We start from the raw sequence: 57,671 nt of genomic DNA, 5'->3' as shown, positions 1-57,671 counted from the left end.
GCGTGGAGCCCGGCAACGGCGCGATGGAGCCCTGCAGGCGCACCCCGGGGAGGTCCACCGCCCGGGCCTCGAGGTCCGCCGGGAACACGATCCGCGCGCGGACCTCCCGGCCGTGACTGCCGCGCCGGATCACCGCGGGGACGATCTCCGCCGCAAGCTCGCGGACGGAACGCCGCCCGGCTCCGGCCAGCGGGATCGCCGCCGTCGGCGTCTCCGGGTCGTTGGTGGTCAGCGTGAGCGAGCCGCTTCGGTCTCCCGCCTCGGCCGGGGCGAAGCGCACGAGCACCGGCGCGCTCTGGAGCGGAGCGAGCGCCAGCGACGCGGGATCCGCCGCGTAGTCCGGCCTGTCGAACGCGAGGGCCACGTCGAGCCGGTCGGTGCCCGTGTTCGTCAGGCGCAGGGTGTCGGCCGCGGACTGGCCGACGTCCAGCGTATCGAAGCGGAAGGACGCGGGGCTGAAGGCCAGCCGCGGGACCCCGGTGGCGTGCAGGAGCACGGGGAGAATCGTCTCGGGGCGGGCCGGGTCGTTCGTCTGGACGCGCAGCGTGCCGTGATAGTCGCCCGCAAAGAGCCCGCGCGAGTCGAACGCGACCGCGACGCTCGCGCTGTCGCCGGCGTCCACGCTGCCGAAGCGCTGCGGCACGCCCAGCCAGGTGGGCGCCGCGGAGAAGCGCACCGCCATGCCGTCGTGCAGGTAGGCGGCGTTGAACACGACGGTGAGGCCGTCGGTCTTGGTCCGGTTCTGGATGCCGATGGTGCCGCTGTCGAGCGGCGGGCCCATGAGCCGGTACTGGTACACGATCGCGCCCGTGGGATAGAGGATCGCCTGGAAGGTGAACGGCCCGCCCCGCTGGCGGCGGGGCGCGTTCGTGAACTGCACGATGAGACGCGTGCCGTCGTTGTAGTAGACGGCGCGCTGCACGCCGCCGAAGTTCAGGTCGTCCCAGTAGACCGCCAGCAGGTTGTTCGGCGCGGCGGTGGTCGGAAGCGGCTGGTTGGCGAACTGAACGGTCGTATCGGTGAACGAGATCCAGCCGTGCGTGCAGACGTTGAAGGTCGTGAACTCGCGTCCATAGAACGGGAACGAAAACCCGATCGGGAGCGGCCCCGAGTTCTGATCCAGGTTCTGGATCGGGACCGGCGTTCCGATCGCCGCGATGTCCTGCCAGTCGAAGACCGGCCCGCCCGGTTGGTTGCTGTCCACCCACCGGTAGCCGAAGCCGTCCGGGCCGCCGAGTCCGAGGGCCGCCGGAGGGGCGATCCCCGCCCGCGGGTCCTCCTCGTCGCGGGCCAGCGGGAGTCCGGCGTGGACCTCGACCGCCGGCGCGCCGTTCAGGGGCTCGACGCCATAGTCCAGCGCGGAGCCGCCGGCGTTTCGAATCTCGAACGACGTCCCCCCTCGTTCCCCCAGCCCGATCGCCCCCTGCAGGGACGCTGGCGCGAACTGGGCCACCGGCGGAACGCGCCCGGCACCCGTCACGGCGACCGCGATCGGCCCGCCGGCCGCGTCGTGCGCGATCGTGAGGGTCCCCTCGCGCGGCCCGTCGGCCGAAGGGGTGAACGTGAGCCGGATGGTCTGCGCAGCGCCGGGCAGGATGGTGAACGACGTGGGAGACGCGGTGAAATCGGGGAGATCGCTCACCACCGAGGAGACGTGGAGCGGCGCCCTGCCCTCGTTGCCCACCGCGACCTCTCCCGCCGAGGTGCGCCCGAGATAGACGGTCCCGAAATGGATCGCGGTCGCCGTGGCCACGGCCACCGGGGCGTCGGTCACGTCGAGCGAGGCGGGCACTTCCAGCGCCGGCTCGTCGGGATCGTTGCTCTCGACGACGATCGAGCCGTGGTAGGCGCCGCCGGGAAGCGCGAGCGCGTCCAGAGTCAGCTCGATCGGCGCCTCGCTGCCCGCCGCGAGCGTTCCCTCGTGCGGCGAGGCGGCGAGCCAGAGTCCGCCGACGGTCCCATGGCCGCGGTCGGGGAACCAGTCGGTGGCGCCGACGAAGTTCCCGATGACGCCGGTGGCGTTGATGCGCCCGTCGTCTCCGTGCAGCCACGAGAGCGGGATCGCGAACGAGATCGAGCGGGGACCCACCTGGACCGGGAAGCTCTGGACGTAGTTGCCGGTCAAGGCGTCGAGAAGGTCGACCATCCCGTAGCCGACCGAAAAGAGGCTCACCTCGAACTCGGCCCCGATGTCCTGCCGCGGCGTGCCGAAGCTGGGCTCCCGTCCGGTGTTCCGGTTCTGGTCCAGGTCCAGGGAGAGGTATCCGCCGAGATTGAGCGGCGCGATGTCGGTCGCGGTCTCGATCCGGACGCTCAGGACGCCGCCGCGCGCCCAGGCCCGGACCGCGATCAGGTCCTCGACCGATCCGTCGCCGTGGGGATCGAGGATGACGAGCGGAAGCGAATCGTCCCCGGCGGCGACCGCCGCCGCGCCGCCCGCGGGCGGCGTGACACGCCCCTGGAACGAACGGGCGCTCTCGCGCGCCTCGGCCCAGGTCCTCGGAAGCGCGGCCATGGCGTCGGTCCCGGGCGGTGCGATGGCGCTCGCGGGCGCCTCCTCCTCGAAGTGAATGGCGTACTGGAGATCGCTCCCGGAGCGGTTGGCGACGGTGATCGTGCGCGTCGCCGTGCCGCCGGTCGGGAGCGATGCGCCCACCGGGCCCGCCACGAGATCCACGTCAGGCGGCGGGGCGCCCGCCGCCGTGACCCCGATCCGGATCTCGGGCTGATCGGGATCGTCGGTGGTCACGGTGAGGGTGGCCGAGGCCGGACCGACCGAGGCGGGCTGGTAGCGCACGGGGATCGTGACCGCGGCGCCCGGCGTCAGCGTGAGGGAGTCGAAGGCGGCGGTGAAATCGGGATGGTCCGTCGCGGCCGAGGAGAGGCGGAGCGGGAGAACGCCGACGTTCTGCACGCGGACCGAATCGCGGCGCGAGGCGCCCACGAAGACCGTGCCGAGATCGAGCGAGGCGGGCGTCACCTTCGCGTCCGGGGCCGGGGTCACCGACAGGTCCACGGGAACCAGGAAGTCGCTCCGGTCGGGGTCGTTGGTGCGGACGGCGAGGGCGCCGCGATAGTCGGCGCCGGCCAGCCGCGCGGCGTCGAACGCGACCGTCACCGTGGTGGACTGCCCCGCGGCCGTGGATCCCGATCCCGGCTCGACGGAGAGCCAGGCCGCGCCCCCCAGCCAGCCGAAGGCCTGCGAGGCGATCTTCCGGTTGTCGGCGAAGATCGAGGAGACGTCGGCGAAGAGCCGGCCCGCCGCGGCTAGGACGCGGCCGCGCCCGACGAACGCCGCGGCGAGCGTCGGGAACCCCTGCGCGTCCTCGATCAGCACCGTCGCTCCGGGCCCCTCGGGGTGGAGGCGGGCCGTGGAGCTGGGCATGTCCGCCGCGGCGACGTCGCGCGTGATCTCGAAGGGGTAGATCCTCACGGTCGGACCGGTGATCCCCTGGCCCGCCTCGTAGCGCAGCGGGACTCCCGTCGAATCGAGCAGCGCGTCGAACTCCGGCAGCGCCGCCGCCGCCGCGCCCTCGAGCAGGAGCGAACCGCCCGAGCGCACCCAGGCGGCGAGCGCGGCGCGCTCGTCGGCTGCGAACGCCCCCGCGTCGTCCGAGATCCAGTAGACGTCCACCCCCGCGAGCACGCCCGCCGTGAGGTGCCGCGTGTTCAGCGTGAAGACCGCGCCACGCGACGTGAGCGAGCTGACCATGTCCGACCACGCGCCGGAGGAGGCGCCGTGGCGCGCGTCGAAGACGACGCGGACGTCGGAGATCTCCGCGACGGCTCCCGACGCCCCGGACGTGGCGAACGCGGCAGGGCGGGGCGGCGCGGGATCGGATGCGGGCGCCGGGTCGAGGGCCGGCGCGAGGGTGCCGGTCGAATCGAAGGCCAGCGACGCGGCCGACCGGGGCCGGAGCGACCAGGAGAGAGCGCTCCCGCCCCCGTTCGAGATCGTGAACGTGCGCGTCGCGGTCTGGCCCGTGTGGAGTGCCGCGTCCTGGCGCACCGGCGCGAAGGAGGCGACCGGCGGAATGATCCCCGCCGCGGCCAGCGGGACGCGCGTGACCGGCTGGTCGGGATCGTTGCTGTTGATGACCACCGCGCCGGAGACCGTGCCGGTGCGCGAGGGGGTGGCGGTGACGAAGAGGTCCCACGATTGTCCCGGCGGAAGATCGAATCCGCCCGGATCCGCCGCGAAATCGGCGCCCTCGACCCGGACCGAGTCCACGTGAAGGTCGGCGAAGCCGGAGTTGGTGACGAAGAGCTCCTCGGTATCCGAGTTGCCGACGGGGATCGGGCCGAACGCGATCATCGCGGGATCCACGTCGAGATCGGGGGCGGAGATCACGTGCATGTGGACCGGAACGTCGATCGTCCGGTGCGCGGGATCGTTCGTGGAGAGCCGCACCAGCCCGTCGTTGTCGCCCCCCGGCAGCCCGTCGGCGTTCAGCGTGACGGTGATCGGGACCTGCTGCCCTCCGAGAGCGCTGCCGCCGCCGGGAAGCAGGGAGAGCCAGCGGGGGGCGGGCACGCCCGCGGCGCCCAGGGCCAGAGCCGTGAAGTCGAGCGCGCCCGCGCCGTCGTTGCGCACGTCCACGGGGAACGTCCGGCGCTGGCCGGTGACGAGCGTCGCGTCCAGGGACGGCGGATCCACGGCGGCCACCGGCGGCGCCGTCGTGCGGGCCGTGATCACGTTGGAGAGCGGCGAGGGATTCCCGAACTCGTCGTGGGCCACCATCGCCACGTAGTAATCGGTGAGCGGCGCCAGCCCGCCGATCGAGGCTTGCTCGCGCGTTCCCGCGATCCGGGGTGCCGGCGTGCCGGCGACCCGCGTCGCCGAGGCGAACGTGGCCGCGTCGATGGGCGACAGGGAATAGCGGATCTCATAATCGGTGGCCGTGCCGCCCCCGCCGTCGTCCCCCGTCGCGGTCCAGGCCAGGGTCACGCGGTCGGACGAGACGAAGCTCGCGGCCAGGTTGTCGATCGGTCCCGGCGAGGTCGAATCCACCCCCTCCAGCATGCGGGCCGCGTTCAGCCGCCCTCCGCTCACGCAAAGCCCCGAGAGCGCCGGGATGCGGTCGGTGGCCGCGAGCAGCACGCTCTTCATGGTCGGCGCTCCCATCCCGGGGAAACGCGACTTGAGGAGCGCGAGCGCGCCGGTCACGTGCGGCGCGGCCATCGAGGTCCCGCTGTTCAGCCCGTACAGCCCGTGCGGCAGCGTGCTCAGGATCTGGACGCCGGGGGCGAAGAGATCCACGCCGTTCACGCCGAAGTTCGAGAAGGAGGCGCGGTCGTCCGTGCGGGAGGAGGCGCCCACCGCGATCACGTTGGGCTCGGGAAAACTCGCGGGGTAGCTCCCGAACGTGTCGTTGCTCGAGCCCGTGTTCCCCGCGGCGGCGACGAAGAGCACCCCTTCGTCGTTGGCTCCCTGGATGGCCAGCTCCAGCGCCTGGGAGCGCTCGGGACTGCCCCAGGAGGCATTGATGACCGAGGCGCCCGCGAGCACCGCGTAGTCCACGCAGTCCACCGCGTCGGCCGTCGTGCCGGTCCCGCCCGCGTCGAGGAACTTGAGCGGCAGGAGCCGCAGGTGCCAGACGACGCCCGCCACCCCGATACCGTTGTCGCCGTGCGCGCCGATCGTGCCCGCGACGTGGGTCCCGTGGCCGTTGTCGTCGCTGGGGTCGGCATCGAAGTTGGCGAAGTCGAAGCCGTGCACGTCGTCCACCAGCCCGTTGCCGTCGTCGTCCAGACCGTTGCCCGGGACCTCGGCGGGATTGGTGTAGAGGTTGGAGACGAGGTCGGGGTGCGTCAGGTCCATCCCGGTATCCACGATCGCGACCACGACCTGGTTCGATCCGGTGGTCTGGTCCCACGCGGCGACCGCGTGGATGTCCGCGCCCGGCGTGCCGCCCTGCTGCCCCGTGTTCTGGAGCGCCCACTGGATCGCAAAGGAGGGATCGTTCGGGACGGCATCTGCGTGGACGAGATAGTTCGGCTCGATGAGCCGGACGGCCGGGTCGTTCCGATATTGCGCGACGGCGTCCTCGACCCGCTTCCGGATCCGATGACGCTCCACGTGGCTCCGGCGCGAGGTGTGGATCTTCGTGGCGCCGAGGTCCCGGAGGATCGCGCGGACCCGCTCGGGCCGGGCGTCCGGCTGAAAGACGAGAAGAACTTCGCCCTCGACGTAACGCGGGCCCTTCGGCGTCGCCGACGGCGCCGAGGCGGGCGCGGGAGGCGCCGGGCGGGCATGCGAAAGCGGCGCGGCGCCGAGGAGGATCGTGAGGAGCGCGGCGAAGGATGTGCGGAATCGGGACCGAGGTGAGGCGCTGCGACGCAAAGATGACCCCCAAGACCTCTCCGAGCCCGTCTCACGATACAGGAGCATGGGACCTGAGGCCAGCCCTTCCGCCGCTGTGGACAGACCCTTCGGTCGGGTGGAAAATGGGCCCATGGCCCTTGCCGACACTCCCGCGCGCTCCCAGGCGCTGGCTCGCGGCGTCGCTCCCGAGCTCGATCTCGTCCTCGGGACGCGCTTCCGCGTGCTCGACGACGGATTCGTGCGCGTCGTGGACTACATGGGATCCGACGAGTCGATCGTCCAGGCCGCGCGCGTTTCCTACGGCGAGGGGACGAAGATGGTGCACGAGGACCGCGGCCTGATCCGCTACCTGATGCGCCATCGGCACACGACGCCGTTCGAGATGTGCGAGATCAAGCTGCACGTGCGGGTCCCGATGGATTGCTGGCGGCAATGGATCCGGCATCGCACCGCCAACGTCAACGAGTACTCGACACGGTACTCGGTGGCGATCGATTCGGCGCAGACCACGGCTCCGGAGGAGTGGCGGACCCAGTCCTCCGAGAACCGCCAGGGGAGCGACCGGTTCCTCGCCCCGGAGCAGGGCGCCGCGCTCTCGGCGGAGGAGCGCGCGCTCCAAGAGAAAGCGCGCGAGGTCTACGAGCACCGGCTGGCGGAGGGGGTCGCGCGGGAGCAGGCGCGCAAGGATCTGCCGCTCTCCACGTATACCGAGGCCTACTGGAAGGTTGACCTCCACAACCTGCTCCACTTCCTGGCCCTCCGTATGGACCCCCACGCGCAGGCGGAGATCCGCGCCTATTCCGAGACGATCGGACGCGAGATCGTGAAGCGGTGGTGTCCCATCGCGTGGGAAGCCTTCGAGGACTACCGGCTCCATTCGCTGGTCCTCTCGCGGATCGAGCGGGAGGTGGTGGCCGCGCTCTGCCGCGGCGACCGGAAGGAAGCCGAGAGGGTGGCGGAAGCGGCGGGACTTCTCGCTCGCGGGCCGGAGGGGTTGAAGCGGAGCCGGGAGCGGCACGAGCTGGAGCGGAAGCTCGGGGACCTGGGTCTGGAGCCGCCCTGGCACTGAGCGCCCGGCGCGCGGAGCGCGCTACGAACCGAAATCACGAAGGGGCTCCCGGACGGGAGCCCCTTCTCGTTGCGAACGGCGTGCGATCGGGTCGCGCCGTCAATCCATGGTCGGAACCCAGGTCTTCCGGTATCCCGAAGGAATCGTGAACACGGTCCGCGGAACGGCGTTCGTGCGGATCCGGACGAACGGCCCCCGCCAGGAGGGCGCGCGGTACCAGTTGCCGCTGTCCACCAGGAACCAGGAGTTCCCGTAGCGGTAGAGGTCGTAGTCCGCATCGTCCCGCATGAAGTAAACGCTGGTCCCCGGGATGATCGACATGCTCGGCGGGCTGTCCAGGACGAAGTCGGTGCGCTCGCCGTAGCGGACGATGCGCGTGCTCCGACCGCTGTAGTCCCGGCCCCGGGAGTAGTTGTCATCGCTCCGATACACCCGATCCCGGTCGTAGTCGCTCGAGCCCGCGAACGTCCACGTCCGCCGGTACTCCGAAGGGAGCCGCCGCACGGACGCCGGCACGTCCCGCCAGCGCACGGTGAAGTAGGGACCGCGCCAGGAATCGGCCGCGTACCAGACGCCGTTCTCGACGTAGTACCAGTCGCCGGCGTAGCGGTAGAGGTCGCGGTCGAACGTGTTGTCGCGGACGTAGAAGACGCGCGTGCCCGGCACCAGCGCCATCCGCGGAGGCCTCCGGAACGAGAGATAGGTTCCGCCGTAGCGCGTCCCCGGGCGGAACGAGCGGCTCTCGCGGACGACGTAGCGTCGCGTCGTGCTCACGTCGCCGCTCCGGTCCGCGCTGTTCCAATCGTTGTCGTTATCGTTGTCGCGCCAGGTGTCGTTCGTCGTGGTCCTCGACCAGGTCCGGCGGTATCCCGCCGGAATGGTCACGACCGAGCGTGGGACGCTCTCCATCCGAACGTAGGTGAACGGTCCGCGCCACGAATCGGCTCGATACCAGTTCCCGTCGTCGACGAGATAGAACGCCCCGTCGTAGCGGTAGAGGTCGTAGTCCGTAGCGCCGCGGACGGTATACACGTCGGTGTTGGGGATCAGCATCATGTCCGGGGCGGTCCGGAACGTCAGCGTTCCGGGGTAGGGATCCCCGACACTAAGGGTGGCGCTGAACTGCGCGTGAGCAGCGGCGGCGGTCTGGAATGACAGGGCAATACCCAAAGCTACAAGAATCTTGGTCCATCGCTTCACGGGAAAGCACCTCCTTCCGGTGTATCCGAAGCAATGGCCGAAGGATGTCGGCCAGACGCCAGACGTCCCGCATCATTTATGCCGCGAGCCGCTAGGTGGAGCGCATGTGAGCACGGGATATGCTTCTTTTTCATCGCGGCGGTACGGTCGGTGATTCCTGAATCGGGACGCCGTTGGCCCGGTTCGGCCTGACCAGCCCCACCACCGCCATTCCGAGAAGCAACCATAACGAGTTACGAACGCCGCGCCGCGGATGGGACGCCGCCGCGCCACGCCCTACGGAAGGGTCCGCGCTGTACGCGATCGGGCCGAGGGAGCGAACGGCGGCGTTCAAGTAGCGGCCAGGATCAAGCCGCGCATTGCATTCCGCCCGGCCCAAGGGCCGGCGGGGTCATTTTCGTTTTCTGGAGGAACGCTTCGTTCATGACATCTCGCGCGACCCCCTTCTTCCGCATCCTTCCCGCCGCGTCGATCCTTGCCGCGGCCTCGCTGCTCTTCGGCTCGGCCGACGCGCGCATTCTTCGCGTGGGCCCGACCCGGACCTACACCACCATCCGCGCCGCGGCCGCGGCCACCGTCGCCGGGGATTCGGTCCTCATCGACGCGGGGACGTACGCCGGCGACGTGACCTCGTGGAACGCCAGCAACGTCTTCGTGAGCGCGGTCGGGGGCCGGGCCGTGCTCCAGGCCAACGGCGCGCAGGAAGGCGGCAAGGGGATCTGGGTCGTCTACGGCAGCAACTTCACGGCGGAGAACATCGAGTTCACCGGCGCGTCGGTTCCCGACGGCAATGGAGCCGGCATCCGGAACGACACGTCGGGATACCTGGTCGTCCGCAACTGCTACTTCCACGACAACGAGAACGGCATCCTCGGCGGCGCCGACTCGATGCTCATCGAGAACAGCGTCTTCGACCACAACGGCCTCGGCGACGGCCGCACGCACAACATGTACATCTGGGGACGGTCGGTGACCGTCCGCTACACCTATACCCACCGCGCCAAGATCGGGCACAACATCAAGACCCGGGGCCAGAACAACTACATCCTCTACAACCGCATCATGGACGAGTCGGACGGCACGGCCAGCTACTCCATCGACGTGCCCGACTGCGGCCGGACGTACATCATCGGCAACGTCATCGAGCAGGGGCCCAACACCGACAACAGCACGATCATCGCCTACGGCGCCGAGAGCTCCCTGAACACGCAGGACCTGTACGTGGTCGGCAACACGATCGTGAACGACCGGAGCGGAGGCGGGAATTTCCTCTCGATCGCGGGGAGCACCCCCACGGTCATCCGCGACAACATCTTCTATGGTCCGGGGACGCCCTGGGCGGGCGGAAGCGTCACCTCGAGCAGCAACTACATCTCGACGGCGTACGACAACGCACCGAAGTTCGCGTCCCCCTCGACCTACGATTTCCATCTCACGGCGGCGTCCCCCGCTTCCATCGTGAACGCGGGCGTCGCGCCCGGCGCCTCCTCCACCGGCTATGCGCTCACGCCGGTGCGCGAATACGTCTACGACGCGCAGTCGCGCGCGCGGACGACGTCGGGCTCGCTCGATCTGGGCTGCTTCGAGTACTCCAGCGGCCAGGTGGCCGACGTCACGGCCCCGAACGCGATCCTCGATCTGACGCCGCGCTGACGCCGGGCCTCGGCGGCTGACACTCTGACAGCCCCCGCCGCGCTCCTGTCAGGCCCGCACGCGGCCGGTCGCCCGCGGCGCCGCCGCTCCCCATCCGAACTGCGGCTCGCCAGCCGAATTACGGGTCCCTCGTCCGTCCCTTCCTCCCGGGCACGATAATCGCAAAACTCCCCGGCGACGGAGCCGAAGCCAACGGCTGCCGAAAGGGGGGGTTATGCGAACGATGGCCATCATTCTCGCGGCGCTCCTGACGCTTGCCGCGGGGGCGGCGTGGGGCGCCACGACGCCCGAGTACCGGATCTTCGGGGGAGCCTACATTCCGACCGGTAGCCAGGCCGACATGCTGAAGAGCTCGATGCTGATCGGTATGCAGGGCGGCGCGGAGCTGAACCAGAGGTTCCACGTCATCGGAACGGTCGCGTACGCGACGCCGCGAACGAAGGACCGCCTCGACGCGCAGGACGTGCACCTCTATCAGTACGACGCGGGAGCGGAATACTTCCACCGGTTCCAGGCGTCCCAGGACGCCCACTGGTCGATCCGGCCCTTCCTTGGGGCTGGCGCGGGCGCGCGGACCTACGACATCCAGCACAGCGACATCAAGATGCACACCGATTTCACCGCCTACGGCTCGCTGGGCGCGGAGTTCCAGCATGCGAACGTCGCGGCCCGCCTGGAAGCGCGGGACTACTGGACCCGCTTCAACGGCTTCAGCGGCGATCAGACCGCGAAGAGCCGCTACAGCCTGGTGGTCGGAGGCGGACTGGCCTATCACTTCTGATTCCGTCGTGCGGGGAGTACCGACTCGGAAGGGGGCGGGGCGCGTCCGGCGTCTCGCCCCGTTGGGGTTCCGGTCCGCTGAATCCTCTCGGGGGAGGCGGCATCCAAGGGTGTGATTCGGTAGCAGGTGGAAGTACACGGGACGTAAAAACAAGCCGCCGGCATCGAGCCGAGCGGCCTTTTTCGTAGGGTCGTGCGCCGTCTGGTTCCGAGAGTGAGGAAACACAGTGACAGGTACCGTGAAGTGGTTCAACGAGGCGAAGGGCTTCGGCTTCATTTCGCAGGAGAATGGGGAGGACGTGTTCGTCCACTTCTCCGCGATTGCGGGCGACGGCTTCAAGACCCTCGCGGACGGTGATCGAGTCGAGTTCGAGGTGACGCAGGGCCAGAAGGGCCTGGCGGCCGCGAACGTTCGCAAGATCTGACGCCGCACGACACGACGAGACGGCCGGCGGGAGCGCAAGCTCCGCCGGCCGTTTTCGTGGGTTGCTCTCGAGTCCTAGGAGCGGGCCACCACGCCGGACACGAGATTCAGCCGGTAGTGGAAGAGGCCGTTCACGGTCAGCTCCGGCGTGGCGGTGCCGTCGAAGACGATGACTACCGTGGCATCCCAGGTCTTCTCGACTTCGGCGAACTGGTTCGACCGGTAGCGCACCGCGTGGACCACGTAGGAGAGGGTGCCGCTCAGCGGATAGGGGTTCGCCTGGCGGTCCTTGAGCAGCGCGGCGTCGGTGAGCACCGCCCCGCTCCGCCACGTGAAGTAGCGCGTCCTCAGCCCGTCCAGCGACGTGAACGAGGCGTCCACCGAGTCGCTGCAGGCTCCGTTGAAGATCAGCGTGTCGAGGGACGCTTCGAGGCCGCTCACGTCCAGCGATCCCGCGTGCCCCACCGAAGCGTTGAACTGCTGGCTGGAGACGTCTCCCGTCGCGCGCGTGGTGACGAGCATGCGGTGCGCGAGGGGGCCGTAGCCCGAGAGCACGTTCCCGTCGGCGTCATAGAACGTGACGCCGAGCGTGTACGTGATGGCTCCAACCGTGAACGTCGTTTCCGCCTGCGCGAACGATCCGGCGCGCAGCGGCGTGAACCGCGCCGCCGTGGATCCCGACACGCCTCCCGCAGCGCCGTCGGCCGCGTTCATGTTGGTCACCACCCCGGCCGCGGCGGCCACGCCCGCCTGGGCGGCGATGTCGTCGGCGTCGGTCTGGGTGAATCCGTTCGGATTCACGGGGTTGTCGCCCGAGCAGCCGGCGAGGAACAGGACGCCGGCGCACGCGACCGCGGCGAGCGGCGTCCGGAAGGGATGGGACCTCATCGTTGAACCTCCTGCGTTGTCGCTCCGAATGAACGGTGGGAACCCGCTTCGATGAGGCAAGCGACGTGCCGGGCCGGAAGCCGCGGCGGCGCCGCGTCAGACCGGGGGCCGGCCGTGCAATTTGCGATGGAGTCGGCGGCGGGGCGGCCGGAGGGCCGGTACTACTGCGCTGCGGTGCGCAGCGAATCCACGTAGTCCTTGATCCCGCCCTTCTGATACCAGCGGGTCGCGACGTAGCGGGAGTACACCATGAAGTCCGGAGGGCGGATGAAGCCGGGGACGCCACCGAGCATCTCGGCGTCGGGCTTCATGAAGTAGGTGGCCGGATAGCCGGTCACGCCGACCTTGCGCGCGAACTGGCGCTCGGAGAGCTCCTCACCGTGCCAGTGGAGCTTGTTCGGAGATTCGCCGTTGACCTTGGCGAGCACGAAATTGTCGGTGAGGTAGTTCGCGACCTCCGCGTTCCCGTAGGTCTCCCGCTCCATCACGCGGCACCATCCGCACCAGGTGGTGTAGACGTCGACGATCAGGTGCTTGTTCTGGCGGGCGGCCTTGTCGGCGGCGACGTCGAACGCCAGCCACTCGAGCTTCTTGGCGGAGGCCTTCGGCGCGTCGGGCTTGCCGGCGACGGGCGCTTTTTCAGGCTTGGCGGCATCGGTACGGGCGGAGCCCGCCAGGGGAAACGCGAGGAGAGCCAGGGTGAGCGCGGCTAGAACCGCGCGACGCAGAGCCATCGATGCTAAGTCCTTATCTCCTGGAGTGTTGGCCGGTTCGGCCCGGTTCGGCAGGGCCGCTCCGACCAGCCGAAGGAAAAGCATAGCATCCGCTCTTACACCGGATCAACGCGCATTTCTTCGGGTTGCGAGCCATGCGAGCGGGCAGGCGACCAGAATGAACGAAAACGCGACCCAGGGAACCGAGGCCAGCCCCGCCCGGTCGGCGATCAGGCCTCCCGTGAGCGGACCCACGATCGTGGCGACGGAGTAGGCGCCCTGGAGCACCCCCAGACCGCCCCCCCGCTGCGACACGCTCGCGACCTCGGCGGCCAGGGTGTTCGCGCTCACGTGCACCAGGCCGTAGAGCGGCGCCGCGTAGAGGATCGCCGCCACGATCGGATCCCGGGTCACGCCCATCGCGGAGTACATGAGCAGGTAGAGGGTGATTCCGACGGCCAGCATGCGCGCCCCGCCGAAGCGCCGCACCAGGGGCGGAATGAACGGGAGACCGATCACCCCCAGCACGCTCGAGATGGCCAGCGCGTAGCGCACCACGCCGAGCGAGGCGTGCAGGCGCTCCACCAGGAAGACCGTGAAGAAGCCCCACATGAGGTAGTTCCCCGCCACGCAGAAGAAGGCAATGACGCAGAGCCGGAAGAGGCGCGGATTGCCGTAGAGCGCCGCGAGGTCGGCGGCGACGCCCGCGGCCCATCCGTGCCGCTCGGGCGCGGGCGCGGGAGGACGGCGCATGTCGGGGAGGAAGCGGGACGCGAGGAGCGCGTTCAGGGCGGTGAGGCCGGCACAGGTCCACATCGCCGCGTGAAGTCCCGGAGCGAGGCCGCCCTCGACCAGGCCCCCGCCGCCCAGGGAGCCGGCGAGCCAGCCGCTCGAATAGGCGAGCAGCACGTAGGTGATCCCCTGCTCCCGCCGCTCCGGGAGAACGAGCGTCGCGTACGCCTTGGCGGTGGGGGCGAGCGTCCCGTAGAGAAGCGACGCGAGGCCGATCCACGCCACGACGCCCAGCCCATGGCGAAGCGCGGGGATTCCGAGCAGGGCGAGCACGTAGCCGGCCGCGCCGACCAGGATGATCGGCTTCATGCGTCCCGTGACGTCGGAGAGACCGCCCCAGAAGTTGCTCGCGACCGCGGTGCCGAGCGCGGGGATCGCGAGCACGAGGCTCAGCACGGCGAAGCTTCGCTCCCCCAGGGACTGGCGGAGGTAGAGCGGGAGGAAGCCCTGGATCAGGGTGACCGCGAAGCCCTCGAGGAACGCCGCGGTCAGGAGGAAGAAGGGCATCGGCCCGATACTACTCGAAGAGGCGCGCCCCTCCGAAACGCTTGCGCCGCGCCGCGCGCGCCCTCACCATCAGCGCATGGAGCGGGTCCATGGGCTGCACCACATCACGGCCATCGCTGGGCCGGCGCAGGAGAACCTCGACTTCTACGCGGGCGTGCTGGGGATGCGCCTGGTGAAGCGGAGCGTGAACCAGGACGATCCCGGCACGTACCACCTCTTCTATGCCGATGCCGCCGGGCACCCGGGAAGCGACCTCACCTTCTTCCCCTGGTCCGAGATGGCGCCCTCGCGCATGGGCCACGGCCTGGCGGTGGAGGTGTCGCTGGAGGCGCCGCGCGGAAGCCTGGACTGGTGGGCGGAGCGCCTCCAGCGCTACGGCATCGCGGCGGATCCGATCGAGGCTCGCTTCGGGCAGCGCGCGCTTCCCCTGAGCGACCCGCACGGCCTGCGCGTCGCGCTCATCGAGGATCCCGCGCCGCGCGATTTCGAGGCGTGGACGGAGAGCCCGGTCCCCGGCGAACGGCAGATCCGCGGCCTCCACGGCGCGCGGCTCTGGGAGCGCGAGGCGGCGCTGACCGCCGCGTTCCTCACGGAAGCGATGGGACTCCGGGCGCTCGCGACCGAAAACGGCTGGACGCGCTACGGCTTCCCCGACGCGGCCGGCTCGGTGGACGTGCGCGAGACGCCCGAGGCGAAGCGCGGGATGTGGGGCGTCGGCAGCGTGCACCACCTGGCGTGGCGCGTCCCCGACGACGAGCGGCAGATGGCCATGCGCGCGCAGGTCGAAGAGGCCGGCGCGCAGGCGACGCCGGTCATCGACCGCTTCTGGTTCCGTTCGGTCTACTTCCGCGAGCCGGGCGGGGTGCTGTTCGAGCTGGCCACCGACGGTCCGGGGTTCGCCGTGGACGAGGACGCGGCCCATCTCGGCGAGACGCTCGTACTCCCCCCCTGGCTGGAGCAGGCCCGGGGGCAGATCGAATCCAGGCTCCCGGAGCTCACGATGCCGCGGGTCGAAGCGTAGTCCATTCCTTGGAGGCACCCATCATGCCGCACCGATCGTTCCTTCCCCTGAGGGCCGCGCTCTCGTTGGCCTCCGGGCTCATTCTTTTCGGGCTTGTCGGATGTCAGAAGAGCGGGACCACGCCGGCCGTCTCGGCCGTACCCGCCGTCGCGACGCCCCAGGTCGCGATCCCCTTCAAGATCGGGGTCATGACGGGCACCGTCTCCCAGGGGGAGGACGAGTTCCGCGCGGGGCAGATGATCGTGGCCAAGTACGGAGCCGACCACGTGAAGCACGTGACCTACCCGGACAACTTCATGCAGGAGCAGGAGACCGTCATCGCGCAGCTCGTGGGACTGGCCTCCGATCCCGACGTGAAGGTGATCATCATCGGGCAGGCCGTTCCCGGCTCCATTCCGGGGCTGCGCAAGATCCGGGAGAAGCGGCCCGACATCAAGGTCGCGTTCGTCACGCCGCAGGACGATCCGGCCCTGGTCAACAACGAGGTCGACATCTGCGTCCAGCCCGACGAGCTGGCCCGCGGGCGGACGATCGTCGGCGTTGCGAAGAAGATGGGCGTGACCGACTTCGTCCACTACTCCTTCCCCCGCCACATGTCGCAGGAGCTGATCGCGCGCCGCTTCGACATCATGAAGACCGCCTGCGCCCAGAACGGCATCAGGATGCACTTCGTCACCGCGCCCGACCCCATGGGCGAGGGGGGGCTGAACGCCACCCAGCAGTTCGTGATGGAGGACGTGCCGCGCGAGCTCAAGCAGTACGGGGCGAAGACGGCATTCTTCTCGACGAACTGCGGGATGATGGACCCGATGATCAAGTCGGTCGTGACGAACGGCGGCTACATCCCCGAGCAGTGCTGCCCCAGCCCGACCCACGGCTATCCCACCGCGCTCGGCATCGCGATCCCCCCGAACAAGGCGGGGGACATGGAGTACATCAGCGCGCAGAACCGGAAGGTGATCGCCGAGCACCACATGACCGGGCACTTCTCCACGTGGCCCGTTCCCGAGGTGATGCTCTCGATCCGAGCCATGACCGATCTCCTGGTCGACGCCCAGATGGGCAAGGCCGACTACAAGGACCCCGCGACGGTGAAGAAGTACATGGAGAGCCTGGCGGCGGGACACGCGATCACGCTCACCAAGTACGACGAGAAGAAGGGCAACTCCTACCTCTTCCTTGTCGACAACATCTACTACTAGGCCCGGCGGCGGCTTCTCCGGCGGCCCGAGAGGCGCGCCGGGCGGGCCGGTCCTCGAGCTTCGCGGGATCACCAAGGAATACGGGGGCCACCGGGTCCTGAACGGGATCTCCCTGTCGGTCGGGGTCGGGGAGATCCACGCGCTGGTCGGCGAAAACGGCGCGGGCAAGTCCACGCTGATGAACATCCTGTTCGGCATGCCGGTCATCCACGAGACCGGCGGCTACGGGGGCGACGTCCTTCTGGACGGCGCCCCCGTTCGCTTCATGGCGCCGGCCGAGGCGATGGCCGCGGGGATCGGGATGGTGCACCAGGAGTTCATGCTCCTCCCGGGCTTCCGCGTCGCCGAGAACATCAAGCTGAACCGGGAGCCCACGCGCCGGAACCTCCTCTCGCGCATCGCCGGCCGCGGCCTCGAGCGGCTCGACATCGCGGCGATGCGCGCCGACGCGCGGCGCGCGCTGGACCGGGTCGGCCTCTCGATCGACGAGTGGATGCCGGTCGCCGGCCTTCCCGTGGGTCACATGCAGTTCCTCGAGATCGCGCGCGAGGTGGACAAGCAGGCGCTCCGGCTCCTGATCTTCGACGAGCCGACCGCCGTCCTGACCGAGACCGAGGCGGCGCGGCTGCTCCAGTCGATGCGCGCCTTCGCCGACGCGGGGATCGCCGTGCTCTTCATCACCCACCGCCTGGACGAGGTGAAGGCGGTGGCGGACCGGATGACGGTGCTGCGCGACGGCGAGGTGGTCGGGACGCCCGATCCCCGCTCGACGTCGGTCGTGCGGATCGCGGAGCTGATGGTGGGCCGCCCCGCGATGGCGGTGGCGCACCGGAGCGGGCCGGCCGAGGGAGCGGCCGTGACGCTGGCTTGCGAAGGGCTGCGGGTCGCGATGCCCGGAGAGCCGGTCGAGGGGGTGACGCTCTCGATCCGGGAGGGAGAGATCTTCGGCATCGGCGGCCTCGCGGGCCACGGGAAGCTGGGGATCGCCAACGGGGTCATGGGACTCTATCCCGCCACGGGCCGCGTCCTCCTTCGCGGCGAGCCGCTCCCGCTGAACGACCCGCGGGGAGCCCTGCGCCGCGGGCTCGCGTTCGTCTCGGAGGATCGCCGCGGGGTCGGCCTCCTGCCCGACGAATCGATCGAGCTGAACATCGCGCTCTCGGCGCTGGAGGCGCAGGGGCGCTTCCTGCACCGCTTCCCGATCCCGGCGCTTCGGCCGCTGGACCGGAGGGCGCTGCGCGATCACGCGCAGGAGATGATCCGGCGGCTCGACGTGCGCACGACGGGCGCGGCGCAGCAGGTGCGCCGTCTCTCGGGAGGCAACCAGCAGAAGGTCTGCCTCGCGCGCGCCATGACGCTGCGGCCGCGGGTCCTGTTCGTGAACGAGCCGACGCGCGGCATCGACGTGGGCGCCAAGGAGCGCGTGCTCGAGATCCTGGCGGGCTTGAACCGGGACGAGGGGGTGACGCTGGTGGTCACGTCGTCGGAGCTCGCCGAGCTGCGCGCGATCTGCGACCGGATCGCGATCGTCTATCACGGCCGGGTGGCCGCGATCCTTCGCCCGGATGCCCCCGATGCCCAGTTCGGACTGGCGATGGCCGGGGAGACCGCGGCCGCGTGAGCGCCGTCTCGGGCGGTACCACGGCAGGGGGCGGCGGCATCGGCGGGCGCGCGCGCGGGCTCGTCGCCGAGATGGGCGTGCCGCGGCTCTTGATCGCGGGCTTCGTCGTCGCGCTCTTCGCCACGGCGGTCGCCACGCACATGGACCTCGGCTCGCTGGTCACCGACTCCATCGTGCGCGTCGCGCGCAACGGCATCCTGGTGCTCGCGCTGCTTCCCGCCATCCAGGGAGGCGTCGGGCTCAACTTCGGGCTGCCCCTGGGCGTCATCTGCGGCCTGATCGGCTGCGTCTACGTGCTGAACGCGGGGATCGGCGGCGTGGCGGGATTGGCCGCCGCCACCGGCATCGGCGTCGCGCTCGCGATCCCGGTGGGGATCGGCTACGGATGGCTTCTGAACCGCACGCGCGGCCAGGAGATGATGGTCGGCACCTACCTGGGATTCGCCGCCGTCTCGGGGATGTCGATCTTCTGGCTGCTCGCCCCCTTCACCAATCCCACCCTGGTCTGGGCGATCGGCGGGAAGGGGCTCCGCACCACGCTCGCGATGCCGCTCGACTCCACCAAGGTGCTCGACCGCTGGCTCCAGTTCACGGTGGCCGGCGTGACCTTCCCGACGGGCGCCATGCTTGCGTTCCTGGGGCTCTGCGCGCTGGTCTCCTGGTTCTTCCGCACGCAGATGGGGATCACCATCGCCGCCGCGCGCAGCAACCCCCGGTTCGCGCGCGCCGCGGGGATCTCCGACGAGCGCACGCGGGTGCAGGCCACCGTGCTCAGCACCGTGCTCGCCGCGATCGGCATCGTGATCTACAGCCAGTCGTACGGGTTCGTGCAGCTCTACACCGCACCGCTCCTCATGGCCTTCCCCGCGATCGCCTGCATCCTGATCGGCGGCGCCTCGGTGACCCGCGCGACGGTGGCGCACGTGATCATCGGGACCATCCTGTTCCAGTCGATCCTGACCACCGCGCTGCCGGTGACGAGCCAGGTGATCGAGGGGGACATCTCCGAGACCGCGCGGCTGATCATCCAGAACGGGATGATTCTCTATGCGCTGACGCGCATGGGAGGCACGCGCGAATGACCGCCGATCCGGTGGCGGCCGGCCCGGCGTCGCGGGGAAAGCGCCGCGGCCTGGGCACGCGGATCACGAACCAGGCGGTGCCGATCCTCTTCGCCGTGCTCTGCCTCTTCGGAATCGGGGTGGCCAAGATCACGCCGCCCTTCCTGATCGGCGAGCTGCTCGTGCGGGTGGGGCGAAACAGCGTTCTCGTGCTCGCGCTGTTGATCCCGATCCTGGCGGGACTGGGACTGAACTTCGGCATCGTGATCGGCGCCATGGCCGGCCAGCTCGCGGCGATCCTCGTCGTGCACTGGGGCGGCAAGGGGATCGGCGGGTTCGGCGCGGCCTGGGTCCTGGCGACGCCCCTGGCCCTGCTGTTCGGAATCGCGACCGGGATGCTCTTCAACAAGGCCAAGGGACGCGAGATGGTGACCGGGCTCATCGCCGGCTTCTTCGCCAACGGGCTCTATCAGCTCCTCGTGCTCTTCGCCTTCGGATCGCTGATCCCCTTCCACGATCCTGGCATGGTGCTGCCGCAGGGCTACGGGCTGCGCAACACCGTGGACCTCACGTCGATCCAGTACGCCGTGGACGATCTGATCCGGCTGCGGGTGCCGCTCGAGGGCGTGGAGACGCGCGTGCCCGTGGTGTCGTACGCGGTCGTGCTCGCCTTCTGCCTCTTCACGATGTTCTTCTTCCGCACCAAGCTGGGCCAGCAGTTCCGCGCCATGGGCCAGGACCCGCACGTCGCCTCGATCGCCGGCATCCCCGTGGACCGAAATCGCCTGATCGCGACCGTCCTGTCCACGCTGTTCGCCGCCTGGGGACAGCTCCTCTTTCTTCAAAACATCGGCACCATGAACACCTACAGCTCCCACGAGCAGGTCGGCATGTTCGCGATCGCCGCATTATTGGTGTCGGGCGCGACCGTGACGCGCGCCACCGTGGGGCAGGCGATCCTGGGCACGATCCTGTTCCACACGCTGTTCATCGTCTCACCGCTGGCCGGGAAGGCGCTGGCCGGCGACGCGCAGATCGGGGAGTACTTCCGGGTCTTCGTGGCCTACGCGGTGATTACGGTGGCGCTGGTGCTGCATGCGTGGCAGGTGGCGCGGGAGGCGCGGGAGTAAGTCGCGATTACCCGCGACCCGACAAGGGCCGAGTTGACATAATCCACGTCCGCAACATGCTCTGGAGCATGTTGTTGGGTCACTACGGCACGTCCCCGCGGCAGGGCCACTCCTCGGCCGTGACTTGATCTTCGGGTGTATAGCGCCCAGCATGGGAGTGCATTCGAAAGGAGCCTCTCCATGGGCCGATCGACGTCTCCGTACCCGGCAGCGCCAGCTGAGCCTAAGCCCGCCCTTCCCGAGTTCGAGCAGGAACGATTCCTGAGATACCGCCGCGCCGTGGACTACATCGCGGCGGCGCAGATCTATCTTCGCGACAACCCCCTGCTGAAAGAGCCGCTCCGCCCCGAGCACATCAAGGATCGCCTGCTCGGCCACTGGGGCACCGCGCCCGGCATCAACACGATCTACGCGCACCTGAACCGGCTGATCCTCGAGCGTGACGCCAATATCATGCTCGTCACCGGTCCGGGACACGGCGCGGCCGCGAACATGGCGAACCTCTGGCTCGAGGGGACGCTCGCCGAGTTCTACCCCAAGCTCTCGCGCGACGAGGCGGGGCTCCGCGAGCTGTTCCGCGAGTTCTCCTGGCCGTACGGTTTCCCGAGCCACCTGAGCCCCAGCATCCCGGGCGTGATCCATGAAGGAGGGGAGCTGGGGTACGCGCTCGCGACCTCCTTCGGCGCGGCGCTCGACAATCCGACCCTCACGGTGGCCTGCATCGTAGGCGACGGCGAAGCGGAGACGGGTCCAACCGCGGGCGCGTGGCACAGCGCCAAGTTCATCAACCCGGAATCGGACGGAGCGGTGCTCCCGATCCTGCTCCAGAACGGCTTCAAGATCTCGAACCCCACGATCGTGGCGACGATGAGCGAGGAGGAGGAGACGGCGCTCTTCCGCGGCTACGGCTACGAGCCGCGCTACGTGGACGATGGGCCGGAGCTGGACCCGGCGATGGGCGCCGCGATGGACTGGGCGCACGACGAGATCGCGCGGATCCAGCGGCTCGCGCGCGGGGGCACGCCCGAGGCGCGTCCGCGCTGGCCGATGCTGATCTATCGCATGCCCAAGGGGCGCGGCTGCCCTCCGGAGCTGGACGGCGAGCGGATCGCGGGAACCTTCCGAGCGCACCAGGTGCCGGTGAAGGATCCCAAGAACAACCCGAAGCATCTGGAAGCGCTGGAGCGGTGGCTGCGCTCGTACCGGCCGGAGGAGCTGTTCGACGCCGAGGGCCGTCCCGATTCCGATCTCCTCGAGCTCTGCCCGGTCGGGTCGCGGCGCATCGCGATGAACCGCGCCTCGTTCGGCGGCGACGTCCGCCAGCCGCTCGCGCTGCCGCCGCTCGAGGAGTTCGCGGTCAAGGTGGAGCGCCGCGGGGCGCCGATGGTCAGCCACATGGGACCGTTCGGGGACTATCTCGCCGAGGTCCTCGTCCGGAACGAGAGTGCGCGGAATTTCCGCATCGTCTGCCCGGACGAGCTGGAATCGAACCGGCTCTCCGCCGTGCTGCGCGTGACCGACCGCCAGTACTGCTGGCCGGTGCCGGACGGCTCCGAGCACATCGCGCGCTACGGCCGCGTCATGGAAGTGCTCTCCGAGCACAACTGCCAGGGGTGGCTGGAGGGCTATCTCCTCACGGGCCGCCACGGGCTCTTCCCCTGCTACGAGGCCTTCATCCCGATCGTGGACGGGATGATGAATCAGTACGCCAAGTTCCTGAAAGCCTCCCTCGAGGTGCCGTGGCGGAAGCCGGTCGCCTCGCTCAACTACCTGCTCACGTCCGAGGCGTGGCGCCAGGATCACAACGGCTTCTCGCACCAGGGGCCCGGTTTCATCAACAACCTGCTCACGAAGAAGGGGGAGACCTACCACATCTTCCTCCCGCCCGACGCGAACACGCTGCTCGTCACCATGGAGCACTGCTTCCAGTCGACGCAGCACATCAACCTGGTGGTCGCGGGGAAGCAGCCGATGCCGCAGTGGCTGAGCCTGGAGGAAGCGCGCGAGGAGTTCCGCGTGGGCGCGAGCGTCTGGCGATGGGCCAGCACGAACGAGGGGGAGGATCCCGACGTGGTGCTGGCGGCGAGCGGCGACAACCTGACGGTGGAGGCCGTGGCCGCCGCGCAGATCCTGCGCGAGGAAGTGCCCGACTGGCGCGTGCGCGTGGTGAACGTGATGAACCTGCTCGCGCTGGGCATCCCGCAGAAGTATCCGCATGGGCTGGACGAGGAGCGCTTCCAGCGGATCTTCCCGATCACCGCGCCGGTCATCTACAACTTCCACGGCTACACCGCGGCGATCAAGCAGCTCTGCTGGGAGCGGCCGATGAACGAGCGCTTCGACGTGAACGGCTACCGCGAGGAGGGCTCGACCACGACGCCGTTCGACATGCACATCCGCAACCGAACGAGCCGGTGGCACGTGGTGATCCAGTCGGCGCAGAAGATCGCGGCGCGGAAACCGTCCGCGGCGGCCCGCGCCGAGGAGCTGATCCGCCGCTACGAAATGAAGATCGCCCGGCACCGCGCCTACGTCGAGGAACATGGCGTCGACCCGCCCGAGATCGCGGCGACGAAGTGGCAGGACGTGAAGCTCTAGGCGCGTGGGGCCGAGTGTGCGCGCCTTATGACGGTTCGGAGCTCGAGCGCGGGCGGACCGTTCATCCTCTGCCTGAACGCGGGATCGAGCACGCTCAAGGCCTCGCTGTTCGAGGCGCGCCCCGATGGCGGCGTGGCGGAGATCGAAGGGCGCGCCGTCACGGTCGATCGCATTCCGAGCGCGGAGTCGTTGGATGAGGCGCTGCTCGCGCTGGGCGTGTCCCCGGAAACCGATGCGATCGCCGCGGTCGGCCACCGGATCGTGCACGGCGGCACCGAATTCCGCGAGGCGGTGCGCGTGACGGCGGCCGTGAAGGACGCGATCGCGCGCCTCTCGGCTCTTGCCCCCCTCCACAATCCGCCCGCGCTCGCGGCGCTGGAGGCCGCAGAAGAGCGCTTTCCCGGCGTGCCTCACGTCGCCGCGTTCGACACCGCGTTCTTTCGCGACCTGCCCTTGGAGCAGGTCGTCTATCCCCTTCCCTTCTCCTGGTACGAGCATTGGGGCGTGCGGCGGTTCGGGTTCCACGGGCTCAGCCACTCCTACGGCTCGGAGCGCGCGGCCTCGATGCTGGGCGGCCCCTCCGCGCGCCATCGGATCGTGACGCTGCACCTGGGAAACGGCTGCTCCGCCAGCGCCGTCGTCGGCGGGAAGCCGGTCGCGACGACCATGGGCTTTACGCCGATGGAAGGGCTGATGATGGGAACGCGCTCGGGCTCCGTGGATCCCGGGATCCTCGTCTACGCGCTGCGCCAGGGAGCGCTCACGGCGCGCGAGCTGGACGAGACGTTGAACCACCAGTCCGGGCTGCTCGGCGTCTCGGGAGTCTCCGGGGATTTCCGCGCGGTCACGGCCGCGGCGGACCAGGGGCACGAGCAGGCCCGTCTCGCCCTTGCGATCTACGCGGCGCGAATCAGGGGCGCTGTCGGAAGCCTCGCGGCGGCCATGGGCGGAGTCGACGCGCTCGTGTTCACGGCAGGCGTCGGAGAGCATGCGGCCCCGCTTCGCGCCGAAGTCTGTCGCGGTCTCGAATTCCTGGGCGCGCTGATCGACCTGGACCGGAACGCCTCGGCTTCACCCGACGCCGACGTCTCCTTGGAGCGCTCTCCCGTTCGAATTCTCGTGATCCGCGCCCGGGAAGACCTGGTCGTCGCGCGGGCGGCGAGGGTCGCGCTGGACAAGAGCGTGTCGGCCCCGATCGAGTGAAGGCGCCACCCCGGGATGTCTTCGATTCACTTTTTCCGACGGCGGATCGTCGAGACCAGCGAAGCGATGAACAGCAGCATCAGCGCGGCGAAGAGCACCCATCTCATGATCCCGTCCTCCCGCTGGCATGGGCCCCGGCGCGCAGTCGGGCCGCCAGCTCCGGCGTGAGCGCTCCCTCCCCGAGCCGGAACTCCCAGTTCCCTTCCGCCACCGACGGCGTGTTCATCCGCGCCTCGGTTCCCAGGCCCAGGACGTCCTGAACGGGGACGATCGCCCGCTCGGCGGCGGAGCGGTAGAGGGCGAGGATCATCCGCCACGCGATATCGCCGCCGTCGCCGCCAACCGTCTCGAGCGCGCGGGCGCGCTCCCACGCCGGCGCCTTCTCGAACCATCCGCGCGTCGTGTCGTTGTCGTGGGTTCCCGTGTAGGCGACGCAGTGCTCGGGGTAGCGCGCGGGATGATGCAGGCTGTCCGGAGAATCGAATCCGAACTGCATCACGCGCATGCCCGGTAACCCCGTGGCATGCAGAAGCGCCCGCACGTCGTCGCCGACGATGCCGAGATCCTCGGCGATGAATGGCAGCCCTCCGAGCGCGGCGCGAGCGGCGTCGAAGAATCGCTCGCCCGGCCCGGGCTCCCACCGACCCTCGATCGCCGTCTTCGCCCCGGCGGGCACCGCCCAGTAGGACGCGAATCCCCGGAAGTGATCGAGCCGCACGAGATCGAACTTCCGAAGCTCCGCGCGCAGCCTCCGGATCCACCACGCGAATCCGTCCGCTTCCAGCCGGTCCCAGCGATACAGCGGATTCCCCCAGAGCTGCCCGGTCGCGCTGAAGTAGTCGGGCGGTACGCCGGCGACGTCCGTGGGCCGAAACGCCGCGTCCAGGCGGAACCACTCCGGCGCGGCCCACACGTCGGCGCTGTCGAGGGCGACGTAGATGGGAATGTCGCCGAGAATCGCGATCCCCCGGGCGCCCGCCGCCTGACGGACCCGATCCCACTGGCGGAAGAAGAGCCATTGAAGGTACGCTTGATAGTCGATTTCGTCTCGCAGCGCGCGGCGGGCCTCCTCGAGCGCGGCGGGATGGCGGCCGCGGAGCGCGGGCTCCCATTGGGTCCAGGGTGCTCCGCCATGGGTTCGCTTCAGGGACGCAAACAGCGTCCAGTCGTCGAGCCACTCGGCCTGGGACGGAGCCGCGCGGAAGGCGGCCAGCTCGTCCATCGCGCGCGGGTCTCCGCGCGCGGAATCCCACGAGGCACGGAGCAGGGTGTCTTTTCGCCGCGCGGCGGCGGCGTAGTCGACGCGCGGGCCGCTCGGGGTGGTGGGCGCCGTACCGGAGCCCGGGACGGCGAGCAGCAGCGGACTGCCGGCGCGCGTCGAGATGCCCGAGTACGGAGAGTTGCCGGGTCCCGTCGGGCCGAGCGGAAGCACCTGCCAGATCGACTGGCCCGCGTCGGAGGCCCAGTCGAGGAAGCGGTCCACGGCTGCGCCGAGATCGCCGATCGGTTCGGAGCCGGGAAGGGACGTCGGATGAAGGACCAGCCCCGCCACTCGGCGCGTCATGCGCGCGGCGGAATGCGACGCCCGAAAGTCATCGACGCGATCATCGCGATAGTCTACAAGGGAACCCTTCACCATGACGAGACGACTCCGAGCATGAGAACGCCGATCTTTCGAGGAGCCCGCGCGTGACCCCGATGCCGCCCATTCCGGCGCGTCTGGGCCGCCTGGCCGAGCTGGCGCAGAACCTCTGGTGGAGCTGGAATCCCGAGGCGCGCGAGCTGTTCCGCCGCATCGACACGCCGCTCTGGCGTCAGACCCATCACAATCCCGTCCGCCTCTTGCAGGAGATCACTCCCGAGCGGCTCTCCCAGGCCGCCGCCGATCCCGAGAACGCGCGGCTCTACGATCAGGTCGTGGCGGCGTTCGACCAGGCGCTGGCCGGAAAGCCCTCCTGGTGCTCGCAGGCCTATCCCGAGCTGAGCGACAAGCTGGTCGGCTTCTTCTCGGCGGAGTACGGCGTGCATCAGTCGCTCCCCTTCTACGCGGGCGGCCTCGGCGTGCTCGCGGGGGACATCGCGAAGGAGGCGAGCGACCTCGGCATCCCGATGGTGGGCGTCGGATTCATGTATCCGCAGGGGTACTTCCGGCAACGCGTGAACGCCGAGGGACGCCAGGAGGAGATCTACGAGCAGATCGACCGGAACAAGGTTCCGGTGGAGCACGTGCTGGCGCCGGACGGCAGCCGCCTCACCATTCCCCTGTCGCTGCCCGACCGCACCGTGCTGGTCGAAGCCTGGCGCGTGCGCGTCGGCCGGACGATGCTCTACCTGCTCGACACCGACCTCGACGAGAACGCCCCCTGGGATCGCGAGCTGACGGCGCGCCTCTACGGCGGCGATCAGACCGTGCGCCTTTTACAGGAAATCGTGCTCGGCGTCGGAGGGGTGCGGCTCCTCCGCGCGCTCGGGTTGAAACCCGCCATCTGGCACGCCAACGAAGGGCACACCGCGTTCATGATGCTCGAGCGCGCGCGCGAGGCGCTGGGCGAGGGCCGCGGCTTCGACGAAGCCGTCGCCGGCGTGCGCGCCGCGTCGCTCTTCACCACGCACACGCCGGTGCCGGCGGGGCATGACGCGTTCCCCATGGACATGGTCGAAGCGCAGCTCTCGCGGGTCGAGGGTTTCGGCGGTCCTCTGGATTCGCTGCGCGGCCGCCTCCTCGCGCTCGCCGAATACCACGGCGCCTTCAACATGACCGTGCTGGCGATGCGGCTGGGGGGACGCGTGAACGCGGTGAGCCGGCGGCACGGCGAGGTGACGCGCAGGATGTGGGCCCCGCTCTGGCCCGGCACGCCCGAGTCGCAGATCCCGATCGCCGCCATCACGAACGGCGTGCACGTCCCCACCTGGATCGGGTCGGAGACGAACCGGCTGCTCCGGAAGCGTCTCGGCGCGGACTGGATGGCGCGGCACGACGATCCCAAGCTGTGGGCGACCGCCTCCGAAGTGCTCCCCGACGAGGCGCTCTGGCAAAGCCGATGCGCGCTGAAGCAGGCGCTGCTCGAGTACATGCGCGATCGCGTGCGGTCGCGCTGGTCGCAGGACCGGGTCGAGCCGGGGCAGACGGTGGCGTTCGGCTCGATGCTGGATCCCGAGGCGTTCACGATCGGCTTCGCGCGCCGCTTCGCCACCTACAAGCGCGCGGACCTCATCCTGCACGACATGGAGCGCCTGAAGCGGCTGCTCACCGACCCGCGGCGTCCGGTGCAGATCGTCTTCGCCGGGAAGGCGCACCCCGCCGACGAAAACGGCAAGCAGATGCTGCAGTCGGTCTACCGGGCCGCGCGCGATCCGGAGATCGCGGGGCGCATGGCGTTCCTCGAGGACTACGACATGCACGCGGCCCACTGGCTCACGCAGGGGGTCGACCTCTGGCTGAACAACCCGCGCGCGCCGCTGGAGGCGAGCGGAACGAGCGGGATGAAGGCGGGGCTGAACGGCATTCCCAGCGCGAGCATCCTGGATGGCTGGTGGGTGGAGGGCTACGAGGGGGGGAACGGGTGGGCCTTCGGCCCCAAGCCCGGCTCCGAGGCGGCGGACGACGCCGATCCCGGCGCGGCCGACGCCCGCGACGCCGATTCGCTCTATCGCGCGCTCGAGGAGAAGATCGTGCCCCTGTTCTACGAGCGGAACGGCGACGGCCTGCCGCACGGGTGGCTGCGCGTGGTGCGCCGCGCGATGCAGACCGTCACGCCGGCGTTCTCGGCCCGCCGCATGATGAAGGAGTACGCGGAGAAGATGTACCTCCCCGCGGTCACCTCGCCCGAGGAAGAGCAGCGTCGCCCCGAGGGCGTTCCCGCGCCCTGACGCCCCCTCCCGTTTTGGGGTAGAGTCGTCGCTCCATGCATGGTATCGAAGCGGCCGATTTCCTGACCGTCGGACTCCTCGTCCTCCTGGAAGCGGCCTTGAGCGCGGACAACGCGCTGGTCCTGGCGGTCCTGGTCCTGCCGCTCCCCCGGGAGCACCAGACCCACGCGCTGCGCTACGGCATCATCGGGGCCTTCGCGTTCCGGATCGTCGCGACGCTCTTCGCCGTCCACCTGATCGCCTGGTCGTGGATCAAGCTGATCGGCGGTCTCTATCTCCTCTATCTGCCCTGGAAGCACTTCTCCCACCACGAGTCGGGCAGCATGCCGAAAGCGGCCACGGCCATCCTCGGGCTCTCGGTGTTCTGGAGCACCGTGGTGCGGGTGGAGCTGACCGACGTGGTGTTCGCGATCGACTCGATCCTGGTCGCGGTCGGCATGTCGCGGAAGCTCTGGGTCGTGATCTCGGGCGGCCTCCTCGGCATCCTCGCGATGCGCGTCCTGATCGGGCAGGTGCTGGGACTGGTGCGGCGCTACCCCGCCATCGTGGACGGGGCCTACGTCATCGTCGCCTGGGTCGGAGTGAAGCTCCTCGTCGAATACGCGCACGCGATGCACTGGATCCAGTTCGAGTTCCCGCGGGCCGTCGCCATCGGGGTGGTCCTGGTGCTCTTCGTGCTGAGCGCGATCTACGCGGTGCGGAAGGAGCGGAAGCGCCCCGCGGAGCGGGCTCCGGAAGGAGGCGCGGAGTGATTCTCGCGCCGTCAGGCGCGTGGGAAGGCGGGCGGCGGCGCCGTTTACGGTCCGCTCTCGGCGCTCTCTGCCTCATGTCCCTCGTCGCCGCGCCGGGAGCGGCCGCGCTCCTTCCCTACCGGGAGGCCTCCGATCTCGTCGCGACCACGCCCGCGACCGACGACGGAGCCCTGGGCGCGACGATCAACCCCGCGCAGTGGGGCCTGTTGGAGCGGCCCGAGCTCTCCGGCTTCTGGTACGACCGCGACGCCCCGGGCGGCTTCCGGGCTCCCGGCTCCTGGGGCCTTGCGGCCGGCAGCGGCCTCGGCGTATCGATGCGTCGAACCGACCGCCATGACGACGCGGCGCTGGCGGGGCCGGGGCCGCTCGCGCCGGGAAGGAACCACGTCACCGATTATCAGATCGGCCTGGGGTTCGGTTCCCAGGCGCACGCGAACGGAATCGCGCTCGGCTTCTCCGGCCCCGGCAAGGGCGCCTTCGGACGGTCGGATTTCCTCACGTTCGGAAGCATCCGGCGGCCCACGCGCTGGCTCAGCGCCGGCAGCACGTTCCGCCTCTCGCTCGACGATCGGGAGATGGACGGCGTCATGGACGTGGGAATCCGCCCGCTCTCCGATCCGAGGCTGGAGCTGTTCGGCGCCTACGCGCTGCAGCGCGATCAGCGCTGGGACGACGGCGACCTGGCGGGAGGTATCGCCATCCGCCCCGTTCCGGGGCTTTTCGCCTCCGCCCGCTGGGAGCGCGACGATCGGCTCCAGGTGACGCTGGGCGTGGCCGTCGGACGCGCGGCGTTCCGGGCCGCGCCCCGCTACCGCGGCGGCGACCGAACGCAGACGGCGTACGCGGTCCGGCTGAGCTCCCCCGAGCGCGGGTTCGACCTCGACCGCGCCCTGGCTCCGAAGCGACGTACCCTGGCTCTCGATCTGCGCGGCCGCATGGTCTACCAGTCCTACCGCTACTTCGACCAGGACGCCCTCCCGCTGCGGGAGGTGACCGGGAAGATCCAGTTCGCCGCGGACGATCCCACCGTGGGCGGCGTCGCGGTCAAGCTCTCCGGCTTCGAGGGGAACCTCTCGATGGCGTGGGAGATCCGCGAGAAGCTGATGGCGCTGCGCCGTGCCGGCAAGCGCGTCACCGCGGTCTGCGACAACCTCGGCGCCACGACGCTGTACGTCGCCAGCGCGGCCGACCGGATCGTCATGGACCCGCGAGGCTCGATGATCCTTCCGGGCGTGGCGGCCTCGCGCACCTATGTCCACGATCTCATGGGCAAGCTCGGCATCGGCTTCGAGGAGTGGCGGTTCTACACCTACAAGTCCGCGATGGAGACCTTCTCGCGGGACCGCATGTCCGAAGCGGACCGCGAGCAGTACGGGGCTCTCGTCCGCGCCACCTATGACGAGCTGGCGCGGGCGTTCACGTCGAGCGGCCGCGCCACGCGCGCGGAGTTCGACCGCGTCGTGAACGAGGAGCCCTACATCCCCGCCTCGCGCCTGCTGGAGCTGCACTGGGTGGAAGCGCTGGGGCGATGGGAGGACCTCGAGCGGGCGGAGGTCGGCGCGCCCGCGACGAAGCCGGTCGGCTACCGCGCCCTGCGTGAGCTTCGGTGGGAGCCCCGGGAGCGGTGGGGCAACGATCCGGCGATTGCGGTCGTCTATCTCGTGGGCGACTGCGCCATGGACGAGGGGATCCGCGCCCGGTCGAGCTCGGAGGCGCTCCGCGGCTATCGCAGGGATCGCCGCGTCCGCGGGGTCGTGCTTCGCGTGGACTCGCCGGGAGGCGACCCGCTCGCCTCCGACGTCGTGGCCGAGCAGACGCGGAAGCTCCGCCAGGCGAAGAAACCCGCCGTCGTGAGCCAGGGGCGCGTGGCGGCGAGTGGCGGCTACTGGATCAGCATGGACGGCGACGCGATCCTGACCTCCCCCTTCACCCTCACGGGATCGATCGGGGTGATCGGCGGCTGGGCCTGGAACGAGGGCTTCGGGAAGAAGACCGGCCTCACGTCGGACCATGTTCAGGAGGGAACGAGCGCCGACCTGCTCGGCGGACTTCGCATCCCCTTCCTGGGCGCCACGTTGCCGGAACGAAACCTGAACGAGGGAGAGCGCCGTCTTATCCGTAGATCGTTCGACGAGCTCTATACCGACTTCACCGGCAAGGTGGCGTCGGCGCGGGGGCTGACGACCGAACGGGTGCGGCAGATCGCCGAGGGGCATGTCTACGACGGCGCCGCCGCGATCTCGTTGAGGCTGGCCGACCGCGAGGGCACGTTGGACGATGCGATCGCCGAGGCGAAGCGCCGCGCGGGCATCGGGGCGGGCGAGCCGGTGCGCGTGGTGGAATATCCCGGGCGGCCGCTCCTCCGGCTTCCCTCATTCTTGAAGCCGCCGGGGATCGGGACCGGGAGCGATGCGGCGCCGGTCATCGAGTCGCCGGTCCCGGGCTTCTCGCTCGAGGCGCGAGCGCTCCAGTCGATCCTCGACCGGCCCGGCCGCCCGCTGCTCGTCACCCCGGGGCCGCTGCTTCCCGACGAGCCCGAGCCGGTCCGCTAGGCCGGCCGGTCCGGAGACCGCGCGCGCCCGGACGGCGCGCAACCGGAGTCCGAAGCGCCGCTCATGTACAACGCCACCATCGGCTCGATCTACCTGTTGGTCGCGGGGCTCGTCTTCCTCCTCGGCTTCGTGATCCTGCGCGAGGCGCCTCGGGAGCGCCTGAACCGCGCGACCGCCCTCATGCTGTTCTTCGCGGGTCTGGGCTCGGTGCTCGGCGCGATCGGATTCGTCCTGGAATCGCTGTCGGCGGCCCGCGCCGGCACCAACGACCTGCTGCGCTCCTTCAACTATCTCTGGGAGCTCTTCTTCCCCTCGCTCCTCTACTTCGCCTGCGTCTTTCCGTCGGAAAACCGCCTGATCCGGCGCGTCCCCTTCGCCGCCGGATGGATCTTCGCGCCCCACGTGGCGCACCTCTGCTTCATGGTGCTCGCCTCGCAGGGCGCGCTCTGGGGACGGGTCTCGGCGGCGATGGCGAAGAGCGCCGCCTCCGGCGTCTTCCTCTACCTCCGCATCCCGTTCGAGCTGATCTTCCGCTTCCATCAGCTCCTCTTCTCGATGGTCAATCTGGTGTACATCGCCGCGGCGCTCACGCTGCTCTGGCTGAGCTTCCGCCGGACGACGAACAAGCTGATCCGCGCGCAGGTGCGCACCATCTTCTCGGGGCTCGCCTCCTGCGCGGGGCTCTACGCCATCGCCGTGCCGATCCCGACGCTCCTGAACCACGCCTGGCCGCCCGTGGTCCGCTCGACCCTGATCGTGGCGGCGCTGATCCTGGGCTCGGGCTCCATCGCCTACTCGATCGTGCGCCATCGCTTCCTGGACGCGAACCTGATCGCGCGGAAGTCGATCCTCTATGCGGTGACGTCGGGCTTCCTGATCGGCGTCTACATCACGATCATCCGGCAGGTGGACGCGATGCTCGTGACCACGCCCGGGTACGACACCACGGTGTTCAAGACCGCGATGCTCCTCCTGGCGCTCGTCCTCTTCCAGCCGATCTTCTCCTGGCTGGAGGACGTGCTGGACCGCTACTTCCTGCGCGACCGGGGCGATCACCGCACGCTGCTCCGGCGCATGAGCGCCGAGGTGCTCACGGTGCTCGAGCTGGACACCCTGGCCGAGAAGATCCTCGCCACGCTCCGCGACGGCGTGCCCGCGCGCACCACGGTGCTCCTGATCGCGGCGGACCGGGGAGCGTCGATCGCGCGCGGGTTCGGCGGCAGCGTGGATCTGGGGGAGATCGCGGGCATCCCGCGCACCGCGCTCGCCGCACTCTTCGACGGCGTGCCGCTCCTGCGCCGCGAGGAGGTGCGCCCCCGCTGCGACGAGCGCGGGGTGAGCGAGGCGCTCGATCCCCTGCTCCGCACCGAGCCCTACCTCCTGTTCCCGCTCCGGCACGCCGGCGAGCTGCTCGGGCTGATCGCGCTGGGACGGAAGATCACGGAGATGCGCTACACCGCCGAGGAGAGCGCTCTGTTGCAGACCCTGGCCAACCAGTCGAGTGTCGCGATCAAGAACGGCTTCCTCTACCGGGAGAGCCTCGCCAAGTCGATCTTGGAGGAGGAGCTGGCCGTGGCGCGGCGGATCCAGCAGCAGTTCCTGCCCCAGGTGCTGCCGCGCATGGCCGGCCTCGACATGGCCGCGCTGAATCTGCAGACGCGGGAAGTGGGAGGCGATTACTACGACCTGGTCGACGTCGGCGGCGGCGAGTACCTGGTGGTGATCGCCGACGTCGCCGGAAAGGGCGTGCCCGCGGCGCTTCTCGCCTCGATGGTGCAGGCATCCATCCGAACGCAGGCCCAGGACCGGAAGCCGGTGGGCGAGCTGTTGGGGCGGCTCAACCGCCTGGTCTTCGACGCGACCCCCGACGACCGCTTCGCGACCTGTTTCCTTGCCCGGATCGGCGGCGTGGGGCCGGCCTTCTCCTTCTCGAACGCGGGACACAACTTTCCCATCGTGATGCCGGCTGCGGGGGGATGGCGCTACCTGGAAGAGGGCGGCATTCCGCTGGGCGTGTGGTCCGAGTTCGCGTATCCCGAAGCGTCCGCCAGCCTCCAGGCGGGCGACTCCCTCCTGCTCTACACCGACGGAATCACCGACGCCCGCAACCGGGACGGCGAAGATTACGGCGACGCGCGGCTCCAGGCGCTCGCGACGGGAATGCCCCGCGACTTCTCCGCCGCGCAGATCGTCCACGCCGTCGCCGAGGACGTTTCCCGGTTCACGGGAGGAGCCGACCAGGCGGACGACATCACCCTCGTGGCGCTGAAGACCCGGTGAGGCGGCCGCGGTCGACACGGCGGAGAGGGCGTTACGGCCACGCTACTCCCCGGCGCTACCGGGCGTGGGATTTGCTACAGTAGCGATATGGGCGCGCCCCACGGGTCACCCTCCCTGAACAACGAAAACGCCGTCCGCCTGGTGATCGGGAGCCGCTTCGAGAACCTCGCGGTGGTGCATGCCCTGATCGAAGGAATCGCGCGCGAGCGCAAGATCGACGAGGACACCACCCAGGCCCTCCTCTACGCCGTCATCGAAGCCGGCACCAACGCCATCCAGCATGGAAACGTGTTCGCCGAGGACAAGTCGGTGACGTTCGAGTTTCATCTGGAGGATGGAACGCTGGTCGTGCAGGTGGACGATCGCGGGAAGGGCTTCGACCCCACCAAGGTGGGCAACCCCACCGACGAATCCTCGCTGCTCGAGACCCACGGACGCGGGATCTTTCTCATGAAGCAGCTGGTGGACGACGTGTCCTTCGACGTGCGCCCCGATCACGGGACGACAGTGCGGTTGCGGAAGGCGCTGGCGAAGTAGCCTGAAGGGGCGACCTACTTGGAAAGTCAGCCCGAGAGATCAAGGCTGATCGGAAGCGCCGGTCGCAGAGATGCGCGGCGCTATGAGATGCGCGGCGAGCTGCGACATGCGCTGGAGCATGTGAATTGGTTGACACTTGTCGCCACATTCACACTCGCTAGCGGCGGTGAAATCATGGACAACTGTCGCGACATTCACACGCGCCAGCGCGGGTGAAATCATGAACGGTCGTGGTCGCCAGCGTGGATTGTGCGGCGGGAACATGCTCTGGAGCATGTTAATATAAATATTAGTCCGACCCCTGGATAGCGCCCGGTTGGAACGTTCGAGTCCGTCCGGCGTCGAGGGGGACAGCCCGGGGCCGCGCACCGGGCATCAGCCTGCTACTTCCCGATCTCCTGCCTCGGGGCGCGCGCCTCGATCCTCGGCCGCATGTGCTCCAGCGTGCGCTTCACCGCCGGATAGATCTCCTCGAACGCACCCACGACGCGCGGATCGAAATGGCTGCCCGCGTGCTTCTTCAGCTCGGCCAGCGCGTCCTCTTCGGGCAGCGCCTCGCGGTAGGGGCGTGTCGACGTCATGGCGTCGAAGGCGTCGGCGACGGCCATGATCCGCGCCTCGATCGGGATCTCTTCCCCGACGAGACCGTCGGGGTAGCCGGTGCCGTCGAAATGCTCGTGATGGCTCCGCACGCCGGGCAGCAGGGGATGCAGCAGCGCGATCGGCCGGAGGATGCTCTCGCCGATCAGCGTGTGCATGTCCATCTTCTCCCGCTCGCTCACGTCCAGTGCGTCGCGCTTTCCCAGGATGTTCTCGTCGACGGCGATCTTTCCGATGTCGTGGACCAGGCAGGAGCGGTGGATCATGTCGAGCTGCGCCGGCGGAAGGCCCAGCTGCTTCCCGATCGCCTCGGAGTAGGCCGCGACGCGCACGGAATGCCCCTCGGTATACGGGTCCTTCGCTTCCAGCGCCATCGTGAGCGAGACGATCACGCTCATGAAGAGGTCTTCCAGGTGCACGCGGTGGCGGTCTTCGAGGATCGCCACGCCCGCCAGCGTCGCCAGGGTCTGGAGCGCCGCGGTCTGCTCGGCCCGGAAGCGCAGCGGCGTACCGTGGTTGAGCAGCACCGCGCCCAGATTCTCGCCGTGGGCCTGGATCGGCGCGATCGCGCCCCAGGTCGTCCCCTCGGCATACAGGAACTCGCGCGCCCAGGGAGAGCGCTGCTTCCGATGGAACAGCGTGACCGAGTCCAGGAGGAAGAGCGCCTCCATCAGCTCGGCGCTCGAGCCCGAGAGCACGTAGCCCGACCATTCGGCCAGCGACCCGTCGGCGTAGCGGAAGAGGCACTCGCCGGGACGTTCGCGGGTGAGGATCGCGATCCCGTCGGGCTGGAGCAGGCGGCGCATTCCATCGGCCACCTGGTGCAGCGCCAGGCTGTCGGAATGGAAGGGAACGAGGGAGCGGGCGACTTCGTTCACGCCCTCGATCAGCGCCAGGGCCCCGGGCAGTCCCGGCGGGACCGACGCGTCGGACCGCGGCGTACTGGCCCGCGGCGTAGGGCGCGGCGTACTGGCGCGCGCCGCGCCGGCGCGCGTGACGGGGGTGCTTCGGCTCGGAAGTCGGGTCGGGTTCGTCACGAGGGGAGCATCGGTGTTCCCCTCCGGCATGTTTAGCGTGGGAGCGCTATCCGAGGGCGGGAAGGAAGCGCGAGAGGAACGAGACGAAATAGGTGAAGAGATTGGTGACGAGCGCGATGCCGAATGCAATGAGGATGACTCCCGAGACGATCTCGATCGTGCGAAGTGAACGGCGCAGGCGGCTCGATGCAGCCAGGAACGAATTGAGGCCGAGCGACGCCAGGAAGAACGGCACGCCGAGGCCGAGCGAGTAGACCGTCAGGAGGAGCACGCCGGTCCCCACGGTCTTGGCGGTGCTGGCGTAGAGAAGGATCGAGGCGAGGATCGGACCGATACAGGGGGTCCATCCCGCCGCGAAGGTGACCCCGACCAGCACCGATCCCAACAGCCCGAGCGGCTTCTGCGTGAGCTGGAATTTCCGCTCCCGCGAGAGGGCCGGGATCGGAAGGATCCCGGTCAGGTAGATCCCGAAGATGATGATGAGGACGCCGCCCGCCCGCCGAAGGGTGTCCTGGTGCTCCCGGAGGAACTGCCCGGTCGCCGTGGCCGTCGCCCCCAGGGAGATGAACACGATCGAGAAACCCACGATGAAGGCGAGCGAATGGAGAATGGTGAGGCGCCGCACGCGCGCGCTCTGCTTCTGCGCGGTCAGCTCATCGAACGAGACCCCGGTGATGAACGTGACGTACGAGGGCACCAGCGGAAGCACGCAGGGAGAGACGAACGAGACCACGCCGGCGAGAAACGCGGCGACCAGCGAGATCTGCGGGAGCTGGGTCTCGAACATGCGGGGGGCTTCCGGTCAGCTCGCCTTGGGGAGCGGCTGCGCCGCGAGCAGCGGCTTGATCGTCTGCTCGAACATCTCCGGCGCGGTGTAGCCGATGAAGCGCTGCACGATCTTGCCGTCGCGATCGATGACGAACGTGGTGGGGATCGCGTTGATGTTGCCGTACGTCCGCGCGATCTCTTCGTTGCCGATCAGCATGGTGTAGTTGACGTCGTGTTCGTCGGCGAACGGCTTCACGTCCCGCGCACCGCCCGCGTCCAGCGACACCCCGACGATGGCGAGGCCCTGGTCGCGGTACTTGGCCTGGAGGTTCACCAGGTGGGGGACTTCCATCTTGCAGGGACCGCACCAGGTGGCCCAGAAGTCCAGGATCAGGACCTTCCCCTTGAGCGAGGAAGAGGCGACCTGGTTGCCGGCCATGTCGGGGAGCGTGAATTCGGGCGCCTGCGAGCCCACTTCCCCATGCGAGACGGCCGCCGGGCCGCTGCCCGCGCCCGTCTTGCCCGACGGGGCGCCGCAGGAGGCCATGGCCGCTCCCAGGATGCCGGCCAGAACGAGCCGTGCCGCGCCCCGAAGGGCGCGGCCGGCCGAAGACGACGAGCCCGCCACGCGGGCCTTCTTAGAGAATCGGATAGTATTCATTGAGCTCGTAATCGGTGACGTAGGTCCGGTAATTGTCCCACTCGATCCGCTTGTTCTCGACGAATTTCTGGAAGACGTGCTCGCCCAGGGCGTCCTTCACCAGGCGCGACTTCTCGGTCAGCTCGACCGCCTCGATCAGGCTCCCCGGAAGGCTCTCGATGCCGTTCTTCTTCCGCTCGGCGGCGTCCATCTCGTAGATGTCCTCCTCGATGGGGGGGCGGAGCGTGAGCGCCGCGTCCATCCCCTTGAGACCCGCCGCGAGCATGACCGAGAACGCGAGGTAGGGGTTGCAGGCCGGATCCGGACAGCGAAGCTCGATCCGGGTGGCCTTCTCCTTACCGGGTTTGTACATGGGTACCCGGACCAGGGCCGAACGGTTCCGCTGACCCCAGGCGATGTAGACCGGCGCCTCGAATCCCGGCACCAGACGCTTGTACGAGTTGACCCACTGGTTGGTGACCGAGGCGATCTCCCGCATGTGCTGAAGGATCCCCGCCAGGTAGGCGCGCCCCGCCTTGGACAGGTGGTGCTTGTCCTTGGAGTCGAAGAAGACGTTCTTGCCGCCCTTGAAGAGCGACTGGTGGACGTGCATCCCGCTCCCGTTCTGCCCGTGCACCGGCTTCGGCATGAACGTGGCGTAGCACCCGTTCTGGCGGGCGATCTCCTTCACGACGTAGCGGTAGGTGATCGTCTGGTCGGCCATCTTGAGCGCTTCGGAGTAGCGGAGATCGATCTCGTGCTGGCTGTGCGCCACCTCGTGGTGCGACGCCTCGACCGAGATCTCCATGGCCTGGAGCGCCTCCACCGTCTTGGAGCGGAGCTCGGTGCCGAGATCGTCGGGGGTCTGGTCGAAGTAGCCGGCGGCGTCCAGGAGCGAGCGATCTTTGAGCGACCGGAAGTAGAAGTACTCCAGCTCCGGGCCCAGGTAGAACGTGTAGCCTTCCTTGTCCAGCTTCTTCAGCGCGCGCTTCAGGACGTAGCGGGTGTCGCCGGCGTATGCCGAGCCGTCCGGGTTCAAGATGTCGCAGATCATCCGTCCCGCGTGCTCGTTGTTGACCTTCCAGGGGAGGAGCTGGAACGTGGAGGGGTCCGGCATCGCGACGAGATCGCTTTCGTAGATGCGCGCAAAGCCCTCGACCGAGGAGCCGTCGACGCCCACGCCCTCGTCCAGGGCGGTGGCCAGCTCGCGGCGCGTGATCGCGACGCTCTTCAGCTGACCGAGGATGTCCACGAACCACAGGTGGATCATCTCGACGTCCTGCTCCTCGCAGAACTTCACCACGTCCTTCGCCGACTTCAACCCATCCATTCCGTACCCTTCCTTTCCCCAGGGGGGCCTTGGGCGCGCGGCCCGGTTGGCTCCGCCGCTAGCGGCGGAGCATCATCGTCATCTCCCGCTCCGGCATGAAGCCCAGCCGCTCGTAGAAACCGTGCTTGTCCGCCGTGAGCAGGAGAAAGTGGGATACCGATCGCAGATCGGGGTGATCGAGCACGAATCGCATCATCGAGAGGCCGATTCCACGTCGCCGGTGCGAGGGCCGCACGATCACGTCCCAGATCGTCGCGCGGAACGTGAGGTCGGAGATGACGCGGGCGAAACCGACCAGCTGGCCGGCCTCCCAGGCCGTCACCACCGGGTGGGAATGCTCGAGGGCGCGGCGAACGGCATCCACCGAGCGGCCCTTGGCCCACCACGTGTCTTCGTACAGCGCGAGAATCCGGGTCACGTCGAGGCGCGCGCGATCGTCCGTGATGTCGATGGGCGTGTGCGCGGCCGGAGGTACTGCGTGCGGCATGCGGAACCATAGCCGAGCGTCGCCGAACGCGTCAAGCCGCCATCCACGACCCGCTCCAGTACGGACCCCTACGTGCCGATAGATTCCGGGAACAAGGACTATGGGGGTGGCGTGGCGATTCGCACGTTCGATCGTCGAGATCTGCCACGGACGGCGGCCTGCGCTGTCCGGGGTCTTTGCTGCGCCCTGATCGCGATAGGGGCCCTGGCCGCCGCCTTGCCGGCCCGGGGCGCCACGACCACGATCACCGTCCAGTCGCGGACGATCACCGCCGACACCTACCTGAAGCAGGAAAACACCACCGAGAACCGCGGCTCCGATCCGGACATGCGGGTCAAGCGGAGCACGGGAGGCAAGACCAAGAACGCCGTCGTCTCGATCCCCCTCCCCGACCTGACCGGAAAGACCGTCCTCCAGGCCTGGCTCAGCCTCTATCAGTCGGCGGCCAATGCCGGGTCGATGTCGGTCACCAGCCACGCGCTGACGCAATCCTGGACCGAAACCGGCGCCAGCTGGACCAACCGGTTTTCGGGCAGCCCCTGGACGACGGCGGGCGGGACCCGCCTTTCCACGTGGACCTCCCGGCGCACGATCTCCGACCAGACCAACCTCTCCCGCACGAGCTGGCAGGTGGGGCCCATCGTGAACGCGTGGAACCTGGGCACGCTCGCGAACAACGGGTTTCTCCTCACCGCCGAGACCGGCCAGGATCTGGAGATGCAGTTCCGGACCAGCGAGTTCGCGACCGACACGACGAAGACGCCGCAGCTCATCCTCCAGTACACGGACGAGCCGCCCGCCATCCGGAGCGGAACGGCCGAGATTCAGCCCTACCGGGTGGTGAAGGGGATCGCGAACGTCCCCTGGACCGTCTGGCTCGACGTCGATGCCAAAGGGACCACCCCGAGCGGTTCCGCGACCGGGTTCGACCTGATCACCATCGATCACCAGGGCTCGCTTCGCGGCCGGAGCCTGGACAGCCTCTTCGTGGGCGGCGCGCCGGTCCCGCTGGATCAGGTGACCTGGTACGACAACGGCTCGTCGATCACGGTGCGCCTTCCTCGCGTCGCGATCGTGGGAACGGTCCAGGCGGTGTTCCACGTCGACGTGCTCGCGACCCAGAAGAGCGAGATCCCGGTTTACGTGGACGACACCACCACCCCGGGCTGCTTCCAGCAGGTCCTCTGGCCGGGCAACGCGGACGGAAAGGCGGGGAACGGCGATACCTGGCTTCTCGATCCCAGCCTCTCCGTCATTTCCGTTGCGCTCGAGCCGGACACCCTCAACACGGTCGTCGGCCAGTGCAGCCCGTTCACCTTGATCGCCACCGACGGGGCGGGGAACCGTTACCCGGTGCAGGCCGACAGCTTCGACCTTTACGACGCCACCCGGGGCGTGTACGACCCGTCGATCGGCACCGTGGACGACACGGGGCTCTTCTGCGCGAAGAAGGCAGGGAGCAACTTCTATCTGATCGCGTGGTACGCGAACGCCACGAGCGGACCCGGCTACGCCTATGCGCTCCTCGACATCCAGCCCGCCCTGCTCCCCACGATCACGTCGGTGACGCTGCGGAACCGTGCGGGCGTCTCCACCAACACCCTCGTGCCCCAGGACACGATGTTCGCTGACGTGGTGTTGAGCGACGGCAACGGCTTCAAGGACATCACCGGAGCCGACCTGGTGCTCTCCTTCAACGGCCATGCGAGTGACGTGAACGCCCCGGCCTACCGGGCGGCGTACCGCTGGCGCCGGGGGGTCGCCATGCCGTTCACGACGGTCGATCCCGCCGTCTCCAGCTGGAGCGTCCTCCCCTCTCTCTGCTCCGTGGATACGGTGACGAACAGCACGAGCTCCCAAACGATCCGGTTCGCGTTCCGCCCCGGCCTGATCGCGAGGGCCTCCTCGACCGGCGAGTGGACGGCGCGCGTGAACACGATCAGCAAGACGCCCGTGGACTCGACGGCCTCACGTTCCAAGACGGGCGTGAACGCCGCGGTCCTGCTGACCGTGGCCTGGGACGACTCGGCGGGCTCGTTCAACGCGGGCTCGCCGGGGGCGTCGCTGCTTCCGCTGCGCGATCCGCCCGACGGAAAGGTCGACCTTCACGTTCTGGCCAACGCCGCGTACGACCTGCAGGCGGCGGTCCGGAACCTGGTCGGGACGGTTTCGCCGACGGATACCCTGCGCGCGGGGCCGCCCGCTCAGCCCGTCTCGTGGGCGTTCAATTCCAGCCGCACCGCGGGCGGCCGCCTGGACACCGCCTATGTGGCCCTGGCGACCGCGCGCGCCGCGGCGACTTCCGAGACGCCGACGGCCGAGAACCTCTATCTCTGGATCGATCTCCCCTCTTCCCTGCCAGCGCAGGACTATCGCGGTGCGGTGAAGGTGCGCCTCGCGGCCTCGGGTGTCCGGTCCACCGAGCCGACGATTCCCTTGACCGCGACGATCACGACGTCGGGACAGGCCGCTCAGTCGGTCGTCGCGGAGGTGATCCCCGACACCGTGGCGGTCGGTGTCGGCGCCCAGGGCTTCACGGCGTACGCCCTGCCGACCTTCTCCCTCTTCGATACCGGGATCGACCGCATCCGGGTCAGCATCCCGGACGGCTATGGCGTGCCGGCGATCACGAGCGTGAAGGTAGGCGGCAGCGCGGTGGCTTACACCGACGCGAGCCAGACGGGCATCATGGAAGCGCGGCTCGCGAGCCATGTGGCCTACTCCCTCTTCTCGCGTCTGATCGAGATCGGGTTCCAGGTGGCCACGCCCGTGGATGTCGACTCGACCGGGTCCAATTTCGTCGTGCAGTACGACGACGCGTCCACGGCGCGTCCGCCCGAAGTGGCGGCGGAGGGAAACGCGAACGGCGTCGCCGACCGGAACGACTGGCGCGTGGTCGTGGTGCCGGGACCGGTCGCCTCGGTCCGGGTGACGCCCGACTCCGCCTCGCTGTTCGTGGGCGAGGCCAGCACGTTCGCGGCCGCGGCCTTCGACGCCTACGGCCATCCGGTTTCGCGCTCCTTCGCGTGGTCCACGCAGGGAGGCGTGGGGTCGGTGGACGCTTCCGGACGCTTCACCGCCGGCGCGGTCGGCTCGGGACTCGTGATCGCGACCACGGGGGCGCTCTCCGCCACCGCTCCGATCACCGTCCGCCCGACGCGCGGCATCCGGATCGCGGGGCTGAGCGCTCCCTCGGCGCTCTACCAGGGACAGGACTCGGTCGCCGTCCGTCTCACCCTCACGAACCTCGGCGCCGATTCGATCCGCCTCGACCCGCCCGCACTGCGGTTCACGCGTCTCATCCCGGGGGACGCGGACGGTGACTTCACCGTGAGCCTCCCCGGCGGCAGCCCCGCCGGTATCGGGCCCCGCGGAACCGTGGTCCTGACGGCACTGGCCCACGTCCTCGCCTCCGCGACCACCGGAACGGTCGCCCTCGACGCCGCGGTGTCGGCGACCGAGGTCGTTTCGGATATCCCGGTGCGGGACGACGCCGCGGACGCCCCGGTGGCGGCGCTGATCTCCACCGGGGGCATCTCCGTGACCGCGTCGCAGGTTCCGGCGACGGTATTGCCGGGCGCGCGCAACGTCCTGCTCGCGAACGTCACCGTGACGAACCACTATCCCGACACCCGTTCCGTCCGCTCGATCCGCCTCACCAACCGCTCGGCGGGCGCCGGCGATGCGGATCAGCTGGACGAGGAGCTCGGCGACGCCGCGCTCTACAAGGACGACGGCGACGGCGCCCTGGAGAGCGGCGCCGACACCCTTCTCGTCACCACCTCGGCCCTCAGCGGCTCGGTGACGTTCGCGCCGCTCTCCCTGGCCCTCGCGCCGGGGAGCACGACGCGGCTTCTCGTCACCAGCTCCGTTCCGCTCGACGCGCGCGACGGCGACACGCTGGACGTCTCGCTCGACGATTCCACCTCCGTGGCGTTCCTGCGCGTGCCCTTCTACCGGACGGGCTGGCCGCTCCGCCCGGCGGGAGTCTTCGTGGTGGACGGGATGGCGGCGGATCAGATCCGGCTCCTTCCCGGCCCCACGGGGAACCTTCTCGCGGGATCGTCCAACAACCCGGCGCTCGAGTTCATCGTGCCGCCGAACGGGTATCGGGCCGACCTGCTCCAGAAGCTCGCCGTCGTGAACTTCGGCACGGCCGAGACAGCCACCGACATCACCCGGCTGCGGGCGTGGGCGGACGACGGCGACAGCACGTTCGACGCCACGCGCGACAGGCTCCTCGGCGATCTGGTGAACACCGGCGACCGCTGGCAGCGCACGGGGCTCGCCGAGACGATCCCGCTCGGGGGACTGCGCCTGTTCGTCACGGTCGACCTCGCGGATCTCGCGCGCCAGGGCCGCACCGTCCAGCTCGGAATCCCCTCGGGGCTGGACGCCGGCATCGGCGTGCAGAGCGGCAACAGTGGGCCGCGCGACCGGGTCGTACGCAGCCTCGCGGAGCGCGCGGTCAGCACCGTGGACCGCGTGACGGTGACCGCGGCCGACGTGGAATCGACGTCGGTGCACCCGGGTGACCGCCGCGTTCTCCTCCACCACTTCGTTCTCACGAACAGCTACGCCGACCCGCGGACCCTGACGAGCGTCGCGTTCACGAACGCCACGATCGGACCGGGAGGGGTGGCCGAGCGCGACGGGGAGATCGAGTCGGCCACGCTGCGGCTGGACGGCGACGGCGACGGACAGGTGGGCGACCCCGCCGTGGATCCGCCGCTCGGCACCTCATTCTTCACGGGAGGACGCGCGGTGTTCGGCGGCCTCTCGACCGCCATCCCGCCGGGGCGCGCCGTGCACCTCTTCCTGGTCGCCGACGTCGCCCGAAGCGGCGCCAGGGACGGCGACCTGCTCTCGGCCAAGGTGGCCGGCCCGCTGGATCTCGGCTTCAAGGAAGCGACCACCATCACGGCCGCCTGGCCGATCGACTCGCGCGCCCGCGCGACCGTGGACGGGCTGACGGCGGCACAGCTCACGAACATCGGCGCGCCCGGGGTCACCGTGGGCCCGGGGGACGGGCCGACGCTCGCGATGAACGTGGTCGTGCCCTGGAACGGGTACGAGACGGACACGCTGCGGAACCTGGCCGTCGTGAACCTGGGTTCGGCGGCGCCCGGCTCCGACATCGCCGAGCTGAGGCTGTGGGGAGACGGCGGCGACGGAGTCTTCTCGGCGGGCGGCGGCGACGACGCCGACCTGGGGCTCATGGTTCCCGATTCCAGCGCGCAGATCTGGCGGAGTCCCTTCCTGAGCGAGCCGGTCGGAGGAGCCGGTCGGCGTCTCTTCGTTTCGCTCCGGACCGGCGCCGGCGCGCGGGATTCCGTCACGGTCCGCCTGGGAATCCCGTTCGGCGGGGTCCAGATGGACACCGGGAACGACGGGCCGCTCGACATGCCGGTCGACAACGAGCAGCCGATTCTCGTGAGCACGTCGCCGCTCCTGGCCACGATCGAAACCGCCAGCGCCGCGAGCACCGTGGGGCAGCCGATCACGGTGCGGATGATCGTGCGCAACGTCGGGGCGGAAACCGTGACGGGGGTGCTGCCGGGCCCGCTCCAGACCACCGGGACGGCGCCGACCGTCCTGGACGCGGGGCCGGGCTCGGCGGCCGATCTGGCCCCGGCCGCCGTGGACACCTTCCTCTGGACCTACCACTCGACGGGCGCGGGCTCGGTCCAGTTCGCGGGCGGCGCCCAGGGAACCGGCCTCGAGACCGGGCTCACCCGGCGCGCGGTGGAGACCGCGTCCAACGTGCATCGCGTCTACCTCGCGGCGGCGGACCTCGCGCTGTTCCCCGTCCAGTCGATGCCCTTCAACGTCACGCGCGGCCAGACCGGCGTCGTGCCCTTCAGCCTCACCCTCACGAACGGCGGCGGCGCGGGCGCCTCGGACATCCGGATCCGCTCGTTCCGACTGCACCTGCAGGATGAGAGCGGCGCGGGCGTCGTGCCGGCGGCGCTTCTCGCGCACGTGAGCGTGAACGAGGGGACGAACGTGTACCTGAGCCGGTCGTCCCTCGAGACCTCGGGCTCCGAGATGAATCTCACGCTGGCGTCCCCGCTTCGCGTCACGGCCCAGGAGCCGGTGACGATCAGCGTGCGCGTGGACGTCTCCGATTCGACGACCGTGCCCGCGTTCCGCGTGGTGGTCGCCGACAGCACCGAGATCCTGGCGGAAGACGCGACCAGCGGAGCGCCGGTCACGGTGCGGCGCGAGGGAGGCGCCTTCCCGGTCGCCTCGGGGCTCGCCCGCATCGTCGCCGACGCCGTCGGGCTCGAGGTCGCGGCGCTCGGCGGCCCGGCCGCGCGGGTCGCCGTGGGGAGCGCCGACGTTCCGCTCGGGACGTTCCGCCTCGACAACGCCGGCGTGCCCGGGATCACGTCGGACGTGCAGGTGACCCAGGTCGGCGTGACGGTCGCCGACACGGCCGGCGTGCCCGTCCCGCAGGCGGCGTCATTCCTGAGGCGCGTCGTGCTGCGCGCCGGCTTCCAGACCTTCGCGACGCAGGCGGTGCCGGTCGGCTCGGGTCCCCACGTGACCCTGGTGCTCAGCCCTCCGCTCGCCGTCCCTGCGGGGACTCCGGTCGACCTCCTGGCGTCCGGCGACGTGGCCGACACCGCGCGCGTGGGGGCCTTCCGGCTGGTCCTCCAGCCGCCGGCGGCCTTCGCGGCTCAGGACGCCAACTCGCGCGATTCGGTCGCGGTCACCTACGCCGGCGGCACGGCGTGGGGCACGCCCGTTCGGGTCGAGGCGCCGGCCCGGGACGTCCTCGCCGGCGGCTCCTCGCTCTTCCCGGCGGCCGCCGTCGCCGGAGAGCGCGATCTTCCGGCGCTTCGCCTCGTGCTTCGGCATCCGGGCCTCCCGGGGACGGGACCGATCCGGCTGGACACCCTGCTCGTGCAGGTCCGGGACGAGACGCGCGGCGCGCGGGTCCCCGACCTCTTCCTCGATCGCGTCCGGCTCCTTCGCGACGGCGTGGAGGTCGCGAACGTGACGAGCCTGCCCGTCACGTCCGTTCCGATCCCGGTGCCGGTCGCCGGCGCTTGGCTCGAGCCGGGCGACAGCGCCTCCTTCACGCTGGTGGCCGACCTGAGCCCCTCGGCGCCGGCCTCCTTTCTCGAGCTCGCGATCGGCGGCTCGGGAATCGTGGCGGACGACGCCAACTCGGGACAACCGGTGCGCGCGGTGCCGGAGCCGGGAGTCGATTTCCCGCTGGTGTCGGGGCTCACGCACATCGCTTCGCCGGCGCGCGACCTGTTCGCCGGGCTCCTCGACCGCATGCCGGCGGCGCTCGCGGCGGACGGCCGGGAGGTCGTCACGGGCGTTCTCACCCTCCGAAACGGCGCATCGGCCGGCTCGGGATCGATTCGCGTCGATCGCCTCCGCCTGCGCGCCGCCGATCCGAAGTTCCGCGCGATCCCCCTCGGCGCGGCCGCGCGATCGGTCCTGGCCTACGTGAACGGGGCGCTCTGGGCGCAAAGCGACTCCCTCGCCGCGGACTCGACCGAGGCCACCCTCGCCGCCGCGTCGCCGCTCGACATCGACGCCGGCCGGAACGTCTCGATCGAGATCCGGGTCGTGCCGCAGCCGGCTCCCACGGCCGCTTCCTTCCGGATCGGCATCGATGCGACGGGAATCGGCGTCGTCCAGCCGGGCAGCGCGCTCCTGACCGTGCAGGTCTCGCCCGAAGCGGGCGCCGCGTTCCCCTTCTGGACCGAGTCGGGCTCCTTCACGCCCGCGAGCCTGGCCGCCAGCTGGGGCAACTTCCCGAATCCGTTCGCGGCCGGCCGCGAAGCCACCTCGTTCGTCTACTACCTGGCCGCGCCCGCCGACGTCACCCTTCGCATCTGGACGCCGTCCGGAGAGGGAGTCGCTACGCTGCTCGATCGCGCGCCGCGCGGGTCCGGTCTGCACCAGGCCGACGGGTGGGACGGGCGGAACGGGCGCGGCGACGTGGTCCGGAACGGCGTCTACGTGGCCGAGCTGATCGTGAAGTACGCCGACGGGTCGACCGACCGCGCCCGGCGCAAAGTGGCGGTGCTGCGATGACCCGGCGCGGGATGGTCGTGCTGATCTCCGGCGCGCTCCTGGCGGTGCCTGCCGGGCACGCCCGCGCCGACGGAAACGACGCGGGGACGCGCTCCCCCTTCAGCGCGCCGGCCGGAAGCCGCGGCACGGCGCTCGGGGGAGCCTTCGTCGCGGTGCCCGGCGACGCCGCGATCGCGACGTGGAATCCGGGCGGGCTCGGCTGGGTGCCCCGGGGCGAAGCCTCGGTCAGCACCGTTTCCTACGACCTGGGCTTCCGGGAGGACTGGGTCGCCTTCGCGCTGCCCAGCTGGCGTCTCGGGACGGCCAGCGTCTCGTTCCGGCGCTTCGGGACGGATGGGATCGACGGACGCGACGAGCGGAACGTGTCCACCGGGAACGATCTGTCGAGCTCCGAGAGCGAGGTCTCGGTGGCCTACGGACGCACGTTCGGAGCGGTGGTCGGAGTGGGTGGCGCGGTCAAGATGCAGCGGCAGTCGCTCGCGGGGCGCAGCGGCAGCGGGCTGGGAGCGGATCTCGGAGTCACGGTCTACCCCTTGCTCGCGCTGCGCGTGCCCTCGCGGTGGGCGTCCCAGATCACCTGGGGACTGGGTCTTCGGAACCTGGTGCAGCCCTCGATCCGGCTGGACCAGGAATCGGTGCGCGACCCCGGCACCCGGCGGATGGGCTTCGCGTACCGCACCCCGTTCGGCCTCGCCACGCTGGACCTCGAGACCGGAGGCGGAGCGCGGGCGAAGGTCCACGCAGGCGCCGAGTACGCGCCGCGGCCCTACCTGTCCGTGCGCGCCGGAATGAACGGGGACGCCCTCACCGCCGGGGCGGGATTCCGCGTGCGTGGGATCGCGCTGGACTACGCTTTCGAGGACCGGCCCTACGAATCGATCCACCGGCTGGGGCTGGCGTACGCCTTCGGCCCCACGACGGCCGAGCGCCGCGACGCGGCGCTGCGCGCCGAAGACGAGAAGCTCCAGGCGCGGCTGGCCGAGACGTTCCAGAGGGCGCAGGGAGAGAAGATCCAAGCGCTGCTGGCGCGAGCGGAGGAGTCGCGCGCGGCGGCGGCCTACCCGGACGCGCTCGAGGCGCTCGCCACCATCCATACCCTCGATCCCGACAACGCCGAGGCGGGCGATCTGGAGATCCGCTGCCTTCGCGAGCACGGAGCGAAGCTGGAGCGCGAGGGGAACCTGGCGGAGGCCGCGGTCGCCTACGGACGCATCCTCGAAAAGCGCCCGCAGGATCCCGACGCGCGCGTCGCCCAGGGGCGCTGCCGGGCCGAGAGCGACCGCCGCGCCGCCCGCTCCGCGGAGATCCGGAAGGCCTTCGCCGACGCGATGGACGCCTTCGCGTCGGACCACCTCGCCGCCGCGCGGAGCGGCTTCGCGGCGATCCTCGAGGAAACGCCCAACGACGAGGACGCGCGCGCGATGCTGCGCCGGACGCAGGCCGCCCTGTCGCGCCGCGCGCAGGCCCTGGTCCGCGAGGCGCGGCGCAGCCTGGCCGACCGTCGCCTGGACGCCGCGGCGTCGCAGCTCCAGGAAGCCCGCGACCTGGATCCCGACGCCGATGGGCTCGCCTCCGCCGACGCGGCGCTGGAGCGCGCGCGCCAGGTCGCCGCCGCCCGGACACCCGACCCGCCGCGCCCGACTCCGGCCCGCACGGCGCCGGCGCCCGCCCCCGAGTCCCGCCTCAGCCAGGGCGACCTCCGCGACCTGTACCGGCGCGGCCTCGCGGCCCTGGCGCAGAAGCGCTCCGCGGACGCCCTCCGCTATTTCGAGCTCGTCTGGTCCGCCGACCCGAGCTACCAGCGCGTCGGGGACTACCTGAAGCGGGAGTACCTGATCCAGGGCCTGGACGCCTACGCCGCCGGCCGGCTCGACGATGCGATCGCGCACTGGGAGCGGGCGCTGGCCGTCGATCCGAACGACCCGCGCGCCAAGGGATACCTGACCCGCGCCCAGCAGCAGCTCGAACGCTCGCGCGAGATGGCGGGAGACGCGCCGTGAGGGGGCGCGGCGAGCGGGTCCTCGGCATCCGCTGGATCGTCACGCTGGTGGCCGTCGGGCTGACCGCGGCCGTCGTGCTCAGCGTGGGCGCCGTCGCGGAGCGGAACGCGCGCCGGGCGCTCACGTCGGAGCTGACGAGCCGCTTGCTCCTGGAGGCGCGGAACCTGGCGCTCACGAGCTCCGGAGTCCTGCTCAGCGATTTCCCGGAGCTCACGCTGCATCCGCTGCTCAAGGAGAAGCTCGCGAAGCAGCCGGAGCTGTCCTACGCCGTGGTGGTGGACTATGCGGGGATCATCCAGGGGCACGCCGATCCCCACCGGCTGGGCACGCGCTTCGCGGAGCCCTCGGGCCTGCGCCCCGTCCTGGACGGACCGCCGCGTGCAGCCGGCGAGACGCTGCGCCGGAGCGATCGCGAGCTGGTCGCGTCGGTGCCGATCCTGCACCCCTCGGGCAAGCGGCTGGGGCACGTCGTCGTCGCGATGCGCACGAGCTACGTGGATGCCGTGATCGAGCGGGCGCGACGGCAGCAATCGCTGATCCTGGCGATCTCGCTCCTGGTCGGTCTCACCGCCTCCTTCCTGATTCTTTCGCACGTGCTCCGTCCGGTGTCGGTCCTGCGGGACGGTATCCGACGGATTGCCGGCGGCGACCTCGACACCCCGGTTTCGATCCGGGACGGGACCGAGCTGGGGCTCCTGGCCCGCGCCATCAACGACATGGCCGCCGAGCTGAAGCGCGCCCAGGCGGAGATGGTGGAGCGGGAGCGGCTGGCCCGCGAGATGGAGCTGGCGCGCGAGATCCAAGGCTCGATCCTGCCCTCGGACCGCATCGTCGAGGGGGCCTTTGTCATCGAGGGTTCCCAGCGGGCGGCCGCCGAGGTGGGAGGCGACTACTACGACTATTTCCCGCTTCCCGACGGCCGCATCGGCCTCGCCGTGGCGGACGTTTCGGGCAAGGGGCTCGCCGGTTGCCTGATCATGTCGATGCTCTGTGCCCTCCTCCGCGCCGACCGCGGGGTGGCGGGTTCTCCCGCGGCACTCCTCGCGGCGCTCGACGAGCGTCTCGGTGCCACGCTGCGACGGGGAAGCTTCGTCACGATGTTCTACGGAATCCTCGACCCGCGCACGGGCGGGCTGACGTACGCCTCGGCGGGCCACAATCCCACGTTGGTGTACCGCCGCTCGACCGGCACCGTCGAGAGTCTGAGGACCCGTGGAATCCCGCTCGGCGCGATCCGGGGCGGCGCCATTCGCGCGACCCTGGAGGATCAGACCCTCGTCCTCGAGCCCGGGGACACCCTCCTGCAGTTCACCGACGGGGTGAGCGAGGCCTTCGACGTCGAGGGGGGCGAGCAGTTCGGGCACGATCGGATGATGACCGCGCTGCGCGAGACGGCTTCCGGCGGCCCGCGCGGGGTGATCGACGGCCTCTTCGAGCGACTCACCCGCTGGTCGGGCGACGGGTCGCGTCTGGACGACGAGACGATCGTGGTGCTCCATCACGACCCCGAGCACGCGGCGCTCGCGCAATACGAGGAAGCCCGGGGCCGCGGGACGAGCCTGGTGCTGGATGGCCGCTCCGATCCTCTCGAGCCGATCCGCGATTGGATCCGTTCGAATCCGGCCCTCGACGCCCTCCCCGCGCCGGAGCGCGACCTGCTCACGAGCACGCTGTACGAGGTGTGCGCGAACGTGGCCGAGCACGGCTATGGCCACGATGCCCGTCGCGAGTACGAGATCTGGTGGCTGCCGCCCAAGGGGAATGGGGCGCGCGGGGCGATGGAGCGGCCGGCTCCGGAGACGGCCGCGCGACACCTGCGGGACGGCTGGTTCCTGATCCGGGATCAGGGAACGCCGTTCAGCGCGAACCACTGGAAGTCCCAGGACTTCAACGATCCGCGCGTGCGGCGGCGCGGGCGCGGTCTGGGTCTCGAGATCATCCATCGGACGATGCGCCGCGTCGTCTACACCCCATCCACGGCCGCGGGCAACATCACCTGGATGTGCTTCGGCGCCAGGGCAGCGGAGGAGGCGACCCATGCCGGATAGCTTTGGGATCCAGGAGGAGACGCGCGGGCGCGCGGTGCTGCTGCGGGTGCGCGGCCGTCTCGACGCGCGGAGCGCGACCCACCTGCTCGAAGTGGGATCGCGGGTCCGCGCGCGAAACCTGAACCTCGTGCTGGACCTCTCCGGGATCACCTTCATGGCCTCGAGCGGGCTGGGATCGCTCCTCAGCCTGGCCGAGGAGTTCCGTCAGGGCGACACCCGGGTGCGGATCGCCTCGCCGTCGGCGGCCGTGACCTCGGTCATCCATCTGCTCAACCTCGAGCCCTTCCTTCCGATCGACGGCTCCGAAGAAGAAGCGCTTCATGCCCTCGACTCCTGACCCCTTCGTTCCGCGTCCGACCGAGACCTCGTTGCCGGAAGCGCCGGAGCCCCCGGTGACGGCAGCGCCGGGGCGCCCGGTGACGGCTCCGCCGGAGCCCGACGCGACGGGCCACGCCCTGCGCCTGGTCGCGCGCCGGGAGCACGAGCTGCTCGCGCTCTCGGAGCTCAGCCAGGAGCTGACGATCTCGCTCGACCTCTATGGGGTCGCCGACCTGGTCCTCTTCAATCTCATGGGGCAGCTCGGAACCGCGCGTGCCGCGCTCTGGCTGATCTCCGAGCACGGGCGCTCGGCGCCGGTGCTGCTCCGCAGTCACGGCATGGACCGGCGGACCGCCGCCGCACTGGGCAGCGTCTGCGGAGGCTGGCTGCTCGAGCGCTTCACGCGGGAGCCGCGTATCGTGCCGGCCGGGGAGATGACGGACGAGCCGGCGCGCGCCGCCGCACTCCTGGCGCGACGCGAGTCGATCGAGCTTTTTGCGCCCATCCTCACGCGGGGCGAGGTCCTCGGATTTCTGGCGATCGGGCCTCGCCTCGGCGCGGGGAGCTACGGTCCCGTGGAGCTGCAGGGGCTGCAGACCTCGCTCGGCATGGTCGGCGTCGCGCTCCACAACACCAAGCTCTACAACCGGCTCCTGGAGAACAACCGGCAGCTTCGCCTCGCCAACGAAAATCTGATGGAGCTGGACCGCCTGAAATCGGAGTTCCTGAGCAACGTGAATCATGAGCTGCGCACCCCGTTGACCGTCGTGATCGCCTCGCTGCAGATCGTGATCGAGACCGAGAAGCCGGCCCCCGAGTCCGCCGAGTTCCTGAACGCGGCGCTCGGCGAGGCGCAGAATCTCAAGGGCGCGCTGGAGAAGCTGCTCGATTTCTCCGAGCTGCGGCGGAACGGGATCGAGCTGCATCTGGAGTCCGCGGACGTCATCGAACCGCTGCGGCGCTACTACGAGGAGCGGCTGCCCGGCGTCACGCAGGGCCTTCGGGAGCTCGCCTTCCTCGCCGAGCCCGACCTGCCGCCGGTCCGCTTCGACCGCCAGCGCCTGCTCCAGATCGTCGACGCGCTGGTGGACAACGCCGTCAAGTTCACGCCGGAGGGCTCCCGCATCGGGATCGAGGTGAGCCGCGCGGAGCGTGGCGGCCGGAGCTGGGCGCGGATCACCGTCAAGGACGACGGCCCCGGCATCGCTCCCGACCACATGAGCACGCTGTTCGAGTCGTTCAGCCAGGTGGACGGGTCCGCGACGCGACGCGTCGGCGGCATGGGCCTGGGGCTTGCCATGGCGAAGCAGCTGGCCGAGCGGATGGACGGGACGCTGACGGCCGCGAGCCGGGCGGGCGCGGGCTCGGCCTTCAGCCTGGATCTGCCTCTGGCGTAGAATGCCGCCATGCGGCATTTCCGAAAGACCCTCACCTTCGAGATCCCGGCCCGCATGGAGTTCGTGAACATCACCCCCGAGGTGGAGGCCGCGCTTCAGGAGAGCGGGATCGCCGAGGGACTCTGCCTGGTGAACGCGATGCACATCACGGCGAGCGTGTTCATCAACGACGACGAGTCCGGGCTGCACGCCGACTACAAGAAGTGGCTCGAGGACCTGGCCCCCTTCGACGCGAGCCCCGCGCGCTACCGACACAACCGCACCGGCGAGGACAACGCCGACGCCCATCTGAAGCGCCAGGTGATGGGGCGGGAGGTGGTCGTGGCGGTGACGAAGGGGAAGCTCGACTTCGGGCCGTGGGAGCAGATCTTCTACGGCGAGTTCGACGGGCGGCGGGCCAAGCGGGTGCTGATCAAGATCATCGGGGAGTAGCGCGGCGGGTCGCGGACGGGGCCGCGCCGGCTCAGCGCCGCTCGGCCAGGAGCATCGCCGCCGCGAGATGCTCCGCGATCTCCATCCGCGAGACCGCCTCCTCCACGTTCGACCCCACCGAGATCGCCCCGTGGTTCTGCAGCACCAGCACCGCCGGCGCGAGGACCCCCGGCGGATCGAGCGCGAGCCCGACCGCCTCGGCCAGGTCGTCGCTTCCCGAGGCGTGGTAGCGCACGAATCCGACCTGCCCCAGGATGGCGCGCGCCTCGTCGATGCGCGAGAAGTCGGGAGCGTGCCCGCGCAGCGCGAACGCGGTGAGGGCCACCGGATGCGCGTGCACGATCGCCTCGACGTCGCGCCGCACCGCATAGGCGACGAGATGGACGCGGTGCTCGGTCGAGGCGACGCCGCGGGCTACGGAATCGCGCGGCTCCATCAGCGTGAGCTCCACGAAGTCGCGCGGGGTGAGGTCCCCCTTGCGCTTTCCGCGCCGCGTGATCAGCACGCGATCCACGGACATCCTCGCGCTCAGGTTGCCTTCGCTGGCGGCGATCATCCCGCGGCGGTCGAGAATCCGCCCGGCCCGCACCAGGTCGTGGGCCAGCGCGATCCGCACCGCGCGGTTCCGTGAGGCCGCGGAGCGCTCGGCGCTCGGTCCGGCGCCGCGCCGGCGGCCGTCGGGATCGTCGCGCCCGGGACCCTTGGGGTTCATGGCGCCGCCTCGCTAGCGGGCCGGAAGCCTGCGGTCATCGCGCCTCCGACTCCTCGATCGCGCCGACTTCCAGCGCGACCAGCGCCGCCGGGATCGCCTCGACGATGTCGGTGGCGATCATCCCGCGCATGCCCTTCCGCCGGGCCGCCACGTCGCCGGCGAGCCCGTGGACGAAGCATCCCACCGCGGCCGCTTCGGACGGATCCATCCCCTGTGCCAAGAGCCCCGAGATGACGCCGGAGAGGGCGTCCCCCGCCCCCGCCGTGGCCATGCCGGGGTTGCCGCTCGCGTTCAGGATCAAAGGCTCGGCCGGAGCCGCCGTCAGCATCGGCGTGGACTTGAGGCACACGATGGCGTTGCTCTGCGCCGAGAAGCGGCGCGCCCATCCCATGGGATCGCGCGCCACCTCGGCGATGAGCCGCCCGGTGAGCCGGGCCGCCTCGCCGTAGTGGGGCGAAACCAGGAGCGGTGCGTGCAGGCGGCGGAGCGGTCGCCCCTCGAAAGCGTTCAGGCCGTCGGCGTCGAGCAGGATCGGGCACTCGACCCGTTCCACCAGGGCCCGCACCAGCTCGGCGGTCTCCGGATCGCGCGAGGCGCCAGGTCCGATCAGCATCACGTCGGCGTGGAGCGCCTCGTTCAGGATGGGGTCGAGCGCGTCGAGCGCGAGCGCGCGGGCCGGCGTCTCCGGCATCCCGCGCTTCACGACCGCCGGGACCCGCGACTCCAGCACATCGACGCAGGAGCGCGGCACGGCCGCGACGGCGTACCCGGCGCCGGCGCGAAGCACCGATTCGGAGGCCATCGCCACCGCGCCCATCATCCCGCCGCTCCCGCCGATGAGGAGCACGCGCCCCATGGAGCCCTTGTGCGCGTCGGCCGGGCGGCGCGGCAGGAGCGACCGCGCCCAGCCCGCGTCGGCCATGAGGAGCGAGGCGGGCTGCTCGGCGACGAGGTCGGGCGGGATCCCGATGTCCACGGTCTCGACCCGGCCCGCGTGGCTTCGTCCCGGCTCCAGCATGAGCCCCGTCTTCACGACGGCCAGCGTGACCGTGAGCGCCGCCCGGATCGAGGGCTCCTCGGCGTAGCCGGTGGAGCCGTCCACCCCCGAGGGGAGGTCGATCGAGGCGACCGGCCGCCCCGAGCCGTCGGCCATCTCGATCGCCGCCCCGATCGCTCCCCGCGGCGCGCCGGTCGACCCGGTGCCGAGCAGGGCGTCCACGAGGAAGGCCGTGTTGCGGGCGGCGAGCGCCACCTCGCTTCCGGGCCCCCATCCCCGGGGATCGGGAAGGAAGGTGATCGGGATGCGCGCCCGCGCGCAGGCGTCGGCGTTGGTCCGCGCGTCGGGCGAGAGGGAGCCCTCTTCGGCCGCGACCGCGGCGCGCACGGTGAAGCCGAGCCCCTTGAGATACCGGGCCGCGACGAAGCCGTCGCCGCCGTTGTTGCCGCGCCCGCAGAGAATCAGGACATTCCCGCCCGCCGGAGCCCGGCGCGCCGCGGGCTTCCGCGCTCCGGCTTTGCCGCGTGCCGGAGCGCCGGCGGGCCGCGACGCCCCTGCCGCGCCCGGGGCGGTCCCGTAGAGCGCTGCGCCGTCGCTCCGCCACCACGACGCGATCCGTTTCGCCGCCTCGCGGCCCGCGCGCTCCATCAACGCGAGCGAGGGTACCCCGCGGCCCTGGATCGTGGCGCGGTCGAGGGCCGCCATCTGCTCGGCCGTGACCGCGCGCGACTCGAGCGGCGGAAGGCGCATCAGTCCTCCACCAGGACCACGGCGACGGCATAGGTCGGGATGTGCGAGAGGGAGACGTCGACGCGGCGGGACCCGGCGAGGGCGAGCGCGGTTCCGGCCAGGGCCAGCGCGGGGCGCGGCGATTCGCTCCGGACCACCTCCACCTCCTGCCAGACCGACGCCTTCCCCACCTTGAGCGCCTTGGCGAAGGCTTCCTTCGCGGCAAAGCGCACGGCGAACGACTCGGCCTCGCGCGCCTTCCCGCGGCAGTAGGCGATCTCGGCCGGGGTGAAGACCTTTTCCAGGAACAGCGGGCCCCACCGTCCGATCGCCCGGCGGATCCGCTCCACCTCCACGATGTCCACCCCGACGCTCACCATGCGGCGGCTAGTCGGCTCCGTTCAGGCGGTCCACGATCTCCACCAGCTCGTGGATGTCGTTCAGGTCGTAGTCGGCCCCCGACTCGCGGGTGTCGAAGGTGTCCCCATAGCGGGCGAAGGCCGTTCGGATCCCCGCCTTCTTGGCCCCGACCACGTCGCGCTCGGGCCAGTCCCCGATCATGATCGCCTCGTCGGGTCCGATGCCGAGGATCTCGAGCGCGCGCTGGAACGGCTTGGGCGAGGGCTTCCGCTCGCCGGTGTCCTCGAACGCGACCACCGGCTCGAAGACGTGCTGGAGCTGGAGATGGGCCAGGCGCAGCCAGGCCTGGAAGCGCGGCGCGTCGGAGACGACGGCGAGGCGGAGCCCGCGGCGGGCCAGCTCCATCAGGGTCAGGTTCACGTGCGGGTAGAGGACCAGGTAGGAGTCGCGGGCGCGGCGGTAGGCGACGATGGCGCTGGTGAGGATCTTGTAGTCGATCCGGTCCAGCTCTTCCTTGAGGAAGAGATCGAAGACCTGCTGGTACTCGATCCCCTCGCGGTCGTAGACGTTGTAGATCTTCTCGGAGATCTCGGCGTGGGTCAGCTTGAGCCCGGCGTCGATCATCCCGTCCACGGCCGCGTCGATCGCCGCGCGCTTCATCTTCATGAAGTCGGTCAGGGTGTTGTCCAGATCGAAGATGATGGCCTGGATCATAGCCCTCGACCGTCGCGAAACCGGGAAGCGGCGCGTTTACTTGGTGGATGGACCTACGGTTCGGCCGAGGCTGATCTCACCGTTGTCGATGCGGACGTTGAAGCCGCAGGTGGGATTGGTGCAGACCCAAGCCTTGTAGGTGATCGGGGCGCCATCCCGTCCGTAGTCCGAAAGTGGGATCAGGACTCCGGTCGAACACTTGCGGCACTCGGGAAAGTTGACTTCCATCTCCCGCATTCCTCCCCTCCCCACGTTGTAACACGACGGCATTGGCGGGGGCCAAGTCGCCGACCGCCCACGATCCTCCGGCCGGGCCCTGGGGCTGTCAAGTACAAATCCCATTGTTTCAAGGGAATGGGGAGCCGCTATGATGCCCTTTCCCCGAACGGAACGAGGGAGGCTGGGTGAATTCGAGCGAAACGCCCCGAAGTGCCCTGGACGTCAAGGCGCAACTGACGCTATTGCAGTCACTTCTGACGATGCCACGGGAGACCCTCCCGGGATTGACGGCGCGCGAGGCGGGACGCTACCTGCGCGCCGCCGCGGACCGTCTCGGCCTGGAATACATTGAATCGGCGGGAGTTGCTCCCGTGTTCCTGCTCCTTTCTCGGGGCGGCATCCCGCCCGCTGTGACCCTCTTCCAGACGTGGCATGCGGAGTCGGCCGGGGTGGAGCCGGCAGCCGTCGAGGGGGCCGAGCGGTTGGCGCTCGGAGCCGCCGTGGCTGGCGCGGAAGTCGTGGCCGGGATCCAAGCCGCGGCCGGAACGCAGGCAGGTTCGGGGACGCGAATCGCGTTCGTCGTGGCTCCCTCGGCCAGCTCGGGTTCCCGGGGGCTGGCCGAAGCGCTTCGCGCCAATCGGGAT

The 57,671-nt window shown here is 70.1% G+C and carries 38 protein-coding genes (1 of these 38 running past the window's edge); 23 read left to right on the top strand and 15 right to left on the bottom strand.

Annotated features, from left to right (window positions below; translation table 11 throughout):
• A protein-coding gene (locus VE326_01095; GenBank protein ID HYJ31791.1) for a choice-of-anchor D domain-containing protein crosses the window boundary here: on the bottom strand, nucleotides 1-6,343 show its 5' portion. Its footprint begins 500 nt before the window's first position; only the first 6,343 of its 6,843 coding nucleotides appear in the window; the start codon lies at nucleotides 6,341-6,343; its stop codon lies off the left edge, out of view.
• A 112-nt stretch (nucleotides 6,344-6,455) separates the two neighbouring features.
• On the opposite strand from VE326_01095, the gene thyX reads away from it, so the two are divergent.
• On the top strand, nucleotides 6,456-7,394 hold the full coding sequence (thyX, locus tag VE326_01090; GenBank protein HYJ31790.1) for an FAD-dependent thymidylate synthase: 939 nt from the start codon (nucleotides 6,456-6,458) through the stop codon (nucleotides 7,392-7,394).
• A 99-nt stretch (nucleotides 7,395-7,493) separates the two neighbouring features.
• Here the strand turns inward: thyX and VE326_01085 are convergent, their stop codons facing one another.
• A complete protein-coding gene (locus VE326_01085) occupies nucleotides 7,494-8,564 on the bottom strand; it encodes a hypothetical protein (GenBank protein HYJ31789.1) in 1,071 nt (356 codons plus the stop codon).
• Between the two features lie 453 nt (nucleotides 8,565-9,017).
• Between VE326_01085 and VE326_01080 the strand changes: the two genes are divergently transcribed.
• The 3 genes from VE326_01080 to VE326_01070 all read left to right on the top strand — a co-directional run bounded on the left by VE326_01080 (nucleotide 9,018) and on the right by VE326_01070 (nucleotide 11,452).
• A complete protein-coding gene (locus VE326_01080; protein HYJ31788.1) occupies nucleotides 9,018-10,247 on the top strand; it encodes a right-handed parallel beta-helix repeat-containing protein in 1,230 nt (409 codons plus the stop codon).
• Between the two features lie 223 nt (nucleotides 10,248-10,470).
• Nucleotides 10,471-11,028 (top strand): hypothetical protein, encoded by a 558-nt coding sequence (locus tag VE326_01075; protein ID HYJ31787.1) that lies wholly within the window; start codon nucleotides 10,471-10,473, stop codon nucleotides 11,026-11,028.
• A 226-nt stretch (nucleotides 11,029-11,254) separates the two neighbouring features.
• Nucleotides 11,255-11,452, top strand: a complete 198-nt coding sequence (locus VE326_01070) for a cold-shock protein (protein ID HYJ31786.1) — start codon at nucleotides 11,255-11,257, stop codon at nucleotides 11,450-11,452.
• 74 nt (nucleotides 11,453-11,526) lie between these two features.
• Here VE326_01070 and VE326_01065 read toward each other — a convergent pair whose 3' ends face one another.
• The 3 genes from VE326_01065 to VE326_01055 all read right to left on the bottom strand — a co-directional run bounded on the left by VE326_01065 (nucleotide 11,527) and on the right by VE326_01055 (nucleotide 14,351).
• Nucleotides 11,527-12,339, bottom strand: coding sequence for a hypothetical protein (locus VE326_01065; protein HYJ31785.1), 813 nt, complete (start codon nucleotides 12,337-12,339; stop codon nucleotides 11,527-11,529).
• A gap of 161 nt (nucleotides 12,340-12,500) precedes the next feature.
• The gene (locus VE326_01060) at nucleotides 12,501-13,073 is read right to left on the bottom strand and encodes a DUF255 domain-containing protein (protein ID HYJ31784.1); all 573 of its coding nucleotides are present in this window, start codon (nucleotides 13,071-13,073) and stop codon (nucleotides 12,501-12,503) included.
• A 105-nt stretch (nucleotides 13,074-13,178) separates the two neighbouring features.
• Nucleotides 13,179-14,351 (bottom strand): MFS transporter, encoded by a 1,173-nt coding sequence (locus VE326_01055; protein ID HYJ31783.1) that lies wholly within the window; start codon nucleotides 14,349-14,351, stop codon nucleotides 13,179-13,181.
• A gap of 76 nt (nucleotides 14,352-14,427) precedes the next feature.
• Between VE326_01055 and VE326_01050 the strand changes: the two genes are divergently transcribed.
• The 7 genes from VE326_01050 to VE326_01020 all read left to right on the top strand — a co-directional run bounded on the left by VE326_01050 (nucleotide 14,428) and on the right by VE326_01020 (nucleotide 24,187).
• Entirely contained in the window at nucleotides 14,428-15,372 is a 945-nt protein-coding gene (locus tag VE326_01050; protein HYJ31782.1) for a ring-cleaving dioxygenase, read from the top strand.
• Nucleotides 15,373-15,395: 23 nt separating this feature from the next.
• Complete coding sequence (locus VE326_01045) at nucleotides 15,396-16,574, top strand: DUF3798 domain-containing protein (protein ID HYJ31781.1); 1,179 nt, start codon at nucleotides 15,396-15,398, stop codon at nucleotides 16,572-16,574.
• The gene (locus VE326_01040; protein ID HYJ31780.1) at nucleotides 16,552-18,195 is read left to right on the top strand and encodes a sugar ABC transporter ATP-binding protein; all 1,644 of its coding nucleotides are present in this window, start codon (nucleotides 16,552-16,554) and stop codon (nucleotides 18,193-18,195) included. The genes VE326_01045 and VE326_01040 overlap by 23 nt, the downstream gene beginning before the upstream one ends.
• Entirely contained in the window at nucleotides 18,192-19,277 is a 1,086-nt protein-coding gene (locus VE326_01035; GenBank protein ID HYJ31779.1) for an ABC transporter permease, read from the top strand. The genes VE326_01040 and VE326_01035 overlap by 4 nt, the downstream gene beginning before the upstream one ends.
• Nucleotides 19,274-20,386, top strand: a complete 1,113-nt coding sequence (locus VE326_01030; protein ID HYJ31778.1) for an ABC transporter permease — start codon at nucleotides 19,274-19,276, stop codon at nucleotides 20,384-20,386. Before VE326_01035 ends, VE326_01030 begins: the two co-directional genes overlap by 4 nt.
• 180 nt (nucleotides 20,387-20,566) lie before the next feature.
• Complete coding sequence (locus VE326_01025; protein ID HYJ31777.1) at nucleotides 20,567-22,984, top strand: phosphoketolase family protein; 2,418 nt, start codon at nucleotides 20,567-20,569, stop codon at nucleotides 22,982-22,984.
• 27 nt (nucleotides 22,985-23,011) lie between these two features.
• Nucleotides 23,012-24,187, top strand: a complete 1,176-nt coding sequence (locus VE326_01020) for an acetate/propionate family kinase (protein HYJ31776.1) — start codon at nucleotides 23,012-23,014, stop codon at nucleotides 24,185-24,187.
• Between the two features lie 103 nt (nucleotides 24,188-24,290).
• On the opposite strand, the gene malQ is transcribed toward VE326_01020, so the two are convergent.
• Nucleotides 24,291-25,751 (bottom strand): 4-alpha-glucanotransferase, encoded by a 1,461-nt coding sequence (gene malQ, locus VE326_01015; GenBank protein ID HYJ31775.1) that lies wholly within the window; start codon nucleotides 25,749-25,751, stop codon nucleotides 24,291-24,293.
• A gap of 134 nt (nucleotides 25,752-25,885) precedes the next feature.
• Here malQ and glgP point away from each other — a divergent pair, with 134 nt between their 5' ends.
• The 5 genes from glgP to VE326_00990 all read left to right on the top strand — a co-directional run bounded on the left by glgP (nucleotide 25,886) and on the right by VE326_00990 (nucleotide 34,178).
• A complete protein-coding gene (gene glgP, locus VE326_01010; protein HYJ31774.1) occupies nucleotides 25,886-28,057 on the top strand; it encodes an alpha-glucan family phosphorylase in 2,172 nt (723 codons plus the stop codon).
• Between the two features lie 35 nt (nucleotides 28,058-28,092).
• On the top strand, nucleotides 28,093-28,809 hold the full coding sequence (locus tag VE326_01005; protein HYJ31773.1) for a hypothetical protein: 717 nt from the start codon (nucleotides 28,093-28,095) through the stop codon (nucleotides 28,807-28,809).
• 74 nt (nucleotides 28,810-28,883) lie between these two features.
• Nucleotides 28,884-31,361, top strand: a complete 2,478-nt coding sequence (locus tag VE326_01000) for a S49 family peptidase (GenBank protein ID HYJ31772.1) — start codon at nucleotides 28,884-28,886, stop codon at nucleotides 31,359-31,361.
• Between the two features lie 63 nt (nucleotides 31,362-31,424).
• A complete protein-coding gene (locus VE326_00995; GenBank protein HYJ31771.1) occupies nucleotides 31,425-33,641 on the top strand; it encodes a GAF domain-containing SpoIIE family protein phosphatase in 2,217 nt (738 codons plus the stop codon).
• Between the two features lie 87 nt (nucleotides 33,642-33,728).
• Entirely contained in the window at nucleotides 33,729-34,178 is a 450-nt protein-coding gene (locus VE326_00990; GenBank protein ID HYJ31770.1) for an ATP-binding protein, read from the top strand.
• 383 nt (nucleotides 34,179-34,561) lie between these two features.
• Here the strand turns inward: VE326_00990 and VE326_00985 are convergent, their stop codons facing one another.
• From VE326_00985 to VE326_00965, 5 genes are all read right to left on the bottom strand, one after another.
• Nucleotides 34,562-35,656 (bottom strand): HD domain-containing phosphohydrolase, encoded by a 1,095-nt coding sequence (locus VE326_00985; protein ID HYJ31769.1) that lies wholly within the window; start codon nucleotides 35,654-35,656, stop codon nucleotides 34,562-34,564.
• Between the two features lie 205 nt (nucleotides 35,657-35,861).
• Nucleotides 35,862-36,602: a cytochrome c biogenesis protein CcdA gene (locus tag VE326_00980; protein ID HYJ31768.1), complete on the bottom strand. Its 741-nt coding sequence runs from the start codon at nucleotides 36,600-36,602 to the stop codon at nucleotides 35,862-35,864.
• A 15-nt stretch (nucleotides 36,603-36,617) separates the two neighbouring features.
• Nucleotides 36,618-37,211 (bottom strand): TlpA disulfide reductase family protein, encoded by a 594-nt coding sequence (locus VE326_00975; protein HYJ31767.1) that lies wholly within the window; start codon nucleotides 37,209-37,211, stop codon nucleotides 36,618-36,620.
• Between the two features lie 10 nt (nucleotides 37,212-37,221).
• Nucleotides 37,222-38,553, bottom strand: coding sequence for a glutamine synthetase family protein (locus tag VE326_00970; protein ID HYJ31766.1), 1,332 nt, complete (start codon nucleotides 38,551-38,553; stop codon nucleotides 37,222-37,224).
• Between the two features lie 58 nt (nucleotides 38,554-38,611).
• On the bottom strand, nucleotides 38,612-39,040 hold the full coding sequence (locus VE326_00965) for a GNAT family N-acetyltransferase (protein ID HYJ31765.1): 429 nt from the start codon (nucleotides 39,038-39,040) through the stop codon (nucleotides 38,612-38,614).
• Nucleotides 39,041-39,256: 216 nt separating this feature from the next.
• On the opposite strand from VE326_00965, the gene VE326_00960 reads away from it, so the two are divergent.
• The 6 genes from VE326_00960 to VE326_00935 are packed head-to-tail and all read left to right on the top strand — an operon-like array spanning nucleotide 39,257 to nucleotide 53,296.
• Nucleotides 39,257-47,101 (top strand): DNRLRE domain-containing protein, encoded by a 7,845-nt coding sequence (locus VE326_00960; protein HYJ31764.1) that lies wholly within the window; start codon nucleotides 39,257-39,259, stop codon nucleotides 47,099-47,101.
• Nucleotides 47,098-49,101 carry a hypothetical protein gene (locus VE326_00955; protein ID HYJ31763.1) on the top strand — a complete coding sequence of 668 codons (2,004 nt, stop codon included), beginning with the start codon at nucleotides 47,098-47,100 and terminating at the stop codon, nucleotides 49,099-49,101. Before VE326_00960 ends, VE326_00955 begins: the two co-directional genes overlap by 4 nt.
• On the top strand, nucleotides 49,098-51,149 hold the full coding sequence (locus tag VE326_00950) for a SpoIIE family protein phosphatase (GenBank protein HYJ31762.1): 2,052 nt from the start codon (nucleotides 49,098-49,100) through the stop codon (nucleotides 51,147-51,149). Before VE326_00955 ends, VE326_00950 begins: the two co-directional genes overlap by 4 nt.
• The gene (locus VE326_00945) at nucleotides 51,139-51,486 is read left to right on the top strand and encodes an anti-sigma factor antagonist (protein HYJ31761.1); all 348 of its coding nucleotides are present in this window, start codon (nucleotides 51,139-51,141) and stop codon (nucleotides 51,484-51,486) included. The genes VE326_00950 and VE326_00945 overlap by 11 nt, the downstream gene beginning before the upstream one ends.
• A gap of 55 nt (nucleotides 51,487-51,541) precedes the next feature.
• On the top strand, nucleotides 51,542-52,864 hold the full coding sequence (locus VE326_00940) for an ATP-binding protein (protein HYJ31760.1): 1,323 nt from the start codon (nucleotides 51,542-51,544) through the stop codon (nucleotides 52,862-52,864).
• 9 nt (nucleotides 52,865-52,873) lie between these two features.
• Nucleotides 52,874-53,296 (top strand): secondary thiamine-phosphate synthase enzyme YjbQ, encoded by a 423-nt coding sequence (locus VE326_00935; GenBank protein HYJ31759.1) that lies wholly within the window; start codon nucleotides 52,874-52,876, stop codon nucleotides 53,294-53,296.
• Nucleotides 53,297-53,327: 31 nt separating this feature from the next.
• On the opposite strand, the gene VE326_00930 is transcribed toward VE326_00935, so the two are convergent.
• Genes VE326_00930 through VE326_00915 form a run of 4 tightly spaced genes read right to left on the bottom strand, consistent with a single transcriptional unit; the run spans nucleotide 53,328 to nucleotide 56,808 of the window.
• Nucleotides 53,328-54,008: a class II aldolase/adducin family protein gene (locus tag VE326_00930; GenBank protein ID HYJ31758.1), complete on the bottom strand. Its 681-nt coding sequence runs from the start codon at nucleotides 54,006-54,008 to the stop codon at nucleotides 53,328-53,330.
• 34 nt (nucleotides 54,009-54,042) lie between these two features.
• Nucleotides 54,043-55,755 carry an NAD(P)H-hydrate dehydratase gene (locus VE326_00925; protein ID HYJ31757.1) on the bottom strand — a complete coding sequence of 571 codons (1,713 nt, stop codon included), beginning with the start codon at nucleotides 55,753-55,755 and terminating at the stop codon, nucleotides 54,043-54,045.
• A complete protein-coding gene (acpS, locus tag VE326_00920) occupies nucleotides 55,755-56,114 on the bottom strand; it encodes a holo-ACP synthase (GenBank protein ID HYJ31756.1) in 360 nt (119 codons plus the stop codon). The genes VE326_00925 and acpS overlap by 1 nt, the downstream gene beginning before the upstream one ends.
• A gap of 7 nt (nucleotides 56,115-56,121) precedes the next feature.
• Nucleotides 56,122-56,808 carry an HAD-IA family hydrolase gene (locus VE326_00915; protein ID HYJ31755.1) on the bottom strand — a complete coding sequence of 229 codons (687 nt, stop codon included), beginning with the start codon at nucleotides 56,806-56,808 and terminating at the stop codon, nucleotides 56,122-56,124.
• Nucleotides 56,809-57,287: 479 nt separating this feature from the next.
• Here VE326_00915 and VE326_00910 point away from each other — a divergent pair.
• Nucleotides 57,288-57,671, top strand: a 384-nt coding sequence (locus VE326_00910; GenBank protein HYJ31754.1) for a hypothetical protein, incomplete at its 3' end; no start/stop codon positions are given.

It is taken from the genome of Candidatus Binatia bacterium, assembly GCA_035631035.1.
Classification (GTDB): domain Bacteria; phylum Eisenbacteria; class RBG-16-71-46; order SZUA-252; family SZUA-252; genus DASQJL01.
The sequence above is the reverse complement of the archived record's forward strand: the minus strand, read 5'-3'. Positions and strand labels throughout refer to the sequence as shown.

What these genes read in the sequence shown, in the direction of transcription:
- VE326_00935 (HYJ31759.1), top strand. Translation starts at nt 52,874, where the DNA reads ATGCGGCATTTCCGAAAGACCCTCACCTTCGAGATCCCGGCCCGCATG.
- VE326_00915 (HYJ31755.1), bottom strand. Translation starts at nt 56,808, where the DNA reads ATGATCCAGGCCATCATCTTCGATCTGGACAACACCCTGACCGACTTC.
- malQ (HYJ31775.1), bottom strand. Translation starts at nt 25,751, where the DNA reads ATGACGCGCCGAGTGGCGGGGCTGGTCCTTCATCCGACGTCCCTTCCC.
- VE326_01045 (HYJ31781.1), top strand. Translation starts at nt 15,396, where the DNA reads ATGCCGCACCGATCGTTCCTTCCCCTGAGGGCCGCGCTCTCGTTGGCC.
- VE326_01030 (HYJ31778.1), top strand. Translation starts at nt 19,274, where the DNA reads ATGACCGCCGATCCGGTGGCGGCCGGCCCGGCGTCGCGGGGAAAGCGC.
- VE326_00955 (HYJ31763.1), top strand. Translation starts at nt 47,098, where the DNA reads ATGACCCGGCGCGGGATGGTCGTGCTGATCTCCGGCGCGCTCCTGGCG.
- VE326_01075 (HYJ31787.1), top strand. Translation starts at nt 10,471, where the DNA reads ATGGCCATCATTCTCGCGGCGCTCCTGACGCTTGCCGCGGGGGCGGCG.
- thyX (HYJ31790.1), top strand. Translation starts at nt 6,456, where the DNA reads ATGGCCCTTGCCGACACTCCCGCGCGCTCCCAGGCGCTGGCTCGCGGC.
- VE326_01050 (HYJ31782.1), top strand. Translation starts at nt 14,428, where the DNA reads ATGGAGCGGGTCCATGGGCTGCACCACATCACGGCCATCGCTGGGCCG.
- acpS (HYJ31756.1), bottom strand. Translation starts at nt 56,114, where the DNA reads ATGGTGAGCGTCGGGGTGGACATCGTGGAGGTGGAGCGGATCCGCCGG.
- VE326_00945 (HYJ31761.1), top strand. Translation starts at nt 51,139, where the DNA reads ATGCCGGATAGCTTTGGGATCCAGGAGGAGACGCGCGGGCGCGCGGTG.
- VE326_00965 (HYJ31765.1), bottom strand. Translation starts at nt 39,040, where the DNA reads ATGCCGCACGCAGTACCTCCGGCCGCGCACACGCCCATCGACATCACG.
- VE326_01000 (HYJ31772.1), top strand. Translation starts at nt 28,884, where the DNA reads ATGTCCCTCGTCGCCGCGCCGGGAGCGGCCGCGCTCCTTCCCTACCGG.
- VE326_00970 (HYJ31766.1), bottom strand. Translation starts at nt 38,553, where the DNA reads ATGGATGGGTTGAAGTCGGCGAAGGACGTGGTGAAGTTCTGCGAGGAG.
- VE326_01005 (HYJ31773.1), top strand. Translation starts at nt 28,093, where the DNA reads ATGCATGGTATCGAAGCGGCCGATTTCCTGACCGTCGGACTCCTCGTC.
- VE326_01080 (HYJ31788.1), top strand. Translation starts at nt 9,018, where the DNA reads ATGACATCTCGCGCGACCCCCTTCTTCCGCATCCTTCCCGCCGCGTCG.
- VE326_00995 (HYJ31771.1), top strand. Translation starts at nt 31,425, where the DNA reads ATGTACAACGCCACCATCGGCTCGATCTACCTGTTGGTCGCGGGGCTC.
- VE326_01020 (HYJ31776.1), top strand. Translation starts at nt 23,012, where the DNA reads ATGACGGTTCGGAGCTCGAGCGCGGGCGGACCGTTCATCCTCTGCCTG.
- VE326_01060 (HYJ31784.1), bottom strand. Translation starts at nt 13,073, where the DNA reads ATGGCTCTGCGTCGCGCGGTTCTAGCCGCGCTCACCCTGGCTCTCCTC.
- VE326_00930 (HYJ31758.1), bottom strand. Translation starts at nt 54,008, where the DNA reads ATGAACCCCAAGGGTCCCGGGCGCGACGATCCCGACGGCCGCCGGCGC.
- VE326_00925 (HYJ31757.1), bottom strand. Translation starts at nt 55,755, where the DNA reads ATGCGCCTTCCGCCGCTCGAGTCGCGCGCGGTCACGGCCGAGCAGATG.
- VE326_01055 (HYJ31783.1), bottom strand. Translation starts at nt 14,351, where the DNA reads ATGCCCTTCTTCCTCCTGACCGCGGCGTTCCTCGAGGGCTTCGCGGTC.
- VE326_01065 (HYJ31785.1), bottom strand. Translation starts at nt 12,339, where the DNA reads ATGAGGTCCCATCCCTTCCGGACGCCGCTCGCCGCGGTCGCGTGCGCC.
- VE326_00990 (HYJ31770.1), top strand. Translation starts at nt 33,729, where the DNA reads ATGGGCGCGCCCCACGGGTCACCCTCCCTGAACAACGAAAACGCCGTC.
- VE326_01025 (HYJ31777.1), top strand. Translation starts at nt 20,567, where the DNA reads ATGGGCCGATCGACGTCTCCGTACCCGGCAGCGCCAGCTGAGCCTAAG.
- glgP (HYJ31774.1), top strand. Translation starts at nt 25,886, where the DNA reads ATGCCGCCCATTCCGGCGCGTCTGGGCCGCCTGGCCGAGCTGGCGCAG.
- VE326_00980 (HYJ31768.1), bottom strand. Translation starts at nt 36,602, where the DNA reads ATGTTCGAGACCCAGCTCCCGCAGATCTCGCTGGTCGCCGCGTTTCTC.